Source organism: Mesorhizobium sp. 128a (assembly GCF_053848025.1).
In genome coordinates this window covers 166373-221292 of record NZ_JBSPKY010000004.1, presented here as the reverse complement: position 1 = coordinate 221292, position 54920 = coordinate 166373, and the positions used below count along the sequence as shown (strand labels likewise).

General features: G+C 63.2%; 56 protein-coding genes, 2 tRNA genes and 1 pseudogene (2 of these 59 running past the window's edge). 31 read left to right on the top strand and 28 right to left on the bottom strand.

The window, feature by feature from the left end; genetic code table 11:
* Window positions 1–150 carry the start of an ABC transporter substrate-binding protein gene (locus tag ACWTU9_RS09830; RefSeq protein WP_455858112.1) on the bottom strand. It extends 1515 nt beyond the left edge of the window, so the window shows 150 of its 1665 coding nt (coding positions 1–150); its start codon is at window positions 148–150; its stop codon lies beyond the left edge, outside the window.
* Between the two features lie 272 nt (window positions 151–422).
* Between ACWTU9_RS09830 and ACWTU9_RS09825 the strand changes: the two genes are divergently transcribed.
* The 3 genes from ACWTU9_RS09825 to rbsK are packed head-to-tail and all read left to right on the top strand — an operon-like array spanning window position 423 to window position 2909.
* On the top strand, window positions 423–1475 hold the full coding sequence (locus ACWTU9_RS09825) for an ABC transporter ATP-binding protein (RefSeq protein WP_454576109.1): 1053 nt from the start codon (window positions 423–425) through the stop codon (window positions 1473–1475).
* A 47-nt stretch (window positions 1476–1522) separates the two neighbouring features.
* Entirely contained in the window at window positions 1523–1975 is a 453-nt protein-coding gene (locus tag ACWTU9_RS09820; RefSeq protein ID WP_454587216.1) for an RbsD/FucU family protein, read from the top strand.
* Window positions 1976–1979: 4 nt separating this feature from the next.
* On the top strand, window positions 1980–2909 hold the full coding sequence (gene rbsK, locus ACWTU9_RS09815) for a ribokinase (RefSeq protein WP_455858111.1): 930 nt from the start codon (window positions 1980–1982) through the stop codon (window positions 2907–2909).
* A gap of 25 nt (window positions 2910–2934) precedes the next feature.
* On the opposite strand, the gene ACWTU9_RS09810 is transcribed toward rbsK, so the two are convergent.
* Window positions 2935–3219 (bottom strand): hypothetical protein, encoded by a 285-nt coding sequence (locus tag ACWTU9_RS09810; RefSeq protein ID WP_455858110.1) that lies wholly within the window; start codon window positions 3217–3219, stop codon window positions 2935–2937.
* A gap of 352 nt (window positions 3220–3571) precedes the next feature.
* Between ACWTU9_RS09810 and ACWTU9_RS09805 the strand changes: the two genes are divergently transcribed.
* The gene (locus ACWTU9_RS09805) at window positions 3572–3820 is read left to right on the top strand and encodes a hypothetical protein (protein WP_454587214.1); all 249 of its coding nucleotides are present in this window, start codon (window positions 3572–3574) and stop codon (window positions 3818–3820) included.
* 127 nt (window positions 3821–3947) lie between these two features.
* Here ACWTU9_RS09805 and ACWTU9_RS09800 read toward each other — a convergent pair.
* Window positions 3948–4024: transfer RNA gene (locus ACWTU9_RS09800), tRNA-Asp, on the bottom strand.
* A 217-nt stretch (window positions 4025–4241) separates the two neighbouring features.
* On the opposite strand from ACWTU9_RS09800, the gene ACWTU9_RS09795 reads away from it, so the two are divergent.
* Window positions 4242–4317 (top strand) — tRNA-Val (locus ACWTU9_RS09795).
* A 76-nt stretch (window positions 4318–4393) separates the two neighbouring features.
* Here ACWTU9_RS09795 and ACWTU9_RS09790 read toward each other — a convergent pair.
* A complete protein-coding gene (locus ACWTU9_RS09790; RefSeq protein WP_455858109.1) occupies window positions 4394–4951 on the bottom strand; it encodes a hypothetical protein in 558 nt (185 codons plus the stop codon).
* 203 nt (window positions 4952–5154) lie between these two features.
* Between ACWTU9_RS09790 and ACWTU9_RS09785 the strand changes: the two genes are divergently transcribed.
* Window positions 5155–5979, top strand: a complete 825-nt coding sequence (locus tag ACWTU9_RS09785; protein WP_455858108.1) for a M15 family metallopeptidase — start codon at window positions 5155–5157, stop codon at window positions 5977–5979.
* A gap of 18 nt (window positions 5980–5997) precedes the next feature.
* Here ACWTU9_RS09785 and ACWTU9_RS09780 read toward each other — a convergent pair whose 3' ends face one another.
* From ACWTU9_RS09780 to ACWTU9_RS09760, 5 genes are all read right to left on the bottom strand, one after another.
* Window positions 5998–6768 carry an SDR family NAD(P)-dependent oxidoreductase gene (locus ACWTU9_RS09780; protein ID WP_455858107.1) on the bottom strand — a complete coding sequence of 257 codons (771 nt, stop codon included), beginning with the start codon at window positions 6766–6768 and terminating at the stop codon, window positions 5998–6000.
* 13 nt (window positions 6769–6781) lie between these two features.
* Entirely contained in the window at window positions 6782–7777 is a 996-nt protein-coding gene (locus tag ACWTU9_RS09775) for an ABC transporter permease (protein WP_454576117.1), read from the bottom strand.
* Between the two features lie 147 nt (window positions 7778–7924).
* Window positions 7925–8965, bottom strand: coding sequence for a sugar ABC transporter substrate-binding protein (locus ACWTU9_RS09770; protein ID WP_455858106.1), 1041 nt, complete (start codon window positions 8963–8965; stop codon window positions 7925–7927).
* 41 nt (window positions 8966–9006) lie between these two features.
* Window positions 9007–9771: an ATP-binding cassette domain-containing protein gene (locus tag ACWTU9_RS09765; RefSeq protein ID WP_455858105.1), complete on the bottom strand. Its 765-nt coding sequence runs from the start codon at window positions 9769–9771 to the stop codon at window positions 9007–9009.
* Window positions 9768–10934: an ROK family transcriptional regulator gene (locus tag ACWTU9_RS09760; RefSeq protein ID WP_455858104.1), complete on the bottom strand. Its 1167-nt coding sequence runs from the start codon at window positions 10932–10934 to the stop codon at window positions 9768–9770. The genes ACWTU9_RS09765 and ACWTU9_RS09760 overlap by 4 nt, the downstream gene beginning before the upstream one ends.
* A gap of 211 nt (window positions 10935–11145) precedes the next feature.
* Between ACWTU9_RS09760 and ACWTU9_RS09755 the strand changes: the two genes are divergently transcribed.
* Window positions 11146–12327, top strand: a complete 1182-nt coding sequence (locus tag ACWTU9_RS09755) for a M24 family metallopeptidase (RefSeq protein WP_455858103.1) — start codon at window positions 11146–11148, stop codon at window positions 12325–12327.
* Window positions 12328–12360: 33 nt separating this feature from the next.
* Window positions 12361–12489, top strand: coding sequence for a hypothetical protein (locus ACWTU9_RS09750; protein WP_455858102.1), 129 nt, complete (start codon window positions 12361–12363; stop codon window positions 12487–12489).
* A 6-nt stretch (window positions 12490–12495) separates the two neighbouring features.
* Here ACWTU9_RS09750 and ACWTU9_RS09745 read toward each other — a convergent pair whose 3' ends face one another.
* The 8 genes from ACWTU9_RS09745 to ACWTU9_RS09710 all read right to left on the bottom strand — a co-directional run bounded on the left by ACWTU9_RS09745 (window position 12496) and on the right by ACWTU9_RS09710 (window position 19862).
* Window positions 12496–13251 (bottom strand): ABC transporter permease, encoded by a 756-nt coding sequence (locus ACWTU9_RS09745; RefSeq protein WP_455858101.1) that lies wholly within the window; start codon window positions 13249–13251, stop codon window positions 12496–12498.
* The gene (locus tag ACWTU9_RS09740; protein WP_455858100.1) at window positions 13248–14021 is read right to left on the bottom strand and encodes an ABC transporter ATP-binding protein; all 774 of its coding nucleotides are present in this window, start codon (window positions 14019–14021) and stop codon (window positions 13248–13250) included. Before ACWTU9_RS09740 ends, ACWTU9_RS09745 begins: the two co-directional genes overlap by 4 nt.
* The gene (locus ACWTU9_RS09735) at window positions 14021–15049 is read right to left on the bottom strand and encodes an ABC transporter substrate-binding protein (RefSeq protein WP_454576272.1); all 1029 of its coding nucleotides are present in this window, start codon (window positions 15047–15049) and stop codon (window positions 14021–14023) included. The genes ACWTU9_RS09740 and ACWTU9_RS09735 overlap by 1 nt, the downstream gene beginning before the upstream one ends.
* Before the next feature lie 81 nt (window positions 15050–15130).
* Window positions 15131–15568: a VOC family protein gene (locus ACWTU9_RS09730; RefSeq protein WP_455858099.1), complete on the bottom strand. Its 438-nt coding sequence runs from the start codon at window positions 15566–15568 to the stop codon at window positions 15131–15133.
* 2 nt (window positions 15569–15570) lie between these two features.
* Complete coding sequence (locus tag ACWTU9_RS09725; protein WP_454587203.1) at window positions 15571–16308, bottom strand: FadR/GntR family transcriptional regulator; 738 nt, start codon at window positions 16306–16308, stop codon at window positions 15571–15573.
* A complete protein-coding gene (locus ACWTU9_RS09720; RefSeq protein WP_455858098.1) occupies window positions 16305–17741 on the bottom strand; it encodes an FAD-binding oxidoreductase in 1437 nt (478 codons plus the stop codon). Before ACWTU9_RS09720 ends, ACWTU9_RS09725 begins: the two co-directional genes overlap by 4 nt.
* Before the next feature lie 233 nt (window positions 17742–17974).
* Window positions 17975–19252 carry a peptidoglycan DD-metalloendopeptidase family protein gene (locus tag ACWTU9_RS09715; protein ID WP_455858097.1) on the bottom strand — a complete coding sequence of 426 codons (1278 nt, stop codon included), beginning with the start codon at window positions 19250–19252 and terminating at the stop codon, window positions 17975–17977.
* Between the two features lie 142 nt (window positions 19253–19394).
* The gene (locus tag ACWTU9_RS09710; RefSeq protein ID WP_455858096.1) at window positions 19395–19862 is read right to left on the bottom strand and encodes a peroxiredoxin; all 468 of its coding nucleotides are present in this window, start codon (window positions 19860–19862) and stop codon (window positions 19395–19397) included.
* A 147-nt stretch (window positions 19863–20009) separates the two neighbouring features.
* On the opposite strand from ACWTU9_RS09710, the gene ACWTU9_RS09705 reads away from it, so the two are divergent.
* Window positions 20010–23396 carry a hypothetical protein gene (locus ACWTU9_RS09705; protein ID WP_455858095.1) on the top strand — a complete coding sequence of 1129 codons (3387 nt, stop codon included), beginning with the start codon at window positions 20010–20012 and terminating at the stop codon, window positions 23394–23396.
* A 6-nt stretch (window positions 23397–23402) separates the two neighbouring features.
* Here the strand turns inward: ACWTU9_RS09705 and tyrS are convergent, their stop codons facing one another.
* Complete coding sequence (tyrS, locus tag ACWTU9_RS09700) at window positions 23403–24656, bottom strand: tyrosine--tRNA ligase (protein ID WP_455858094.1); 1254 nt, start codon at window positions 24654–24656, stop codon at window positions 23403–23405.
* 372 nt (window positions 24657–25028) lie between these two features.
* Between tyrS and ACWTU9_RS09695 the strand changes: the two genes are divergently transcribed.
* From ACWTU9_RS09695 to ACWTU9_RS09680, 4 genes are all read left to right on the top strand, one after another.
* A complete protein-coding gene (locus ACWTU9_RS09695) occupies window positions 25029–25763 on the top strand; it encodes a glycosyltransferase family 2 protein (RefSeq protein WP_455858093.1) in 735 nt (244 codons plus the stop codon).
* Window positions 25756–26088: a lipid-A-disaccharide synthase N-terminal domain-containing protein gene (locus ACWTU9_RS09690; RefSeq protein ID WP_454576132.1), complete on the top strand. Its 333-nt coding sequence runs from the start codon at window positions 25756–25758 to the stop codon at window positions 26086–26088. The genes ACWTU9_RS09695 and ACWTU9_RS09690 overlap by 8 nt, the downstream gene beginning before the upstream one ends.
* A 34-nt stretch (window positions 26089–26122) precedes the next feature.
* On the top strand, window positions 26123–27766 hold the full coding sequence (locus ACWTU9_RS09685) for an ArnT family glycosyltransferase (protein WP_455858092.1): 1644 nt from the start codon (window positions 26123–26125) through the stop codon (window positions 27764–27766).
* Between the two features lie 75 nt (window positions 27767–27841).
* A complete protein-coding gene (locus ACWTU9_RS09680; protein WP_455858091.1) occupies window positions 27842–28645 on the top strand; it encodes a phosphatase PAP2 family protein in 804 nt (267 codons plus the stop codon).
* 45 nt (window positions 28646–28690) lie between these two features.
* Here the strand turns inward: ACWTU9_RS09680 and ACWTU9_RS09675 are convergent, their stop codons facing one another.
* Together ACWTU9_RS09675 and ACWTU9_RS09670 are read right to left on the bottom strand one after the other, a co-directional pair.
* A complete protein-coding gene (locus ACWTU9_RS09675; RefSeq protein ID WP_455858090.1) occupies window positions 28691–29341 on the bottom strand; it encodes an FMN-binding negative transcriptional regulator in 651 nt (216 codons plus the stop codon).
* Window positions 29342–29497: 156 nt separating this feature from the next.
* Complete coding sequence (locus tag ACWTU9_RS09670; RefSeq protein ID WP_454587192.1) at window positions 29498–30172, bottom strand: alpha/beta hydrolase; 675 nt, start codon at window positions 30170–30172, stop codon at window positions 29498–29500.
* 240 nt (window positions 30173–30412) lie between these two features.
* On the opposite strand from ACWTU9_RS09670, the gene ACWTU9_RS09665 reads away from it, so the two are divergent.
* From ACWTU9_RS09665 to sufA, 7 genes are all read left to right on the top strand, one after another.
* Window positions 30413–31576: a cysteine desulfurase family protein gene (locus tag ACWTU9_RS09665; protein ID WP_455858089.1), complete on the top strand. Its 1164-nt coding sequence runs from the start codon at window positions 30413–30415 to the stop codon at window positions 31574–31576.
* Between the two features lie 188 nt (window positions 31577–31764).
* Window positions 31765–33282: a Fe-S cluster assembly protein SufB gene (gene sufB, locus ACWTU9_RS09660; protein ID WP_455858088.1), complete on the top strand. Its 1518-nt coding sequence runs from the start codon at window positions 31765–31767 to the stop codon at window positions 33280–33282.
* Between the two features lie 29 nt (window positions 33283–33311).
* Window positions 33312–34067, top strand: coding sequence for a Fe-S cluster assembly ATPase SufC (gene sufC, locus ACWTU9_RS09655; protein ID WP_454576138.1), 756 nt, complete (start codon window positions 33312–33314; stop codon window positions 34065–34067).
* 25 nt (window positions 34068–34092) lie between these two features.
* Window positions 34093–35361 carry a Fe-S cluster assembly protein SufD gene (gene sufD / locus ACWTU9_RS09650; RefSeq protein WP_455858087.1) on the top strand — a complete coding sequence of 423 codons (1269 nt, stop codon included), beginning with the start codon at window positions 34093–34095 and terminating at the stop codon, window positions 35359–35361.
* Window positions 35362–35545: 184 nt separating this feature from the next.
* A complete protein-coding gene (locus tag ACWTU9_RS09645; protein ID WP_455858086.1) occupies window positions 35546–36787 on the top strand; it encodes a cysteine desulfurase in 1242 nt (413 codons plus the stop codon).
* Window positions 36788–36792: 5 nt separating this feature from the next.
* The gene (locus ACWTU9_RS09640; RefSeq protein WP_256750870.1) at window positions 36793–37185 is read left to right on the top strand and encodes an SUF system Fe-S cluster assembly protein; all 393 of its coding nucleotides are present in this window, start codon (window positions 36793–36795) and stop codon (window positions 37183–37185) included.
* 105 nt (window positions 37186–37290) lie between these two features.
* Window positions 37291–37671: a Fe-S cluster assembly scaffold SufA gene (gene sufA / locus ACWTU9_RS09635; RefSeq protein ID WP_013532156.1), complete on the top strand. Its 381-nt coding sequence runs from the start codon at window positions 37291–37293 to the stop codon at window positions 37669–37671.
* Between the two features lie 150 nt (window positions 37672–37821).
* Here the strand turns inward: sufA and ACWTU9_RS09630 are convergent, their stop codons facing one another.
* Window positions 37822–38319, bottom strand: a complete 498-nt coding sequence (locus ACWTU9_RS09630; protein ID WP_455858085.1) for a GFA family protein — start codon at window positions 38317–38319, stop codon at window positions 37822–37824.
* 89 nt (window positions 38320–38408) lie between these two features.
* On the opposite strand from ACWTU9_RS09630, the gene ACWTU9_RS09625 reads away from it, so the two are divergent.
* Window positions 38409–38732 carry a TfoX/Sxy family protein gene (locus tag ACWTU9_RS09625; protein WP_455858084.1) on the top strand — a complete coding sequence of 108 codons (324 nt, stop codon included), beginning with the start codon at window positions 38409–38411 and terminating at the stop codon, window positions 38730–38732.
* A 248-nt stretch (window positions 38733–38980) separates the two neighbouring features.
* Here the strand turns inward: ACWTU9_RS09625 and ACWTU9_RS09620 are convergent, their stop codons facing one another.
* Complete coding sequence (locus ACWTU9_RS09620) at window positions 38981–39898, bottom strand: pseudouridine-5'-phosphate glycosidase (protein ID WP_455858083.1); 918 nt, start codon at window positions 39896–39898, stop codon at window positions 38981–38983.
* A gap of 70 nt (window positions 39899–39968) precedes the next feature.
* Complete coding sequence (locus ACWTU9_RS09615) at window positions 39969–40913, bottom strand: carbohydrate kinase family protein (protein ID WP_455858082.1); 945 nt, start codon at window positions 40911–40913, stop codon at window positions 39969–39971.
* Between ACWTU9_RS09615 and ACWTU9_RS09610 the strand changes: the two genes are divergently transcribed.
* The 5 genes and pseudogenes from ACWTU9_RS09610 (at window position 40854) to ACWTU9_RS09590 (ending at window position 47035) form a co-directional block, all read left to right on the top strand.
* Window positions 40854–41105: a hypothetical protein gene (locus ACWTU9_RS09610; RefSeq protein WP_455858285.1), complete on the top strand. Its 252-nt coding sequence runs from the start codon at window positions 40854–40856 to the stop codon at window positions 41103–41105. The genes ACWTU9_RS09615 and ACWTU9_RS09610 overlap by 60 nt on opposite strands.
* Before the next feature lie 92 nt (window positions 41106–41197).
* Window positions 41198–42298, top strand: a complete 1101-nt coding sequence (gene recA / locus ACWTU9_RS09605) for a recombinase RecA (RefSeq protein WP_112561417.1) — start codon at window positions 41198–41200, stop codon at window positions 42296–42298.
* A 273-nt stretch (window positions 42299–42571) separates the two neighbouring features.
* Window positions 42572–45238, top strand: coding sequence for an alanine--tRNA ligase (gene alaS / locus ACWTU9_RS09600; protein WP_455858081.1), 2667 nt, complete (start codon window positions 42572–42574; stop codon window positions 45236–45238).
* A 9-nt stretch (window positions 45239–45247) separates the two neighbouring features.
* A complete protein-coding gene (locus tag ACWTU9_RS09595) occupies window positions 45248–46561 on the top strand; it encodes an SDR family oxidoreductase (protein ID WP_455858080.1) in 1314 nt (437 codons plus the stop codon).
* Window positions 46558–47035: pseudogene (locus tag ACWTU9_RS09590) on the top strand (DUF2269 family protein). Before ACWTU9_RS09595 ends, ACWTU9_RS09590 begins: the two are co-directional and overlap by 4 nt.
* A 10-nt stretch (window positions 47036–47045) precedes the next feature.
* Here the strand turns inward: ACWTU9_RS09590 and ACWTU9_RS09585 are convergent.
* From ACWTU9_RS09585 to ACWTU9_RS09575, 3 genes are read right to left on the bottom strand one after another with little or no spacing between them, the layout of a single operon-like run.
* Window positions 47046–47627, bottom strand: a complete 582-nt coding sequence (locus tag ACWTU9_RS09585; protein ID WP_455858079.1) for a demethoxyubiquinone hydroxylase family protein — start codon at window positions 47625–47627, stop codon at window positions 47046–47048.
* Window positions 47628–47642: 15 nt separating this feature from the next.
* A complete protein-coding gene (locus ACWTU9_RS09580; RefSeq protein ID WP_455858078.1) occupies window positions 47643–48257 on the bottom strand; it encodes a glutathione S-transferase family protein in 615 nt (204 codons plus the stop codon).
* A gap of 59 nt (window positions 48258–48316) precedes the next feature.
* A complete protein-coding gene (locus tag ACWTU9_RS09575) occupies window positions 48317–49528 on the bottom strand; it encodes an NADP-dependent isocitrate dehydrogenase (protein WP_455858077.1) in 1212 nt (403 codons plus the stop codon).
* A 221-nt stretch (window positions 49529–49749) separates the two neighbouring features.
* Here ACWTU9_RS09575 and ACWTU9_RS09570 point away from each other — a divergent pair, with 221 nt between their 5' ends.
* The 3 genes from ACWTU9_RS09570 to murI all read left to right on the top strand — a co-directional run bounded on the left by ACWTU9_RS09570 (window position 49750) and on the right by murI (window position 52234).
* A complete protein-coding gene (locus ACWTU9_RS09570) occupies window positions 49750–50598 on the top strand; it encodes an RNA methyltransferase (protein WP_455858076.1) in 849 nt (282 codons plus the stop codon).
* Between the two features lie 81 nt (window positions 50599–50679).
* Window positions 50680–51282, top strand: coding sequence for a hypothetical protein (locus ACWTU9_RS09565; protein ID WP_455858075.1), 603 nt, complete (start codon window positions 50680–50682; stop codon window positions 51280–51282).
* Between the two features lie 151 nt (window positions 51283–51433).
* Window positions 51434–52234, top strand: coding sequence for a glutamate racemase (gene murI, locus ACWTU9_RS09560; RefSeq protein ID WP_455858074.1), 801 nt, complete (start codon window positions 51434–51436; stop codon window positions 52232–52234).
* Between the two features lie 98 nt (window positions 52235–52332).
* Here murI and ACWTU9_RS09555 read toward each other — a convergent pair whose 3' ends face one another.
* Entirely contained in the window at window positions 52333–53715 is a 1383-nt protein-coding gene (locus ACWTU9_RS09555; RefSeq protein ID WP_455858073.1) for an RNB domain-containing ribonuclease, read from the bottom strand.
* Between the two features lie 163 nt (window positions 53716–53878).
* Here ACWTU9_RS09555 and ACWTU9_RS09550 point away from each other — a divergent pair, with 163 nt between their 5' ends.
* Window positions 53879–54067 carry a DUF3008 family protein gene (locus ACWTU9_RS09550; RefSeq protein ID WP_455858072.1) on the top strand — a complete coding sequence of 63 codons (189 nt, stop codon included), beginning with the start codon at window positions 53879–53881 and terminating at the stop codon, window positions 54065–54067.
* A 71-nt stretch (window positions 54068–54138) separates the two neighbouring features.
* On the opposite strand, the gene ACWTU9_RS09545 is transcribed toward ACWTU9_RS09550, so the two are convergent.
* Window positions 54139–54297 carry a hypothetical protein gene (locus ACWTU9_RS09545; RefSeq protein ID WP_455858071.1) on the bottom strand — a complete coding sequence of 53 codons (159 nt, stop codon included), beginning with the start codon at window positions 54295–54297 and terminating at the stop codon, window positions 54139–54141.
* Window positions 54298–54730: 433 nt separating this feature from the next.
* Between ACWTU9_RS09545 and rpsD the strand changes: the two genes are divergently transcribed.
* Window positions 54731–54920: the 5' portion of a 30S ribosomal protein S4 gene (rpsD, locus tag ACWTU9_RS09540; protein ID WP_013895883.1), read on the top strand. It continues 428 nt past the right edge of the window; only the first 190 of its 618 coding nucleotides appear in the window; it begins with the start codon at window positions 54731–54733; its stop codon lies beyond the right edge, outside the window.

Genomic DNA, 54920 nt, shown 5'->3' with positions numbered 1-54920 from the left:
CAGATCATCGGCGGCGAAGGCCGGGCGCGTCAATGCGCCAAGTCCGGTGCCGGATGCCGCCGAGAGTGCGGCCATCGAGGCCGCGCCTTTGAGTATGTCACGCCGGGTCGCACCCGCGCGGACGAGTTTTTCGTACAGACCGACTCTCATCTATTCCTCCCAGAACACAGTCGTGAATTGAAATGCCAATCACTAGGACGCCGAAATGTCGGCAGTTCTCCTTTATCATACGGGGACGTGGGACCCCACCCTGCGTCGCCTGGAGCTCCGATTTTCGGGAAAAAATCCGACTGTCGGATTGGCACTCGCCACTATTCGCGTAATCGATTACCTTGTCAACACGAATGGCTTTTTATCTATAAGATACTGACTTGCCCTTGCCGTTGGCAATGGCTAGCTTCACCGCGAGAAAAGGGGGGACGATGGCTCAAGTCGCGATCACCAATGTGGCCAAGGCGTTCGGAACCGTCAAGGTCCTGCACGATGTCAGCGTCGAAATCGCCGATGGCCAGTTCGTGGTGCTGGTCGGCCCGTCGGGCTGCGGCAAGTCCACGCTGCTCAGAATGGTGGCCGGTCTGGAAACCGTTTCGGGCGGCACGATCGCCATCGGTGAGCGCATCGTCAACAATCTGCCGCCGGCCAAACGCGACATCGCCATGGTGTTCCAGAACTATGCGCTCTATCCGCACAAGACGGTGGAGCAGAACATGGCCTTCGCGCTGAAGCTGCGCGGCACCGACCCGGCCGTGGTCGCCGAGCGGGTCAAGCGCGCCGCCGACATCCTCGACCTCAATCCCTACCTCAAGCGCTATCCGCGCCAGCTCTCCGGCGGCCAGCGCCAGCGCGTCGCCATGGGCCGCGCCATTGTGCGCAATCCGCAAGTGTTCCTGTTTGATGAGCCACTGTCCAATCTCGATGCCAAATTGCGCGTGCAGATGCGCACCGAGATCAAGGAACTGCACCAGCGGCTGAAGACCACCACCATCTATGTCACCCATGACCAGATCGAGGCCATGACCATGGCCGACAAGATCGTGGTCATGCGCGATGGCCGTATCGAGCAGGTCGGCGCGCCGCTGGAACTGTTCGACCGGCCGGCCAACCTGTTTGTCGCCGGCTTCATCGGCTCGCCGTCGATGAACCTGCTCAAGGGCGTGGTGAGGAAGGGCGACAAGGTCGAGATAGCGGGCACGCTGTTCCCGATCGCTGCCGGAAGCGCCGCCAGGGAGGGCCAGGCGGTGGTCTACGGCGTGCGGCCCGAGCACCTGGAAATCCACGCCGACGGCGTGCCGGCGAAAATCTCGGTGGTCGAGCCGACCGGCTCCGAAACGCTGGTCTTCCTGCGCTTCGGCGACGGCGAGATGGTGGCGCTGTTTCGCGAACGCCACGACTTCAAGCCGGGTGACACGCTGCATCTGAAGCCGCGGCTCGACCAGGTTCATCTCTTCGACGCCGAGACCGGCAACCGGCTCTGATTCTCCAACCGCCTTTTCGCTCAACAAGCCTATTGACGAGGACTGCCATGCTCAAAGGGATCAACCCATTGCTCAACGCCGATGTGCTTCAGGCGCTGCGGGCGATGGGACACGGCGACGACCTGATCATCTGTGATACCAATTTCCCGGCCGATTCGGTGGCAAAGCAGACCGTGCTCGGCAAGCTCCTGCGCATCGACGCGCCGGCGGCCGATGTGGTCAAGGCGGTGCTGTCGCTCTATCCGCTGGACACGTTCGTCGACGACGCTGCCGCCCGCATGGAGATCGTCGGCAAGCCGGCCGAAATTCCGCCGGTGCAAAAAGAGGTGCAAAAACAGATTGATAAGGCCGAGGGCAAAGCCTGGCCGATGATCTCGGTTGAGCGTTACGCCTTCTACGAGCGCGCCAAGAAGGCCTATTGCGTCATCCAGTCCGGCGAGCTTCGCTTCTACGGCTGCTTTGCCTTCCGCAAGGGCGTGGTGCCGCCGGATGCGGAGTAGCACAATGGCATCCGGCAAGCCTGTCGTCATATTGGGCGTCTTTGTCGCCGACACCGCCTATCGTGCCGATCGGCAGCCGCGCATGGGCGAGACCATCCTTGGCAATTCCTTCAAGCTGGGGCCGGGCGGCAAGGGCTCGAACCAGGCGGTGGCGGCGGGCAAGCTTGGCGCCGACGTCACCTTCCTGACCCGGCTCGGCGTGGATGCTTTTGCCGATATGGCCAAGGCGACCTGGAAAGATGCCGGCGTGAAATCAGCCGTCATCGATACGCCCGAGAGCTATACGGGTGCCGCCTATATCTTCATCGAGGAAACCACCGGCAACAACGCCATCATCGTCAGCCCGGGTGCAGCGATGCTGATCTCTCCTGAAGACATCGAGGCCAATGCCGGCCTGATCGGTTCGGCCGGCGTCTTCGTCACCCAGCTCGAGCAGCCGATCGATGCGGCGCTACGCGCCCTCGAGATCGCGCGCGGGGCAGGGGTGACCACCATCCTCAATCCGGCGCCGGCGGCAAAACTGCCGGATCGCATCTACGCGCTTTGCGACTATGTCACCCCCAACGAGACCGAGGCCGAGGAACTGACCGGTATCAAGGTTACCTCCATCGACGACGCCCGCCGCGCCGCCGACAGCCTGCTCGGGAAAGGTGTCGGTTCGGTCATCATCACGCTTGGCGAAAAAGGTGCGCTTCTGCACACGGCGGATCGGTCCGATCATGTTCCCGTGGTCAGTGCCGGCCCCGTGGTCGAAACCACCGGTGCGGGCGATGCCTTCAATGGCGGCCTGGCCGCCGCACTTGCCAAGGTCGTGGAGCCGCTGCAAGCCGTGCGCTTCGCCTGCGCCGTCGCCGGCATTTCGGTGACGCGGCCAGGCACGGCGCCATCCATGCCGACGCTGCAAGAGGTCGAGGCGCTGCTGGCGAAGGTTTGATCTCGACCACGTCCCATATGGAACCTTACCAGTCTGGATCGTTGTCGAGCCAATATGCACGAAGGCAACCGAATTGGCGCGGGATGCCAAGCCGCCATTTGGCGTCAAAAGCCATTTCCGAATGAGTCCACTGTGAGTTGCTCTCTGTCACATTGGGCACGATCGTGTACACACCCGCGATCAACCGCAGCCTCATTTCCTCGAAGTGCCTTTTGAAACCGTTCTCGATGCGGCTTTGCGGGTAGCGCCGTCCGTGCATGCATTCCTGGCTCAGGATGCCGGAATACATCTGGGCGCTGATCGTCCTCAATGCGTCTTCGAAGATCTGCTTGTTGGTGTCGTTGGACCAGCATCAGCCTGCCGACGCCACCAGCGTCGCTGCCAACAAGCCTTTCAAAAACCTCGCCACCTTGGTCCCTTCCCGACCAGGGTGGCATATTAGCCACAGATAATGTTAATCGGCAATCCGGTCTTGCGCCATTGGCATAGGTGTCCCGTAATGGGCCGCCGCATCTGGCACCGCAATTGCACTGTCAGCAATGCCGGGGGCATCTGTCGCTCTTGGCAAGCCGGGGGGCGATTGGGGCCCGTCGCTTCTAAAAATGAAGCGGCGGGCTCTTAGCTGCCGCCCGAATAGCCGAAACATTGGGTGCTGGGCCATCATGTATTTTCCGCAGTTTCTGGTGGGCATGTTCGCAACGTCGTTCATCGTTGCGATCTGGGCCGAAATGGCAACTGGATCCATCTGGAAGGCGCTCGGCTGGGCTGTTCTTGCAATGGTTATTCTTCAGCTTGGATACCTCGGCCTCGTCGTCCGCCTGATCTACAGGCGGGAATCAGAGGGCATCGAGGGAAATGGTGCGAGCGGGGCCCGAGCCCGCGACCTCCGGCGTGACAAGCCTGCACTCTAGCCGGCTGAGCTACACCGGCGCAGCATTGATCGCTCCAAGGGATCGATCTGAACGCATTCAAGGAGACATTTTTGACATCAACGTCGACATTTCTCCGACACCAAGGATCGTGACCCTTGAAGAGAAATGGCGCGAGTGACGGGGCTCGAACCCGCGACCTCCGGCGTGACAGGCCGGCACTCTAACCAACTGAGCTACACCCGCGCATTGACGAGCACGTGTCAGCCGTGTTCGTCGTTGGGGCGGTGGATAAGGGGTTCGCCACCGGGTGTCAAGCGTAGCTGCGCAGCATAAACGCAAACAGGAGAAGGTTTTTTGACCGGCGGCAATTTGGCCCCGAAAACCGCTATGCGGCTAAGCTCGTCCCTGATCATTTGGCCTTGCGAAGCCGGTTCCGACCGCTTAAAGGTCCGGCCAGAGCGGGCGATTAGCTCAGTTGGTAGAGCGCTTCGTTTACACCGAAGATGTCGGCGGTTCGAGCCCGTCATCGCCCACCAAGATCCCGGCCCACCAAATCCCGAATGCCGGGCGCGGCCATGACCGGCCGCACCCGACTTTCATACCGGCACTAGGTTACTGCCTGACGAAGCAGGTCTTCTTGGCACGAGGAGCGGGATCCTCGTCGAATGAGTCGTTGTTGCAACGCACGCCATTCCGGAAAACGCCTTGTGTGAACCGGCCGCGCGCGCCGTACCTCACCATTTTGCGTCCACGGAAATCGCAGTACTGATTCTCCCTGGCGCAGGCCACCCATCTGCCGCGACCCTGGCCGTAGTCGTCATCGCCGTAATTGTCATCGCCGTAGTTGTCGTCATTGTCGCCATAATCGTTACCGCCGCCGCGCCTCACGATATAGCAAGCCTTGTCACGGCCGGGCGCGGGATCGCCAAAGACACGGTTTGAGCAGGGCACGGCAGGACGATCGAAAAAGCGCGAGGTGGTCTGTCCGCGCGCGCCATAGACCACTTCGGCTGGATAGGGCAGGCGGCAGATGCCGCCTTCATCAGCGCATCGCTGCATGCGTTGAGCTGACGCCGCGGCGGGGAAAAGAACGCAAGCGGCCGAGGCCAGGCCAACCAGGCAGATGAATGTGAGCGCCGTCCGGACCAGGGCGTTGGAGGTTTTTGACACGATTTGTCTCCCTTATGATTCACGCGAGCTATCCTATAGCAGCCTGGCTAAATGCACGATGAATGAAAGCCATCGCAAGGCGGGGATCGCGGCGGTAAGGGCTTGAAATCCTCGTCTTGAACGGTGAACTGCCGCTATCGATCCCGATTTGGTAGGAGTCTTCGACGGCAATATTGCGATGGGGTCTTCCGGGGGGGACGACAATGATCAATCATCCAGGGCGGCTGCTGTTGCGGCTGGTGATCGTCTTGGCGGCACTGGGCGGTGCTGGCAGCTTCGCCTGTGCAGGGACCGCGGGCGACGGCGTCGACCAGGCTGCCGCCAAGGCGGCCCTGCTCAAGGCCTATCCCGGGCTTTTCACCATCAAGGGCAATGTCCTGACCTGGAGCGACGGCACCACCATGGTGTGGGACGACGGCAAGCTACGCGACGCCGAAGCGCTGTTGGAAAGCCCAGACATCGAAGACATGTTTCGCTACGTCTACCCGACGGCAGCGGAAGGCGCTTTGATCCCGGCGGAGGATTTCGATCCCGGCCGTATCCGCAACGAAGCCTTCTTCGAGAAGCTTTACGGGGCAAGTGCCGCGGAAGTAGGCAATCACATCGCCAACGTCAAATGGCTGCCGAAACTCGGCAAGAAAACCGTGCAGGTCACCAAGGTTTTCGGCATCAACGACCGGCTGGGCAAAGTCTCCCATGCCCTGGAGGCGATGCCCGCGGAGTTGAGCCGTTACGGGCTCAAGCCCGGCGGCGGCTTTGTCTGGCGACCCATCGCCGGCACGGACCGGTTGAGCGTCCACTCTTTTGGAGCGGCCTTCGATATCAATGTCGGTTTCTCCGACTATTGGTACAACAACAGAAACAAGACCAACCCGAAGGCACACATACCATTCAAGAACCGGATCCCGCTGGAAATCGCGGAATTGTTTGAGAAAAACGGCTTCATCTGGGGCGGGCGCTGGTATCACTACGACACCATGCATTTCGAGTACCGGCCCGAACTCCTGCTATACAAGAAATCCGGCTGATCGGCGCTGACCGCAGGCTCAAGGTGGCAGCAGCCGGAAATCCTTGCCTTCGGGCAGCAGCTGGCCGCCGTCGACGACAATGGTGGTGCCGGTGATGTAGCTGGCGTCGTCGGAGGCCAGGAACAGGAAGGCGTTGGCCACATCGCGCGGGCTGCCGAGACGTCCCAGCGGGATCGAATCTTCCATGTTCTTGATGTAGGCGGCGCCGCGATGCAGTTCGATCGCCTCGGTCAGGATGTTGCCGGGTTCGACGCCGTTGACGGTAATGCCGTAGCCGGAAAATTCCAGCGCCGCCGAGCGGATGAAGCCGTTGATGCCGGCCTTGCTGGCGCTGTAATGGCCGTGGCCGGGGCTGGTGACATGCGGGCCGGTGATCGACGAGGTGTAGAGCATGCGCCCGTAACCCTGTGCCTTCATCGGCGCGAGCGCCGCCAGCGTGGCGTTGAAGGTGCCGCGCAAATTGACCGCCATCACCCGGTCCCAGTCGTCCGGGCTGGTGTTCTCGATCAGTTGCCAGGGATAGATGCCGGCATTCTGCACGACGATGTCGAGGCGGCCGTGGCGGCTCAGCGCCAGCGCCACCGCGGCCTCGGCGTCCGTCATTAGCGAGATGTCGGTGCGGATGAAGGCAGCGCCAAGCTCATCCGCGGTCGCTTGTCCGGCCTCGGTTTCGCTGTCGGCCAGCACCAGCCTTGCACCTTCTTCGGCAAAGCGCTGCGCAATGCCCTTGCCGATGCCGCGTGCGCTCCCGACGATCAGCGCGACCTTGTCTTGCAGCCGTCCGGTCATACGAGTCGTCCTCTCATGCGAGTCTTTGGCGAATGGTTTGCTTGAAGGCGTCTAGCAGCACGGCGGCCAGCACCAGAAGGCCGTGGATCACCTGGGTGAAATTGGCCGGCAGGCCCATCAGATTGATCGCGGTGTTGATGGAGGAGAGCAGGAGCACGCCGGCATAGACGCCGGGCAGAGTGCCGACGCCGCCTTTCAGGCTGACGCCGCCAATGACGACGGCGGCAAAGGCGTTGAACAGCAGCCCGACGCCAAGATTGGCGGTAGCGCCGGAGGTGCGGATGGCGAGCAGCCAGCCGGCGAGGCCGGCAATGGCGCCGGCAAGCACAAAGGCGATGATCAAATTGCGGTTGACGCGGATGCCGGCACGGAAAGTCGCGGTTTCATTGCCGCCGATCATGATCAGGTGCCGGCCGAACGGCGTCTTGGCCATGATCAGCGAGAACAGGACGAAACAGGCGACGGCGATCCAGGCGGTCAGCGGCAGACCGGCGAGGCGCTGGATGCCGAACCAGCGGATGGCCGGCGCCAGATCCTGCGCGGAGCGGCCGCCGGAGATCACCAGCACCAGGCCGCGCACCCAGATGTAGGACGCCAGCGTGATGATGAAGGCGCTCATCTTCACCTTGACCACGAGATAGCCGTTGAAGGCACCGATGATGCCGCCGACGGCCAGAGCGATCAGCAGCGAAACCGGAACCATCAACCATTGTGGATTGAGCTGAATGCCCATGCCGATGCCCGATGAGCAGAACAGGATGCCGACTGTCATGGCGCTGAGTGCGGCCACCGATTCCACCGACAGGTCCATATGGCCGGCAATGATGACCAGCGACAGGCCAATCGACATCACGCCGAGCACGCTCGAGGCCTCGATGATGTTGGCGAAGATACCGAGCTGGAAATAGTTCGGGACGAAGATGGAAAAGACGATCAACACAAAGACCAGCATGAACCAGACGAGGTTGTCGAGGACGAACTCCAGGGCTTTGCGGGTGCGCGGGTTCATGGGCTGATCCGGTTGGCGCCTCCCGCGAAATCAGGTCGATTTCGTTGGGTTCAGGCGCGGATTCAAATTCGCCACGGCGTCCCTGGGACGCGGCGTTGTGAAAGGGCAGGCTCCGGGCCGCAATGGCCCGGAGCGCTTGGCAGATGACTATTCGACCGACTTGATGGTGTCCGTCGGCGGCTTCTGGTTGCCCCAGAAGGCCGGATTGTCGACGTTTTCCTTGGTGATCGCGGCTCCCGGGATCTTGATGTTGGGGCCCCAGGCTTCCTTGGTCACGGTCGACTTCAAGCCAAGCACGTCATACTCGCCGGGCTGGATTTCCTGCTTGCCGGCGATCTTGTCCATGAACATGGCGACAGCAGCGGCCTGCGCGTAAAGCGGCTGCTCGACTTCGACATTAAGCCAACCCTTGCGGATCAGGTCGAGGCCGACCGGAGCGCCGTTCGAGCTCATCAGCATGACGTCGCCCGGCTTCTTGCCGGCGGCCTCGAGCGAGGCGACGGCGGCGACCGAGAGGTGCGCGGCATGGCTGAAGATCAGGTCGATGTCTGGGTTGGCGAGCATCTGGTCGGCAACGATGGTGCCGGCATTGCTGGCTTCCCATTGCATGGCCGGCAGCGAGATGATCTTGACGTCCGGGAACGCCTTCATCTTCTCCTCGAAACCCTTCTGGATGTCGAGCGTGTAGGGGTCGCCGGGATCGCCGAGCACCTGCAGGATCTTGCCCTTCACCGAGCCGTTCTTGGCGGTCAGAAGCTTTTGCGCCTGGTCGGCGGCGACGTAGCCGATTTCGACCGTGCCCGCCACCGAGGTGAAATCGGACGGGGTCGAGGTGATCTGGCGGTCGAACTCCACCACCGGGATGCCGGCGGCACGAGCGGCCTCGATAGACGGTTTCAGCGCGTTGAAATCGACGGCGGCCAGGATGATCGCCGCAGGCTTCAGCGCAATGACGTCGTTCATCTGCGATTGCTGCGCGTCGGTCTTGTTGTCGGCGTTGAGTGTCTTCTGCTCGTAGCCGACCTGCTTGAGGAACAGCTCCAGCGCGCTCACCGAGCCGGTCTGGAATTCATCGAGCAAGGTCGGAACCAAATAGTAGACGGTGCCCTTGGTCTGGGCCCATGCCGGCGCGAGCGAGGCATAGGCCAGTGCCAGGATACCGAGGACAAGAACAAGTATTCGCTTCATGTCGTTCGCTCCTCTTTTATACCGGACCCCTCTTTTGTCCCTCAACCTGCCGGTCCGGCACCGGCAAGCGTCTCACCGGTGATCATGTTGATCACCGCATCGGGACTTGTTTTGTTGCGTGCGACATCGCCGGCCACGACGCCCTGCCGGATCACCACGATCCGGTCGGCGACCTGGAAGGCCTGTTGCATGATGTGGGTGATGATGACGACGCCGATGCCCTGTTTGGCCACCTGGCGGATCATGTCGAGGCCGCGCCTGGTCTGCTCGACGCCGAGTGCCGCGAACGGCTCGTCGAGCAGCACGAGCTTGCCGCCCCAATGCACAAAGCGGTTGAGCTCGATGGCCTGGCGCTGTCCGCCCGAGAGGTGCTCGACATTGGTGCGCAGCGACGGAATGCGGGTGCCGGCACTTGCCAGCGCCTTGCCGACCACGGCTTCCATGGCACGCTCGTCGAGGATCGGAATGCCGAGAACCTTGCGGGTGATCTCGCGGCCCATGAAGAAATTGGCGACGACGTCGACATTGGTGCAGAGCGACAGGTCCTGGTAGACGGTCTCGATGCCGGCAGCCTTGGCCTCGGCCGGCGATTTCGCCAGGAATTCCTTGCCCTCGAACAGCATGCGGCCGGAGCTCGGCTCGAGGCCGCCGGCGATGATCTTGACCAGCGTCGACTTGCCCGCGCCATTGTCGCCGAGCAGCGCCACGACCTCGCCCTTGCCGATCGAGAAGCTGATGCCCCTCAGCGCCTGGATGGCGCCGTAATTCTTGGTGACGTTTTCGAGTACCAGCAGCGGTTCGGTCATGCCGCCACTCCTTTGCTCTGCATGAGGTCGGACCGGCGTTCGCGCTCGGCGATGAACATCTGGCCGAAACGCGGCGAGAGCACACCGGACACCGCCAATGCGGCGGCACCGCGCAGCACCGAATGCTGGCCGCCGGTTGCGACCATGACGCGCGGTGTCCTGCGGTCGCGTCGCGCCGAGATCGAATTGGGAAGCTGTGCCGCCGCGCTGACCAGTTTTTCCAGGAGGTCGGTGGGAGCGAGCCCGCCGAGGATCACGGTCTCCGGGTCGAACAGGTTCTCGATGGTGACGATGGCGTGGCGGAAGATCGGCGCGACTTCGGCCACCCAGGCGGCTTCGCCGATGTTGCGCCGGCGCAGCGCCTCGAGCGAGAGGTAGCGTTCGAGGCAGCCATGGTTGCCACAGGGACAGAGTTCGCCGCCGGGAATAGCGGGGATGTGGCCGATCTCGCCGGCATTGCCCCAGGCGCCACGCATCACCGCACCGTCATGGACGATGGCGCCCCCCAGACCGACGCCGAAATAGAGGTAGTAATATTCGGAAAAGCCGGCGCCGAGACCATAGAGGCGTTCGCCCATGGCGGCCGCCGCCATGTCGGTTTCGAAGAAGGCCGGCAGCCCGGTCGAGGCCGTGAGCCGTTCCGGCAGCGCCACATCCTTCCAGCCGGCCATGGTCGTCGGGCCGACGAAGCTCATCGATTCCACGCCGAAAGGTCCAGGCAGCGCCATTCCGATTCCGAGCACGCGGCCGCCGGGCCGCAACGCGGTCAATTCCGGCACCATGGCGCCGATCAGCTCGAAGGCATGGTCGGGCGTTGCGTGCGGCGCCTCGCGATGCGTGCTCTCGATGACATCGCCGCTGAGATTAATCAGCGCTGCGTCGATGCCCATCGGGGTGAGGTGGACGCCGACGGCATAGCCGCCTTCCGGATTGATCCTGAGCGTCGCCGGCGGTAGCCCGCGACCGCGTGGCTCTTCGCGCAGCGAGAGCAGATAGCCGTGTTCTTCCAACTCGCGAACGATGGTCGACACGGTCTGGACGGTGAGGCCGACGCGGCTGGCAATGTCGCCGCGGGCAATTGGCCCGTGAAGACGGATGGACTCCAGCACGATGCGCCGATTGTAAGGCCGCCCGAACTCCTGATTGGTCCCTCGCAGTGCCATTTCCCTCTCCTTGGGAGAGGCGAGACTTGCATAGGCAATTTATTCAGTCAAATGGAATTCAAAAATAATTTGTGTCAGTTCCGGTCCGCGGTGCAGGACCGGTCCCATGCGCTGCGCTGGCCGATTGCGGTCGGGCTGAAACCACCGCAATGGTGCAAGACATCAGGCGGGCGCGGCGCTCGCCCGGCCGATGGTTCAGCAGGGAAAAACGATGATCGAACTGCCTTTTGCGCGCGACGAGTACCAGCAGCGGCTCAAAAAAATTCGCGCCGAGATGGGCAAGCGTGGGCTCGAACTGCTTGTCGTCAATGACGTCGCCAACCAGCATTACATCACCGGCTATGACGGCTGGTCGTTCTACACGCCGCAGGTGGTGCTGGTTCCGATTGAGCAGGAGGCCGAGCCGGTCTGGATCGGTCGCGCCATGGATGCGGCCGGCGGTCTGCTGACCGCCTGGATGAAGCCGGAGAACGTCGTCGGCTTCCCGGAAGACCATGTCCAGCGCGCCGACCGTCATCCGATGGACTGGATCGCCACCTGGATCGTCGCCAAGGGCTGGGGTGGCAGACATATCGGCATCGAACTCGAAGCCTACTATTTCTCCCCGAAGGCCCATGCGCGGCTCGTCACCGGCTTGCCCAATACGAAATGGCAGGATGCCGATCTGCTGGTGAACTGGATCCGTGCGGTCAAATCGGCGCCCGAAATCGCCTATCTGCGCAAGGCGTCGACCTTGGCAGAAGCGGCTGTCGCAAGGGCCTTCGAAGTCATCGCACCGGGCGTGCGTGAATGCGATGCGATCGCCGCCATCCAGGCAGCGCAGATCGCCGGCAGTCCGGACTTTGCCGGCGACATCACGGCACTGCCGCCGACGATCCTCGGCGGCGAAAACGCATCCGCGCCGCATATCATGTGGAGCGACCGCCGCTTCGGCAAGGACGAGACGATTGCGCTCGAACTCGCCGGCGTCTGCCGCCGCTACGCCGCCGGCCTCGCCAGGACGATGCAGCTCGGCAAGACGCCGACGCGTGTCGCTGATACGGCAAAGGCTGTCATCGAAGGCATGGATGCGGTGCTCGATGCGGTCCGGCCGGGCACCACTGCCGAGGCGGTCGAAGCCGCCTGGCGCAAAGTCATCCAGCGCTACGGGCTGAAGAAGGAATCGCGCATCGGCTATTCCATCGGCGTCGCCTATCCGCCGGATTGGGGCGAGCATACGATTAGCCTGAGACCCGGCGACAAGACGGTGCTGCTATCAGGCAATGTCGTCCATTCCATTCTCGGCATGTGGATGGACGGCTGGGGCATCGAGGTCAGCGAGACCATCCTGGTGACCGAGACCGGCAACGAGACGCTGACGAAATTCCCGCGGGACATTCATGTCAAATCCTGAGCGGCCATTTGGGGTCGGCGATGGCGCGACCCGGTGGGTTCGGTCTATCCGCTGCATCACGCCAGGCTTCGCGTCGATGAGGCCGCATTGAAAGCCGGCGTCGCCACCATGGTCTCGGTGGGGGCGCTGTTCTTGTCGACATCGCCGGACGATGCCGCCTGACAGCTCTCAGTATTTTATCGCCCGCCGCTCGATCAGCACCACGAGGCAAAACAGCACGATCGACAGGCCCGAGGACAGCACGATCGCGGCGTAGAGGCGGTCCGACTGGTAGTTGAAGCTCGCCTGGATGATCAGCGCGCCGAGCCCTTTGTCGGAGCCGATCCATTCGCCGACAATGGCGCCGATGACGGCGGTGGCGGAGGCGATGCGCAGCGAGGAAAACAGCATCGGCAGCGCGCGCGGCAGGCGCAGGCTCCAGAACACCTCCCAGCGCGTCGCCGACAGCACCCGGAACAGCTCGTGCTCGTTGCTGCTTGCCGAATCCAGGCCGCGGATCATGTTGACCAGCGTCGGGAAGAAACAGATCACGGCAGCAATGACGATCTTCGGCGTCATGCCCAGCCCGAAAATCAGCATTATGATCGGCGACAGCGCCAGGATCGGGATGGTGTTGAAGAACAGCACGATCGGGAAATAGGCGGCCTGCAGCACGCGGTTGTGCACGAACAGCACCGCCAAGAGCACGCCGGCGAGATTGCCGATGACGAAACCGGACAGCGCCTCGATCAAGGTCGGCCAGAGATTGCCGAGCAGCAGCGAGAAGCTTTTCTGGAACACGCCAAAAATGGCTGTCGGCGTCGGCACGATATAGGCTGGCACGCCGAGCCATGGCAGCAGGAACTGCCAGGTCAGCACGATTGAGGCGGCGCCCAGAATGGGGAGCGCGATGGCCAGCATTGGCGGCAAGGGCGCCTGTCTCATGAGGCCTGCTCCAGCGCGGTACGCAGCTGCGCCATCGCGGCCACGATTGCCGGGTCTTCGCGCTTGCAGCGGTTGCCGTCCTGCTTGAACGGCCGCATGTCCAGATCCTTGACCAGACGCCCGGGATTCGCGGCAAGCACGATCACGCGCTCGCCGAGATAGGCGGCTTCGGCAATCGAATGGGTGACGAACAGGATGGTCGTGCCGGTGCGCCGCCACAGCGCCAGAAGCTCGTCATTGAGGCGGTCGCGGGTGATTTCGTCCAGGGCGCCGAACGGCTCATCCATCAACAGCAGCTTCGGCTGTCCAAGCAGCGCGCGGGCGATCGCCACGCGCTGCCGCTGGCCGCCGGAAAGCTGGTGCGGCAGCCGCTCGCCAAATCCGCCAAGCCTCATCAGTTCCAGCAATTCTTCCGAGCGGTCTTCGATCTGGCGGGTCAGGCTGCCTTGCCCGACGCCGAGCGGCAGCCGCACATTGTCGCGCACCGTACGCCAGGGCAGCAGCGTCGAATCCTGGAAGACAAAGCCGACATCGCGGCGCGAGCGCACCGCATGCGGCGTATCGCCAAGCACGCTGATCGTACCGCCGAGCGGCTCCAGCAGATCGGCCACCACCCGAAGCAAGGTCGACTTGCCGCAACCCGACGGTCCAAGGATCGACAGGAACGAGCCGGCCGCGACGGTGAGGTCGAGGCCCGCAAGCACTTTGACGGCCTGATGCCGGCCGCCATAGCCGACATCGAGCCTGTTTGCCTCGATCGCGTTCGCCATCAGGCGGCGGGCGCGTCGAGCTTGGGCCGGTCGGCGGCCGACAGTTCGAGGATTTTCGTGGTGTAGACGTCTGCCGCCGCGGGCCGGCCATTGGGGTACTGGCCGACCTTGTCGAGCAGTGCCAGCTGCTCTTCGATCGAAGCCGGATCGAACGTGCCCCAACCATCCTTGGCCGTTGCGCCGTCGAAGGACAGTTTTAGGATCAGATTGACGGTCTTTTCCTCCCAGCCTTGGTCCATTTCGGGGTAGGCGGCGACCATTTTCTTCACTGCTTCCTGGGGGTTGGCGTGCACCCAGCCCCAGCCCTTGCCGACGGCGCCGATGAACTTTGCCAGCGTGTCCGCATCCTTCTCGATCGCCGCATCGGTGGCGAAATAGACATCGGCATAGGAATTCAGGCCGAGATCGCGCACCAGAAGGTCGATGCGGTCGTCGCCGACGACGCTCAACGCCTGCGTGTTGGTGATCCAGCCGCCAATGGCGTCGACGTCGCCGCGCACCAGCGGCGCCTTGTCGAAGCCGACGTTGACGACGGTAACGTCAGCCGGGTCGATGCCGTTCTTAGACAGGATTTCGTCGATGACGAAACGCGCCGTCGGCTGGATGCCGATCTTCTTGCCCTTGAGGTCGGCTGCGCTTCTGATCGGCTTGGCCGGCTTGGAGGTGAAGGCATAGGGGCCGGTGCGGAAACCGCAGGCGATGATTTTCACCGGAACGCCACTGGCGCGTGCCGCGTAGAGCTGCGGCGTCTCGGAGAACTGGCCAAGCTGGGCGGAGCCCGAGACGACCGGCGGCACGGTCGCGGAATTCGGTCCGCCCGGGCTGAACTCCACCTCGAGGCCTGCATCTTTGAAGTAACCATTGGCGACGGCGGCGATGTCGCCGATCTGGCCGTTCGACATCAGCCAGTCATACTGGATGACGACCTTGCCGGCTGCCTTGGCGCCCGGCGTCAGCACCAGCTGCATGCCGGTGGATGCAGCTGCCACGGCGGCGATGCCGGATTTCACAAAGCTGCGGCGGTTCATATCGAATTTCCCACTCATTGTTCGCTCCTGTTGCAAGAGTTTCTCTGTTCATTGCGCGCCGCTCCCGACGGCGCGGGTCGTCTACGGCTGTTCGTCGTGGTAGTCGCCGGGGCCGCCGTCGAGCCAGGCGTATAATTCCCAGAGCGTGTCGTCCGGGTCGGTGAAATAGGCGCAACGCGCGTTCCAGACATAGTTTTCCGGCGGCCCGTAGAATGGCACGCCCCTGGCGCTGAGCTCGCCATGCAGACGGTCGATGTCGGCCGCCTTGTCGAGCCTTACCGCCACGCAGACCTTGTGCGCATGGCGCGGCGATCTGAGCTTCGACACACCGGTATGCTCGTTGATGTGATCGATCTCCCACGCCGCCAGCGTCACGCCCTCGCCATGGAAATCGGCAAAGCCTTCGGCGCGGCGGCGCAGCCGGAAGCCGAGTTTGTCGACATAGAAGTCGACTGTCCGTCCGATGTCCTCGACCAGCAGGCAGACATCTGAAATCGCGTAAGCGGTGCCGAGCGGCATGGCTAAATCCCCTTGCTGCTGCGCCGCGCCGCCGGCAGCTTGACGCCGACGCGCTCGGCCGCGCCGATGATGTGGGCGCGCATCGCCGCCTCTGCGGCTGCGGCATCGCCGGCGACCAGCGCCTCGTAGATGCGCACATGCTCGCCGACATTGATCTCAACCAGATCGTGCAGCGGGTTGGTCTGCCGCGCGTAATAGATCGAGCGGCGGATCTGCTCGCAGACGAAGGAGATGAAGGTGTGGATGTAGCTGTTGCCGGTGGCGCGCGCGATCTCGCGGTGGAACAGGAGATCGGCGTCGATGCTGCCTTCCTCCCAGCGCTCCTCGCCGCTCATGCGGTCGAGTGCGGCCTTGATGGCGTCGAGATGGTCCTGGTCGCGCCGTACGGCCGCAAGCGCGGCGGACTCGGCTTCGAGGATGCAGCGCAGCTCGAACAGCCGCTCCATATTCTGGCCTTCCCGGAGCGCTTCGCCGTCGATGCGAATCGAGGCCCGCTGCTCCGGCGCCAGCACGAAGGCGCCGATGCCCTGCCGCGCCTCAATCATGCCGTCGGCCCGCAGCTGCGCGATCGCCTCGCGCACCACATTGCGGCTGACGCCGAATTTTTCGGACAGCTCCTGTTCCGTCGGCAGCCGCGTGCCAGGGCTGAGATCGCCCGATTCAATCTCGCGGCCGAGGAAGGTCGCGACACGGTGCGGCAGCGTTTCGACAGTGCCGATGGCGGCCAATCTTTGCTTCATGGAGCGGTCTCCGTTGCCGGCAGAAGGCAGCCGGGGTTCATCAGGCCCTGCGGGTCGAGGGCATTCTTCAACGTGCCGATGAGCCGGCGATGGGCAGGCGCCAGGCCTGCCATGAAGGTGCGGTGGCGGGTGCGGCCGATGCCATGCTCGGCGCTGATCGAGCCGCCGAGCGAATTGGCAATCCAATAGAGCCCGGCGGTGATCTCTGTGCCTCGGGTGCGGGCCTCGTGCTCGTCGAACCCTTGAGGCGGCAGCACGTTGAAATGGATGTTGCCATCGCCGGCATGGCCATAGGCCAGCGGCAGCCATCCTTGATGCTCCTTCGCAACAAAGCGGCGCGCCCGATCGATGAGGCCAGGGATGTCCGAAATCCGCACCGAAAGATCGGTGCGCACATGATAGCCGCGCTTGGCCTGACCCTCGACCAGTCCTTCGCGGATCGCCCAGAAGGATTTTGCCTGCGCGCTGCTTTCCGCAAGCACGGCGTCGATGACCTGGCCGCTCTCCATCGCATCGGCGAGGAAATCGACCAGAAGGGTGCGCAGGTCGATCGCCGCACTGGCCGACAGTTCGATCAGGACATGCACGGGAGCCTCGACCGGCGACACCGTTTTGGCGTCGATCAGTCGCGCCAGCGCGATGCATTCGGAACCGATGATCTCGAAGGCCGACATCAGATCGGCCGAGGTGCGGCGCGCCTGCCGGAACAGCGCGATCGCGGCTTCGAACGAGGCAAGGCCGACATAGGCGGTTTCGGTCCGCACCGGCTTGGGAAACAGCTTCAGTTCGACGCCGGTGATGATGCCGAGCGTGCCTTCCGAGCCGATGAAAAGCTGCTTCAGATCATAGCCGGTGTTGTTCTTGCGCAGGCCGGAAAAGCCGTTCCACAACTCGCCGTCCGGCAGCACCACTTCGAGGCCGAGCATGAGGTCGCGCGCCATGCCATAGCGCAGCACATTGATGCCGCCGGCGTTGCTCGCCGCATTGCCGCCGATCTGGCAGCTGCCTTGCGCGCCGAGCGCCAGCGGGAACAGGCAATCCTGCGCGTCGGCTGCATCCTTGATGGTTTGCAGGATGCAGCCGGCATCGGCCTGCAGCACGAAATTGTCGGTGTCGATCCGACGGATGGTGTTCAGCCGCTCGAGGCTGACGACCACGGAGTTCGCGGTGTCGATGTCGATCGCGCCGGCCACCAGGCCGGTATTACCGCCTTGCGGGATGATGCCAAGCCCAAGCGAGGCGCACAGCCGCACCACCGCCTGAACCTCGGCCACCGAAGCCGGCCTCAGCACGGCAAGCGCTGCGCCATGATGATCGCCCGACCAGTCGCCGAGATATTTCGCCATGCCGGCGGCATCGACGGTGACGCCATTCGTTCCGACAGCACCTTGCAGAGCGCTGAGAATGTCTGGCGAAAGGGCGTGGATAGTCATTAGTGGCCGTCAAACGAGGTAGGGCTATAGGGTGATACATATCATCCTACAACCAGATGAGAGTCAATGAGGCTCTGCCGCGAGCGGTGGGCAGTTCAGAGGGGAGTGGTTGCGGGCGCGTTACGCGTCGTGAGTGCATTCACACCACGGGTGGTCCGTCCGGCGCAGGGATAAGCCCGGGTCGCAGGAATCAGTCGGGACGGGAACGTTTCAGGTGAGAATAGGGTGCCAACCTACAGATACTGCTCGACCTTCTTGCCGACGGTCAGGAAGCGCAGCGGGTCGATGGCTTCGCCATTATGGCGGACCTCGTAGTGCAGGTGCGGACCTGTCGAGCGGCCGCTGCTGCCGGTCTTGCCGACGATCTCTCCGGCCGCGAGCTTCTGGCCGACGGCCACATCGATTTCGCTCAAATGCCCATAGCGGGTGGCAAAGCCGTTGCCGTGGTCGACCTCGACCATGCGGCCATAGCCGCCGTTCCAGCCGGCTTTGGTGACTACGCCCGCAGCCGTGACCTTGGCCGCCATGCCGACCGGCGCGCGGAAATCCATGCCCGAATGCAGGGCTGCAGTGCCAAGGATCGGGTCCGTGCGCACGCCGAACGGGCTGGTGACGGAGTGGCCGGGCGCGGGGTTGGCGAGGGGCAGCCGCCGCGCCTCTTTCTTCAACTGGTCGAGCGTATCCAGCGCCTCGTCGAGTTCCTTGACCTTGCTGTCGAACATCATCGAGGAGTCCAGCGGGATCAGCGGCCCGCCGACATCGCTTTCGTTTTTGCCGAAATCGCTGTCGACAGGCAGGCCGGCCGCCTCGAGCGCCTGGGTGATGGCATCGGCGTTCTTGTAGGCATTGTCGGCAAGCGTGGCGATGCGGGTGAGCTGCTGTGTCTCGATATTCTTCAGCGATTCGTTGATCGAGACGAACAGCTTGTCGGCACGGTCGGCCGCCGTTTCGCTTGGAAGCGGATCGGAGCGGGTCGACCACAGCGAGAACGGCCTGGTGTCGCCTGATCCGAGGCTGGCGACCGAATAGGCCAGAGGCTCGCCGCCGGTCAGTTCGGCATGCTCGTCGGGCTTTGCCGCCACATCCGCGGCGGGCGGCGTTCCGACTTCATTTTCCGCCCGTTCCAGAATCGGGCCAAGGCGGCCATGGCGCTGGCTGAGCTGGCTCTGCCGCTCGAGCAATTCGCTGACCTTGGTTTCCATCAGTTTCTGGTCGAGGAGCTGGCGGCTGGTGATGCGGTCGACCTGCGCGCGCAATGCCGAGATGCGATCCTCATAAGCCTGCTGCATGCGCGCCTGTCTGGCCGTGGTGGCGCCGATCAAATCGTCGCGCAGCACCAGATAGGAGGTCGCCATAAGGTAGCCGATGGCGATTGCCGCCAGTGCCGAGCCGAGAAACGCGACGAGCCACGGACGGATGGTGAAATGTCGTATTTCATTGCCCCGCGCAATGATGACGGTGTGGGGCTCCTTGCGCCTGCCGAAGACCGCTGACTGACCGGTTGGGTTCACGGGACCAAGCTTTCGTTACGACACCAACGAAGCCTGATTACACATTATTAGGGTTAACAAAGTTTTGCCGTGAGCGTCGGGCCGGCAAGGATTGCGCAGGACGAGCGGCGGTTGAGGGCGGAGCGGCGACATCGGCGGCGCCTCAGAGTGCGCGCACCGCCTCCAGCACCGCCTCGGCGTGCCCCTTCACGCGAACCTTGCGCCAGATGCCGGCGACGCGGCCGTCCTTGCCGATCAGGAACGTCGCCCGTTCGACGCCCATATAGTTGCGGCCATACATCGTCTTTTCGACCCACAGATTGTAGGCTTCGATCACTTTGCGCTCCTCGTCAGCAACCAGATCGACGGTGAGATCGTACTTGGTTTTGAACTTGTCGTGCTTCTTCACGCTGTCCGGCGACAGGCCGATCACGACGGCGCCGGCCTTTTCGAACTCCGGCTTCAGCTGCGAAAAGCTGATCGCCTCGTTGGTGCAGCTTGTGGTGTCGTCCTGCGGATAGAAATAAAGTACGACGGGCTTTCCCCGCAACGCGGCAAGGCTGACCGAGCCGCCGCCGTCACGCGGAAGGTCGAATTGCGGAGCAGCGTCGCCAATGTCGAGATCAGCCATATCGATGCCCTTGTTTGAGGTTACGCGGCCCTGAATCAAAGAGATAGAGCATGATGTCGTCCGAAAACCGCATCATGCTCTAGGCTGCATCGTTATAGTGTCGAGCGGGGACTCGTCCACGATCGAATTCGTACAACGGAAAATTGCGTGGATCAGGAAGAACCGCAGCACGAGAAAATCCGGTTCAGGCGTGACGAGATCACCGACCTGGGGACTTTCCCGTCTGCCTGCCGCGTGCCGCCGCTGGGCAAGGCACGCATCGGCCGCGGCTTTCGCATCCTTGCCCGCCTGTTTACCGGCGTCGCGGCCCTGGTGCTGCTTGCCGCCGCCGCCGTCTATGTCATCGGCGCCACCGGCATCGGTAGCGAGCGGCTGCGGGCGGAAGCCGAAACGGCGATCGAGAAACTCGCCGGTTTCGACGTCAATGTCGCCGTCGGCCCGGCCCGCCTGACACTGGACGGGTCGAGCTTCATTGCGCTGCAGGTCAAGGACGTCAGCGTCAAGACCGCCGACGGCAAGCCGATGGCCGATGCCGGGCGCGTCCGTTTCGGCATCCGGCTGATACCGTTGTTTTCGGGCGAGGTGCGGCTGACCAGCGCCAGGATTTCCGATGCCCATATTGTCACCGCGGCAATGCCGTCGGGCGGCGACTGGACGGCCGCGCTGCGCAATCAAGACGGCCTCATCGATCCGGAAAAGCTGGCCGCCTCTGTCTTCGGCCACGTCAACCATGCGCTCGATGCAGTGCGCGAGGATTCGATGCGCCGCATCGACCTCAAAAATGTCCAGTTCGAACTGCCCGAGGCTGGCTCGGTCAAGCTGGTCACGATCGCCAATGCCACCGTGCTGCAGTCAGGCCCGGGCAGCATGGAGTTCTCGTCCGAGGCGGATATCGATGGCCGGGCGCTCACGGCCACCGCCACCGCTACCCGCGATACGACATCCCTGCGGGTCACTGCGTTGAATGCGGCCATCGACATGGCGCCCATTCCAGAGACAACGCCAGAGGCCGGTGGGAAAACCGGCGCGATCGCTTTGAGGCTGACGGGGACCGAAGGCACGGGCGAGAGCGATTCCCGACTGACGGCCTCATTGTCGCTAACCGGCTCGGTGCTCGACCTCGGCACACGCGGGCTGTTGCCGGCGGATGTCGATGTCGACGCCACGCTTGTCTCCGGCTCAAACAAGATCGATGTCGGCAGGCTGGTTTTGAAGACCGGGCGTTCGACATTCAACTTCGCCGGCTCGATCGGGCCAAAGCCGCCGACCGGTGCGGCCGGCGAGGAGCCTTCCTATCGCTACGACCTGACCAGCGACGGCTCGACGCTGGCGCCGGCGGAATCGCCCGAGCCGGCGCTGAATTTCTTCGCCCGCGTCGCCGGCGTCTATCAGGTCAAAAGCCGCAAGCTCGTCGCCGAGCAGATCGGCGTCAGGTCGGGATCGGGCAGCGAGGTGCTGGGCACGGCCGCACTTGCCTTCATCGACAACGGGCCGCCGGGCATCTCGCTGTCGCTCAACGTCCACGACATGCCGGTCTCGCATGTCAAGCAGTTGTGGCCCTGGTTTTCAGCCAAAAATGCCCGGCTGTGGGTGTTGCAGAACCTGTTTGGCGGCCGCGTCGTCGACGCCAACCTGCAGTTCCAGGTCGTGCCGGGGCGGCTCGGCAACGGCGTGCCGCTTTCGGCTGACGAGGTGTTCGGCAGGTTCCAGGTCGAGGGCTCGCGCTTCGACACCGCCGGGCGCATCCCGCCGATCCGCGATGCCATTGGCGTCGTTTCCTTCCACGGAAACGATGTCGACATCGCGCTGTCGTCGGGCAGCGTCTATATGCCGAGCGGCCGCACCGTGGCGGCAAGCAATGGCACGCTGGCGGTGAAGGCGGCGAACCACCCGCCAGTGATCGGCGCGCTCGAAATCGACGTCGCCGGCGAAGCGCCGGCCATCGCCGAGCTCGCCTCCTACGAACCGATCAATGCCATGCGCCATGTCGGCATTTCGCCGGACGACCTGTCCGGCACGGTGACCGGCCACGTCAAGGCCGACATCCCGCTGCAGTCCGGCGTCGACACTTCGAAGCTCGATTGGCTGGTGTCGCTCGACTATCAAAACCTGTCGCTCGCCAAGCCGTTCGAAGATCAAACGGTGACCGATGCCGACGGTTCGATCGAGGTCGGGCCCGACAAGGCGGTGATCTCGGCCGACGCGAAGCTGAACGGCATTCCGGCGGAGCTCGATCTGGTCGAGCCGCTCAGGGATGACGGACCGCCGCGCAGCCGCAAGGTGGCGCTTGTGCTTGACGACAAGACGCGTGCCGTCGCCATGCCCGGCCTGTCGCCGCTGATTTCCGGCACCATCAAGGTGTCGATCGACAAGAGCGGTGAAGGCGGCAGCCAGAACGTCGCGGTCGACCTGACCAGCGCCAGGCTGGACATTCCCTGGGCCGGCTGGAGCAAGGGGCCGGGCATCCCCGCCAATTCCACTTTCACCATGGCCAAGTCCGGCGATACGACAACGCTGTCCGACTTCGACCTCGATGGAAAGAGTTTTTCGGTCAACGGCGATGTCGTCCTGGTCAAGGGCGCGCTGTCCTCGGCCCGCTTCAGCAAGGTCGCCTTGAACCGGGGCGACGACGTTGCCGTGACGGTGAAGCGGTCGGGCAAGGGCTTTGCCGTCGACGTCAGCGGCAATGCGCTCGATGCCCGCGCGCTGATCAAGCAGTTCACCTCCGACGTCGACACCGCCACCAAGACCACGGGCACGGATGCGGTTTCGGTCAGCGCCGATATCAATTCGCTGACCGGGTTCCACGACGAGGTCCTGTCCAATCTGAAGCTCGACTACAGCGCCGCCGGCTCCAGGGTGAACGGGCTGAAGGTCAGCGCCACGGCAAGTTCGGGTGCCGCCATCACCATCAGCAACACCGCGGGCGACGGCGCGCGCGCGCTCAACATGAAGTCTGCCGACGCCGGCGCCATATTGCGCTTCCTCAACATCTACGAACACATGGAAGGCGGCTCGATCACGCTCGCGCTCAGCGGCGCGGCCGACGGGCCGATGCGGGGTCAGGTCGATTCCAGCAACTTCTTCATCGTCAATGAACCCAAGCTCGCCTCGATCGTCTCCACCACGCCGGTCGGCGACAGCCGCAGCCTGAACGAAGCGGTCAAAGGCAAGATCGACACCTCGCGGGTGAAGTTCGAGCGCGGCTTTACCGAGATCGACAAGGGACCCGGTTACCTGAAGCTGGCCAATGGCGTGCTGCGCGGCCCGCGCATCGGCACCACGTTCCAGGGCACGCTCTACGACCAGAACAACAATATGGACATGACCGGCACGTTCATGCCGGCCTATGGCCTCAACCGCATCTTCGGTGAATTGCCGCTGGTCGGCGCGCTGCTCGGCAATGGCCGAGACCGCGGCCTGATCGGCGTCACCTACCGGCTCAAGGGCAACGCCAACAAGCCGGTGCTGGACATCAACCCGCTATCGGTGATCGCCCCGGGCATTTTCCGGTCGATCTTCGAATATCGGTAAGGTCCGTCAGGCCGGCCGCACCAGAACGTGCTTTTTCTTGCCCAAAGACAGCTTTGCGACGTTTTCCGGACCCAGATCCTGAGGCGTCACCATCCGCCGGTCGTCCGCCACCGGCTGATCGTTGAGGCGCACGGCGCCACCCTGAATGTGCCGGCGCGCCTCGCCGTTGGACCCGGCAAGGCCTGCGGTGACCAGCAGCGACAGAATGCCGATGCCGGCCGCCAGCGTTGCGCCATCCACCTCGACTGTCGGCAGGGTTTCGGCGGTCACGCCCTCCTCGAAGGTCTTGCGCGCCGTCTCGCTGGCAGTCTCGGCCGCGCCGCGGCCATGCAGCATGGCGGTGATCTCGGTGGCGAGGATCTTCTTCGCGTCGTTGATCTCCGAGCCGCCGAGCTTCGCCAGGCGCGCCACCTCGTCCAGAGGCAGCGTCGTGTAGAGTTTCAGGAAGCGGCCGACGTCGGCGTCCTCGGTGTTGCGCCAATACTGCCAGAACTCGTAAGGCGAGAGCATGTCGCTATCGAGCCAGATCGCGCCCGAGGCGGATTTGCCCATCTTGGCACCGGACGAGGTGGTGAGCAGCGGCGTCGTCATGGCGAAGAGCTGCACGCCCTCCATGCGGTGCCCGAGGTCGATGCCGTTGACAATGTTGCCCCACTGGTCCGAGCCGCCCATCTGCAACCGGCAGCCGACGCGCTTGTAGAGCTCAACGAAGTCGTAGGCCTGCAGGATCATGTAGTTGAATTCGAGGAAGGACAGCGACTGCTCGCGGTCGAGCCTGAGCTTCACGGAATCGAAGGCCAGCATGCGGTTGACGGAGAAATGCCGGCCGACATCGCGCAGGAAGTTGACGTAGTTGATCTGCATCAGCCAGTCGGCGTTGTTGACCATGACCGCATCGCCCGGACCGCTGCCGAACTGCAGGTAAGGCGCGAAATTGCGGCGGATGCCGACGAGATTGTTATCGATGTCGTGCGGGGTGAGCAGCTTGCGTGCCTCGTCCTTGAAGGAGGGGTCGCCGATCATTGAGGTGCCGCCGCCCATCAGCGCGATCGGCCGGTGGCCGGTCTGCTGCAGCCAATGCAGCATCATGATCTGGATCAGCGAGCCGGCATGCAGGCTTTTGGCGGTGGCGTCGAAGCCGATATAGGCGCTCACCGTTTCCTTGGCGAAAAGCTGGTCCAGCCTGGTCTCATCCGAGATCTGGTGGATGAAACCGCGCTCGCTCATGATGCGCAGGAAATCGGATTTGAAGGCGGACATTTTTTCTTCCTGAAAGCGCCAGGCCCCAACCGCCCGGCGTGATATGAACGCGGGCGTTTAGCATCCAAGCGCGATCAGCAAAAGTGGTTTCCGGTTTTGCGTTCGATCGCGCGCCAAATCAAAGGGTCGCGATCAGCAAAAGTGGTTTCCGGTTTTGCGTTCGATCGCGCGCCAAATCGAAGGTCGCGATCAGCAAGGGGGGAATCCGGTTTTCACGTCCGCGTGCAAGACATGCGCTATGCTTGCTTCATCGTGCCGGCTGGCGTATTGAGGCGCCGCGCCAACGGGTTCTTGCAACCTTCGATCCGCTGGAACGGCACCGCACGGCATCCACCAAAATGCCATATCCTGTGACAGAGCCCGACGCGACATATGCCGGACGCATTGATATCCATCGTCATTCCTTGCCGCAACGAGGCGGCGAACCTGCCGCTTCTGATCGACGAGATCGAGGTAGCGATGACCGGGCGCGACTTCGAAATCATCATCGTCAATGACGGTTCGACCGACGATACGGTTTCGGTGCTTGCCGCCGAGGCGGCCAAACGGCCGTTTCCGCTCCGCCAGCTGCGCCACGAAAAATCCGCCGGCCAGTCGCTTTCGGTGCGCTCCGGCGCCTGGGCGGCGCGCGGCGCCATCGTCGCCACCATCGATGGCGATGGCCAGAACGACCCGCAATATATCCCGGTGCTGGTCGATGCGCTGCGTCAGGCCGGGCCCGATTTCGGCGCCGCGCAAGGCCAGCGGCTGAAACGCCGCGACAGCAAGATCAAGCAGCTGGCATCGCGTTTCGCCAACTGGCTGCGTGGCGCGATACTGCATGACGACACCCGCGACACCGGCTGCGGCCTGAAGGCGGTGCATACCGATATCCTGCGCAAACTGCCGTTCTTCGACGGCACGCATCGTTTCGTTCCGGCGCTGGTCATCCAGGAAGGCTACCGCGTCGTGCACTGCGACGTCGTCGACCGCTCGCGCCGCCACGGCAAATCGAATTACGGCATCTTCGACCGTGGCCTGCAGGGCGCTCTCGATCTCGCCGGCGTCTGGTGGCTTCGGCGCAGGCGCCGCAGAATGCCAAAGGTGGAGGAAATCACGCATGGCTAACGTGTTTCAGGAATTGGCAACCTGGCTGCATCAGGTGTTCGTCAAACAGTTCGACGCCTGGATCCTGCTCGGCTTCGTCGCCCAGTTCTTCTTCACCATGCGCTTCGTCGTGCAATGGCTCGCTTCGGAAAAGGCCAAGCGCAGCGTGGTGCCGGTCGCTTTCTGGTTCTTTTCGCTGTTCGGCGGCGGCCTGTTGCTGGTCTACGCCATCCAGCGCCAGGACCCGGTGTTCATCGCCGGCCAGGCGATGGGCATGTTCATCTATGTCAGAAATCTCTGGCTCATCGCCAATGAGCGCAAGGCAGCGATGACCAAGGTCGACTGAGCGGCGCCCAAAATCCAACCCTGTCTGGTGTGAAATGAGCAGGAACTACCTTTTTCTCTTCCTGTTCAGCCTGATGATGACGGCGTCGGGGCTCGCCTCCATGCCGCCGCTCGACCGCGACGAGCCGCGCTTCGTCCAGGCCACCAAGCAGATGGCCGAAACCGGGGACTATGTCGACATCCGGTTCCAGGAGGCGTCGCGCTACCAGAAGCCGATCGGCATCTACTGGCTGCAATCGGCGGCGGTAACGCTGAGCGACGAGGGCGCGCAGGCGCCGATCTGGGTCTACCGGCTGGTCTCGGCGCTGGGCATCGCCATCGCCGTTGTCGCGATTGCCTGGACGGGAGCCAATCTGTTCAGCGCCAATGCCGGCCTGGCCGCTGGCCTCATCATGGCGGCGATTTTCGCCACCGCTTTCGAAGGCCGCGACGCCAAGACCGACGCGATGCTGCTCGCCTGTTGCGTTCTGGCGCAAGGCGCGCTGGCGCAGGTCTATCTGGCATCACGCCGCAACGAGGCCGTCGCCGGCCATCTGCCGTGGGTTTTCTGGGCCGCGCAAGGCGCGGCGATCCTCATCAAAGGGCCGATAGCGCCATTGCTCTCGGCGCTGACGGTGGTGACCTTGGTTGCTTTCGAGCGCGACTGGCGCTGGCTGGCGAAGCTGAAAACGGGGCGCGGGCTGATTCTGGTGGTCTTGATCGTGCTGCCGTGGCTTGCCCTCATCACCTGGAAAAGCCACGGCGCCTTCCTGCAGCAGGCGGTGGGCAAGGATATGCTCGGCAAGGTCGCGCAAGGCGAGGAATCGCATGGCGTTCCACCCGGCTTCTACGTGCTGACCTATTCGCTGTTCATGTGGCCGTTCGGCCTGGTGGCGCTCGGCGCCGGGCTGCAGGCGCTCAATCGCCTGCGCGACGATCCGCGCCTGCGCTTCTGCCTCGCCTGGTACATTCCGTTTTGGCTCGTCTTCGAGCTGATCCCGACCAAACTGCCGCATTATGTGCTGCCGGCCTATCCCGGCGTCGCGCTGCTCATCGGCTGGCTTTTGACGCTGAAGCCGCAAGAGGCCAATGCGCCGCTCAGGCGATGGCAGACATGGTTGTGGTGGGCGACCGCTTTCGGCACCGTACTGGTCACGGTCGGCCTTGCGGTGCTCGCCGTCGGCGCGCCGATCTATCTCATGAAGACATTTTCCTGGTGGAGCGTCCCGGCCGCGGCGGCAGCGCTGGGGGCCGGCTATCTGGCTGTTTCTCGCCAGACGCTTGTGCCGCTCGTCCGCATCGGCGCGACAGCGGTTTGCGCCGGTATAACCTACGCGCTGCTGTTCGGTGTCATCGTACCGTCACTGAAACCGATTTGGATGAGCCGGGAAATCGAGGCGGCGGTTCGCGCCGATCGTCCCTGTGAGACGAGCGTGCTCGCCGCCGCCGAATATCACGAACCGAGCCTGGTATTTTTGGTAGGCACAAAGACGGTACTGACCGATGTCGACGGGGTTGCGCAACATCTGCTTGACGACCCGGCCTGTGCGCTGGGCCTGGCGCCCGTCGGTAACGAGCAAAAGCTGGATGACCTGCTGGCAGGGCAGGGCAAGAAGGCCAGGCGCGTCGCCGAAGTCGATGGTATCAACTATTCGTCAGGTGATAAATTGTCGCTCGGCCTGTACCGTGTGGCGAACTGATGGCTCTTCGATGATCGCTTCGAGCCCCGCATGTTGATGAAGTCGCCATCGCCGGCGCGTGCAGGGGTGCCTGCCATGCTCCGGCAGTCTCTGGACAATTTCCGCGATACGTTTCGGATCGTGCGGCGGCGCCTGGCGACGCGGCCGGCCCGCTACCCGAAAATCCTGTGGTCGGTCTGGGCTTTGGCCTGGCTTTTGCTGACGATCGCGGTTTCGATCCGTTTTGACGACGCGGCAGGAGCCATGGTGAGGCAGTGGTCGCCCGGCTTCAAACGCTTCACAGGCTTTTTCACCGTCTTCGGCCTGGGCGGCTGGTATCTCATCCCGTCGGCACTGGTGCTGATTGCTGCGAATCTGACGGATTGGCGCAGTCTTTCCAGGCGTGCGCGGATGACCCTCTACAACTGGACCTGCTTTGCTTTCATGGTGCTGGGTTCGATCGCGGCGTCCGCCCTGGTCGTCAATGTGCTGAAATACGGCGTGGGGAGAGCCAGGCCGATGAATTTCAGCAAGCTCGGCGATCTGTCGCTGCATCCTTTTGCCATGGAGGCGAGCTTTGCCAGCTTCCCCTCCGGCCATGCCACGACGATGGGCGTCATTTTCGGACTGGCGTTGCTGATGTTACCGCAGCGCAAATGGATGCTGCTGGCCGGGACCTTGGCTGTTGCGTCGACCCGGATTTTTGTCGGCGCGCATTATCCAAGCGATACCGTCGCCGGCTTTGGCCTCGGCTGCGCCGTTGCCGTCGGCTGCGCGCTGGCCTTTACCCGGCTGGGATTCATCTTCCGCCACAGGACAGCCGGATTGCCGGTTCCGAAAATAACATTTCACCTGTTCCGACGCTCCGGAAGACCGCACCGCGAGCGCGTCACGCAGTAGAAGGCGTATTATCGGCCCTGTGCCCGGCATTGCAGAGCCGCTTGGCTATTTGCCGTCGATGCCGCCCCAACTCCGCACCAGCCGCGCCATATCAGGCGCGCCGGCGGCTTCCTTCTCCAGCCCTTCTGCGACACCGACGCGGTCGGCGACAGGGCGGTTCTGGCTGACCTTCCACTTGCCGCTGATCTCGGCGATCTCGATCTCCAGCCCGATGATGCCCTTGATCTGCGACTGGATGAAGGTCGGCGGCGCGTCGGTCACCGCCCAGGGCTCCTTGCGGGCGCCTTCCTGCGACAGCGTCAGATCGGAAATCTGCTGCGCGATCCAGGCGGAATCATCGATCACCTTGACCGTTCCGCGCACCTGGACGATGGCATAGTTCCAGGTCGGAACGACCTTGCCTGTCTCGCGCTTGGTCTCGTACCAGGACGGCGTCACATAGGCGTCGGCGCCCTGGAACACGACCAGCACCGGCGATGCCGGATTGTCGGCTAGCAGGCGCCATTGCGGATTGGCCTTGGCCAGATGCGCGCGAAGCCTGCCGTTCGGCCCCGCCTCGGCGTCGAGCAGGAAGGGAATGGCGTTGGCAATGGGGCCGTCAGTGCCGTTGGAGATCAGCAATCCCAACGGGTGCGAGCGGATCAGCCCGTGCAGGACGTCTTGGCGCGTCTCTACGAAATGAGGAGGTTGGTACATGATCGGTCACGCCTTCTTCGGCTGGGTGAACCGCATTGTGCACCGTTCAGCCAAGCCTCGCCACATGTCAGGCGCGCCTTACCATATGGATCAGCCGAAAAGGCATTGTCGCGCCCACCATAGGCACGACCGCGCATGGCGCCAGATCGAACGGTCCTAGCGCAGCCGCTTTGGCCGCGGATCGGACAGTTCGCCGGCCAGCCGCCGGTCGAGATAGTCGGCGCATTCCTCGAGCAGCAGGTCGGCGTCATTGGCGAAGAAATGGTTGGCGCCGGGCAAGGTCTTCTGCGTGATGGTGATGCCCTTTTGCGTGTGCAGCTTGTCGACCAGGCCCTGTACGTCCTTGGGCGGCGCCACCTTGTCGGCATCGCCATGGATGATCAGGCCCGATGACGGGCAGGGCGCCAGGAACGAGAAATCATAGGTGTTGGGCTGCGGCGCGATCGAGATGAAGCCTTCGATCTCCGGACGGCGCATCAGGAGCTGCATGCCGATCCACGCGCCGAAGGAATAGCCGGCGACCCAGCAGCTTTTGGAATCCGGATGCAGTGACTGCACCCAGTCCAGCGCCGCCGCCGCATCCGACAATTCACCCGTGCCGTGGTCGAACTCGCCCTGGCTGCGGCCGATGCCGCGGAAATTGAAGCGCAGCGTGGTGAAATCGCGCTTCTGGAACATGTAGAAGAGGTCATATACGATCTTGTTGTTCATCGTGCCGCCGAACTGTGGGTGCGGGTGCAGGACGATGGCGATCGGCGCGCTCTTTTCCTTGGAAGGCTGATAGCGACCCTCCAGGCGGCCGGCGGGACCGGTGAAAATGACCTCAGGCATGAAATACTCCAACTGGCATACGAATGCGCGGCGCCCGGAACAACTCTTTCCTCTGGCCTTGACGCAGGGCGAGCGTCTTCTTAGAAGCTAGTTTAGAATTGTTCAAAACTGGATAGCCAGCCGTCACGGCCCGGCCATCCCCGCCGCAAGCCGCGTAAATAGGACGTCTTGCCTTGCAATTTCAAGGAAATAACGCGCTATCCCTGCGGAATGGGTTTTGACGGGATCGATTGAGTGAAAATGGCCGCAGCACGCGCCTATCTCGACTACAACGCCAGCGCGCCGCTGCTTGCCGAGGCGCGTGAGGCGATGATTGCAGCCCTCGATCTCGTCGCCAATCCGTCGTCGGTGCATGCCGAGGGCCGTGCGGCGCGCCGGCTTATCGAGAATGCCCGGCGGGACGTGGCCACGTTGGTTGGCGCCAGGGCCGAACATGTCGTGTTCACCTCCGGCGCGACGGAAGCCGCCTCGACGCTGCTGACGCCGGACTGGCAGATGGGCCGCGGCGCGGTGCGCATGAGCCGGCTCTACGTCTCGCAAGCCGATCATCCGTGCCTGCTGAATGGCGGCCGCTTCCCCACGGCTGAGGTGACGCGTATCGGCGTCGACGCCAATGGGATCGCCGATCTCGGCGCTTTGGCGACGGCTCTGGTTGTGCACGACAAGGCTGAAGGCTTGCCGCTGGTCGCCATCCATGCCGCCAACAACGAGACCGGCGTCACCCAGCCGGTCGATTCCATCGCCGCAATCGTCAAGGCGGCGGGCGGGATCCTGGTGGTCGATGCGGTGCAGGCTGCAGGCCGCGTTTTCATCGATATGTCAGCGGCTTACGCCGACTATTTGATTCTGTCTTCGCACAAGATCGGCGGTCCCAAGGGCGTTGGCGCGATTGTTGCCGCGGCGGACCTGCTGATGCCGAAGCCGCTGATCAATGGCGGCGGCCAGGAAAAGGGCCATCGCGGCGGCACCGAAAACCTGGCGGCCATTGCCGGCTTTGGGGCCGCTGCGCGACAGGCTTTGGCTGGTCTGAACCATGTCGATACGCTCAAGCACCGCCGTGACGAAGTCGAAACCATCATCAAAACCCTGGTGCCGGACGCAGAAATCTTCGGAACCGGCGCGCCAAGGCTTGCCAATACGACATTCTTCGCTATTCCCGGCGTCAAGGCCGAGACGGCGCAGATCGCTTTCGATCTGGCCGGCGTGGCGTTGTCGGCGGGATCGGCCTGTTCGTCGGGCAAGGTCGGTCCGAGCCATGTCCTGAAAGCCATGGGTTATGGCGACAGCCTCGGCGCTTTGCGCGTGTCCATCGGCCACGCAACGAGTGCTGCCGATATCGAGCTGTTTCGTTCGGCGCTGGCAGGGATCGCCCAGCGTCGGGCAGGCAGGGAACAGGCCGCCTGAGGCGGCGAAGAGGAGTTCAGGTCTTTGGGCCTGGTAGAGCCGTGCGTTTGCAAGTGGCCGGGTGAATTCCGGGTCGAGACGCACTATATGGAACTTACGCCGCTGGACGCGCCCTGAGGGGCAGCCGTCCGCGATGCCATAGTTTGAAAACTGTCGGGCCTTGACCCCGGCGTGGATGGAGAACGCTTATGCCTGCTGTGCAGGACACGATCGATCGGGTCCGAAAGATCGACGTCGACCAATACAAATACGGCTTCCAGACCGAAATCGCCGTCGACAAGGCCCCCAAGGGCCTGAGCGAAGACATTATTCGCTTCATCTCGGCCAAGAAGGATGAACCGTCCTGGATGCTGGAATGGCGTCTGGAAGCCTATCGGCGCTGGCTGACGCTGGAAGAGCCGACCTGGGCGCGCGTCAACTACCCCAAGATCGACTTTCAGGACATCTACTACTACGCGGCGCCCAAGAGCACGCCCGGCCCGACGTCGCTCAGCGACGTCGACCCCGAAATCCTGAAAGTCTATGAGAAGCTCGGTATCCCGCTGAAGGAACAGGAAATCCTGGCCGGTGTGCAGAAGACCGACGTGTCGGAATTCGAGGAAGCCAGCGACAATGTCTACAAATCGGGCCGTGTCGCCGTCGACGCGGTGTTCGATTCCGTTTCGGTCGTCACCACCTTCAAGAAGGAGCTGGCGCAGGCCGGCGTCATCTTCTGCTCGATCTCGGAGGCGATCCGCGAGCATCCCGAGCTGGTGCAGAAGTATCTTGGCTCGGTCGTGCCGACCTCCGACAATTTCTACGCCACGCTGAACTCGGCCGTGTTCACCGACGGCTCGTTCGTCTTCGTGCCCAAGGGCGTGCGTTGCCCGATGGAGCTGTCGACCTATTTCCGCATGAACGAGAAGAACACCGGCCAGTTCGAGCGCACCCTGATCATCGCCGAGGAGGGGGCCTACGTCTCCTATCTCGAAGGCTGCACGGCGCCGCAGCGCGACGAAAACCAGCTGCATGCCGCGGTGGTGGAACTTGTGGCGCTCGACGACGCCGAGATCAAATATTCGACGGTACAGAACTGGTATCCCGGCGACGCCGAGGGCAAGGGCGGCATCTACAATTTCGTCACCAAGCGCGGCGATTGCCGTGGCGACCGTTCCAAGATCTCGTGGACGCAGGTCGAGACCGGTTCGGCCATCACCTGGAAATATCCGAGCTGCATCCTGCGCGGCGACGACTCCTCGGGCGAGTTCTATTCGATCGCCGTGTCGAACGGTTATCAGCAGGTCGATAGCGGCACCAAGATGATCCATCTCGGCAAGAACACGTCGAGCCGCATCATCTCCAAGGGCATCGCTGCCGGCTTCTCGCAGAACACCTATCGCGGCCAGGTCTCGGCGCACCGCAAGGCGACCAACGCCCGCAACTTCACCAATTGCGACTCGCTGTTGATCGGCGACCAGTGCGGCGCGCACACCGTGCCTTACATGGAGGCCAAGAACTCGACGGCGCAGTTCGAGCACGAAGCCACGACCTCGAAGATTTCCGAGGACCAGAAGTTCTACGTCATGCAGCGCGGCATCCCCGAGGAAGAGGCGATCGCGCTGATCGTCAACGGCTTCGTAAAGGATGTCATCCAGCAGCTGCCGATGGAGTTCGCGGTCGAAGCGCAGAAGCTTATCGGCATCAGCCTTGAGGGCTCGGTCGGCTGACCGGACAAGATATATCCAGGAAAGAAAAAATGCTTGAGATCAAGAACCTGCATGCCCGCATCGTCGATGACGGCACCGAGATCATCCGCGGCCTCGACCTGACGGTGAAAGCCGGCGAGGTCGCCGCCATCATGGGCCCGAACGGCTCGGGTAAGTCGACGCTGTCCTATATCCTCGCCGGCCGCGAGGACTATGAGGTGACCGAGGGCGACATCCTCTACAATGGCCAGTCTATCCTCGAAATGGACCCGGCCGAGCGCGCCACCGCGGGCATCTTCCTCGCCTTCCAGTATCCGATGGAGATACCGGGCGTCGCCACCATGGAATTCCTCAAGGTGGCAATGAACGAGCAGCGCAAGGCGCGCGGTGAGGAACCGCTGAAGATCCCGGAATTCCTGAAGCGGGTGAAGGAGGCGGCAGCCTCGCTCAACATGGACATGGCGATGCTGAAGCGGCCGCTCAATGTCGGTTTCTCCGGCGGTGAGAAGAAGCGCGCCGAAATCCTGCAGATGAAGCTCCTGGAGCCGAAGCTATGCGTGCTCGACGAGACCGATTCCGGCCTCGACATCGACGCGCTGAAGATCGTCTCGGACGGCGTCAATGCGCTGCGTTCGCCCGATCGCGCCATCGTCGTCATCACCCATTACCAGCGCCTGCTCGAACACATCGTGCCCGACTCCGTGCACGTGCTCTACAAGGGCCAGGTCATCAAGTCGGGCGACAAGTCGCTGGCGCTCGACCTGGAAGCCAATGGCTATGCCGGCGTGATCGGCGAAGCCGCGTGAGATGCCAGAAGGCAAGGCAACACTGATGAACATGCATACACAACCCCAGCGAACGCAGGCCGAAACCGCGCTGATCGACGCCTTCGGCGAGCGGCTGTCGCTGCTGCCGGGCGACGGCGCGGTGATGCTGAAGCGCGACGACGCCATCGAGGCGATCAAGCACGGCCTGCCGACGCGCCGCATCGAATCCTGGCACTATACGGATCTGCGCCGGCTGCTGACTTCGGTGCCGGACTTCGATCCGACCGCTGCGGTCAAAGCGCTGGCGCCGATTGTCGAAGGCTCCGCCATCCTGGCCGTCCTGAACGGCGTCTCGAACGCGAAGTTTCCCGCGATCGAAGGCGTGACCGTCCATCGCCTGTCGGAAAAGCTGACCGACGGCTCGATTGCGCCCGGCCTCGATCCCTATGGCAGCGATGACGCCATCGGTGCGCTGAACACCGCCTTTGTCGCCGACGGCTATTTCGTCGACATCGCTGATGGCGCAGCACTTGAAAAGCCGATCGAATTGCAGAACCTGCAGGCCGGCGGCCAGCTGCATGTGCGCTTTCCCGTGCGTGTCGGCGCGGGCGCCAAAGCGGCTATCGTCGAGCGTCAGGCCGGCGAGGGCGCGGCACTGGCCAGTTCGGTCAGCCAGCTCGTGCTGGGCGAAGGTGCAGAGGTGACGTGGCTGATCGTGCAGGAACAGCCGGAGACCGCCACGCATCTTGCGCAGTTCAAGGCGCATCTCGGCAAGAATTCGAAGCTGACCGTGTTCTTCATGAATGCCGGCGGCAAGCTTGTGCGCCAGGAGATCGTCGTCAAGACCACTGGCGAAGGCGCCGACTTCAAACTGCGCGGCATCAATCTGCTGGCCGGCGACACCCACACCGACGTCACCATGGTGCTCGACCATGCCGTGCCGCACACCACCTCGACGGAAGTGATCCGCAATGTGGTGACCGGCAAGGCGCACGGCGCGTTCCAGGGCCGCATCAACGTCCACCAATACGCGCAGAAGACCAACGCCAAGATGGCCTGCAACACGCTGCTTCTGTCCGACGATGGCGAGTTCTCGACCAAGCCGGAGCTGGAAATTTTTGCTGACGACGTCGTCTGTGGCCACGGTGCGACCGTCACCGAGATCGACCACAACCATCTCTTCTACCTGATGGCGCGCGGCATAGACGAGAAGAGCGCACGGGGTTTGCTCGTGAAAGCATTCGTCGCCGAGGTCATCGAGGAACTGGACGACGAAGCGATCGTCGAGGCGCTGGAAGCGCGGCTCGACGACTGGTTTTTGGCGCACGGGTAAGAGGTGGTTCGCCTGGCGAACACCCCTCATCCGACCGAGCTGCGCTCGGCCACCTTCTCCCACAAGGGGAGAAGGAAGAAGCGCCCAGCCTTCTCCCCTTGTGGGAGAAGGTGGATCGGCGCGCAGCGCCGAGACGGATGAGGGGTGCGTGACGAAATGAGGCGATGCCTCAAGAGAGCTTGTAATGGACCAGAAACTCGAAACCACCCCTTATGACGTCGAGGCGATCCGCCGCGACTTCCCGATTCTGTCGCGCGAAGTCTATGGCAAACCGCTGGTCTATCTCGACAATGGCGCCTCGGCGCAGAAGCCGCAGGTGGTGCTCGACACCATCCAGCACGCCTATTCCCAGGAATACGCCAACGTCCACCGTGGCCTGCATTTCCTTTCCAACGCTGCGACCGACGCCTATGAAAAGGCGCGAGAAACGGTGCGCCGTTTCCTCAACGCGCCGAGCACCGACAACATCGTCTTCACCTCGAACACCACCGCCGCCATCAACACCGTCGCCTATGGCTACGGCATGCCTAATATCGGCGAGGGCGACGAGATCGTGCTGTCGATCATGGAACATCACTCCAACATCGTCCCGTGGCATTTCATCCGCGAGCGGCAGGGCGCCAAGCTGGTCTGGGTGCCGGTCGACGATCTCGGCGTCTTCCACATCGAGGAATTCGAAAAGCGGCTGACCAACCGGACCAAGCTGGTCGCCATCACCCAGATGTCGAATGCGCTGGGCACAGTGACGCCGATCAAGGAGATCGTGCGCATCGCGCATGCTCGTGGCATTCCGGTGCTTGTCGACGGCAGCCAGAGCGCTGTCCATATGCCGATCGACGTCCAGGATCTCGACTGCGATTTCTTCGTCTTCACCGGCCACAAGGTTTACGGCCCCTCCGGCATCGGCGTGCTCTACGGCAAGAAGGACATTCTGCAGGGCATGCGCCCCTTCATGGGCGGCGGCGAGATGATCGAGGAGGTGACGGAAGATATCGTCACCTACAACGAGCCGCCGCACCGCTTTGAGGCCGGCACGCCGCCGATCGTGCAGGCGATCGGGCTGGGCGCCGCACTCGAATACATGGAAAAGATCGGCCGCGAGCGTATCGCCGCCCATGAGGCCGATCTCAAAACCTATGCGCATGAGCGGCTGCGCGCCATCAACTCGCTGCGCATCTTCGGCGATGCGCCGGGCAAGGGCGCCATCATCTCGTTCGAATTGCAGGGTATTCACGCCCATGATGTGTCGATGGTGATAGACAGGCAAGGCGTGGCGGTTCGCGCCGGAACCCATTGCGCCCAGCCGCTGTTGAAACGCTTTGGCGTAACCTCCACATGCAGGGCATCGTTCGGCATGTATAATACCAGGGCCGAAGTCGATGCTTTGGCCGAGGCGCTTGAGAAAGCGCGCAAGTTCTTTGGATGATGACCATGGATGATGCGAGCCACACCACCGAGACCGCGCCGGAAGCAGCCATCAATCCGCTTGTTTCCGCCTCGGCCATTCCCGCCGACGAACTGGCGCGGCTGACCGACGACATCGTCTCGGCGCTGAAGACGGTCTATGACCCGGAAATCCCGGCCGACATCTACGAACTCGGCCTGATCTACAAGATCGACATCGAGGACGACCGCTCGGTCAAGATCGACATGACTCTGACAGCGCCTGGCTGCCCGGTGGCCGGCGAAATGCCAGGCTGGGTGGAAAACGCCGTCGGTGCCGTCGAGGGCGTTTCCGGCGTCGAGGTCAACATGACCTTCGACCCGCCCTGGTCGCCCGACCGCATGTCGGAAGAGGCGCAGGTGGCGGTCGGCTGGTACTAGGCAGGCAAGGTCTGGCACACTTGCACCAGTGGTAAAACTTCACCATTTTAGGTGAGGAATCATTCGGCAGGCCTTGAACCTGCATGGAATGGAAGAGGAAAAAGAATGGGACGCTTTGCCGTCATCACGATGACCGAAAAGGCCGCCGACCGGGTGCGCGAGATCGTTGCCACCCGCGACAATGCGCACGGCATTCGCCTCGGCATCAAGAAGGGCGGCTGCGCCGGCATGGAATATACGGTCGATCTGGTGACCGAGCCCAACACCAAGGACGACCATATCGAGCGTGATGGCGCCCATGTCTATGTCGCGCCTGAAGCAGCGCTGTTCCTGTTCGGCACTGAGATGGATTTCGAGCAGACGACGCTGCGCACCGGCTTCACCTTCCACAACCCGAACCAGAGTTCGGCCTGCGGCTGCGGCGAATCGGTCGAGCTGAAGCCGGCCGACCTGAAGGCATTGGCCGAGGCACGGGCTTCGGCCTGAGGTTTCTTCCTTCTCCCCGTCACTTTACGGGGAGAAGGTGGCCCGAAGGGCCGGATGAGGGGCAGCGCCGGCTCCTCAAGTCTGGAGTTCGCGCCGCCCCTCATCTGCCTGCCGGCATCTTCTCCCCGTATAGTGACGGGGAGAAGAGAGCTACTTCACCCACATCTTTGTCCGCCTGTGCCAGTCGGCGATCGATTCCTCGCGATAGACGTCGAACGCCTTGTCCTTTTTGCCAATCACTGGCTCGACCCAACTCGCCTTGTATTTCAGCATCAGATGCACCTTTTCCGGCGGTTTCGGCAGTTCGCTGTCGATAGCGGAAGCGAAGGGATGTACCAGCTCCGGCCATGTCGGGTCGTAGAGCCAGAGCGCCGAGCCGCATTTCCTGCAGAAATTGCGCTCGCCCGACGAAACCTCGCACGTTGGATGCTCGTCATCTTCGATCTCGGCGCGAAAGACGCCGAGGCTGCGCTTGCCCTTGATCTTCAGTGTCTTGTAGTCGGCGCCGAGATTGATGGCGAAACCGCCGCCGCCCTGCTGCTTGCGGCAGATCGAGCAGTAGCACAGCATGAACGGCACCGGCGTGTGGCTTTCCACCTCGAAGTGGACGGCATCGCAGCGGCAGGATCCTTTGAGCAGAAGCGGCATGGCAAAACTCCGACGGATGGCTCTCAACTTGTCAGCATGATCTTGGTTGCGGCAATGACAAGACAAGATCGCGATGACATGATTGCGGCATGGACAATGAACGCATCGCCGAACTGTTCGAGGGCCTTGGCCCAGTCTCGATCCGCAAACTGTTCGGCGGCAAGGGCATCTATTTCGACGGCATCATCGTCGCCATCGTGCTGCGTGGCGAACTGCTGCTCAAGGCCGACGAGCAAAGCGCCCCCGACTTCGAAGCGGCCGGTTGCAAGCAGTGGACCTATACCGGCACGCGCCACGGCAAACTGGTCGCCATGCCTTACTGGAGCATTCCCGACAGCGCTTTCGACGATCCCGACGAGATGGCGCTCTGGGCGCGGCGGGCTTATGAGGCGGGGCTGCGGGCGGGGAAGTGACGCGCAATAATTCGGAACGTTGGAGGGACAGCACCCCCCTCTGTCCTGCCGGACATCTCCCCCGCAAGGGGGGAGATTGGCAGCTTCGGTGCCGGCGCTTCTCCTTCAACGTTGAAGATTGGCGAAAGCGAAAATGACAGCTCGATCTCCCCCCTGCGGGGGAGATGTCCGGCAGGACAGAGGGGGGTGTGACGGAACGCGGCAGTCGCGCTTAGCCTTGCACCGCCAACGAGGCTTGGTTTCCTTCTCTACAATGCCCTCGCGATCTTCGCCGCCAGCCGCGCATTGTTTTCCACCAGCGCGATGTTCGTCTTCAAACTCCGGCCGCCCGTCAGTTCCAGTATCTTCCCCAGCAGGAACGGCGTCACCGCCTTTCCCGTCACGTTCTGCGCTTCCGCCGCCTTCTGCGCGGCCTCGATGTAGCCGGCCATTTCATCGGCCGGGATTTCGTCATCCTGCGGCACCGGATTGGCGATCAGCATGCCGCCGGCGAGGCCCAGCGCCTGCCGCGTTTTGTAGAAATGCGCGATCTCTTCAGGCTTGTGCAGGGTCAGCGGGGCGCGGAAGCGCGATTGGCGCGACCAGAAGGCCGGCATCATCTCGCAGCCATGGCCGATCACCGGCACGCCGCGCGTTTCCAGCACTTCCAGCGTCTTTTCAATGTCCAGGATCGCCTTGGCGCCGGCCGAGACGACGATGACCGGCGTGCGCGCCAGCTCATCGAGATCGGCGGATATGTCGAAGCTTTTTTCGGCGCCCTTGTGGACGCCGCCAATGCCGCCGGTGGCGAACACCTTGATCCCGACCATGTCGGCCGCGATCATGGTGGCGGCGACGGTGGTGCCGCCGGTGCGGCCTTGCGCCACCGCAAAGCCGAGATCGGCGCGCGACAGCTTCATGGCGTCGCCGGTCATGGCGAGCGATTCGCGCTCGCCGTCCGACAGGCCGATCTTGATGCGCCCGGCGACCACGGCGATCGTCGCCGGCACCGCGCCATTGTCCAAAATGATCTTCTCGACATTGGCGGCCATGGCGCCATTGTCGGGGTAGGGCATGCCATGGGTGATGATGGTGCTTTCCAGGGCCACCACGGGGCGGCCGGCGGCGAGCGCCTTGGCCACCGGCGGGTGGATGTCGATGAAGGGGCGGGCGCTTTGCGGGGTCATGACGGTCTCCGGTCCGGATAGCCGCGCGTCCTCTTGGACGTCGCGTTCCGGCGATGGTAATTGGCCACCCTCATGCCATTTCCCGCGCGTCGGGCACAAGGGCCAGCACCTCGGCAAAGGTCGCGGTGGTAAAGGCCGGCACGGCATCCGCACTTTCGATGGCGAGCGTTGCCGCGGCCACGCCCTCGCGCAGGGCCTGCCGCAAGGCCAGACCGCGCAGCAGGGCAGCGATGCTAGCACCGGCCAGCGCATCGCCGGCGCCGGTGACGTCGGCGACCTTTCTCGGCGTCGGCGGCAGGATCGAGAAGGCGCCGGCTTCGTCGAAGCCAAGCACCGGGCCATCGCCTGCCGTCACCACGCCACTCCTGAGGCCGCTGCAGCGCAAACCGTCGACGATTTCGCGCTCCGTCGCATCCGCATTGACGCCGGCCAGCACCACGGCCTCGCGCCGGTTCATGAAGACCTGCGCGAGCGCCTTCAGCACGGGTACCAGCCGCACCACCTTGGCCGGCGAGATAGCGATGGCATAGACCGGCTTGCCGGCGGCGAGCCCCACCAGCCGCTCAAGTGCTGAAGACGGCAGATTGGCGTCGCACAGCACCGCATCGGCCTCGGCAACCACCTCGCGCACCTTGGAGCGGCGGATCTGTTTGGGGAAGGCCAAATCGTAGAGCGCCATATCGGCAAAGCCGGTGATAAGCTCGCCTTCGCGGTCGATCAGCGCCGTGTAGCTTGGCGTGGTGCGGTCGAGGAACACCGCCGACAGGTCGGCAATGCCGGCCTCAATGATGGCGCGCGATACCGTCTCGGCCGAGGCATCGCCGCCGCGCACCGACAAAAGCGAGGCCGAGACGCCGCGCCGAACGAGGCTGCGCAGCGCGTTGAAGACGCCGCCGCCGACATCTTCGCGCATGGTGCCGGGGTTGGAGGCGGCGGGCACGTAAGGGCCGGACACATGGCCGCGCCGGTCGATATGGGCGCCGCCGACGGCGAGGATTTTTGCAGATTTCACCATGCCGGCGATATGACCTTTGTTATTCGAGCCGCACAAGCGCTAGGCTGTGCGGCGGAGCTTCGCAGGCAAGCCGGCGATTCGGTCGGGGCCAAACGGCTGGAACGTCTGGCCCAATGCGGGATGCATCCGGAAACGAAAGCGTTAGACAAAAAACGAACAAATCCGGATAAGGATTGTTTTTCAGATATTTGACCCCTCTTGCCAAACGAGAACAAAAAAGGTACAAACTGGGGCAGGGATTACGGATTGTCCGGCCTTCATTGACGACCAAGGGGTGATGTATCATGGCTCAGAATTCTTTGCGGCTTGTAGAGGACAAAGCGGTGGACAAATCAAAGGCTCTGGACGCGGCGCTGTCGCAAATCGAGCGCGCCTTCGGCAAGGGCTCGATCATGCGGCTGGGTGCCAATGAGCAGGTCGTCGAGATCGAAACCGTGCCGACCGGATCGCTCGGCCTCGACATCGCGCTTGGCGTCGGCGGCCTGCCGCGCGGCCGCATCGTCGAGATCTACGGGCCGGAAAGCTCGGGCAAGACGACGCTGGCGCTGCACACTGTTGCCGAAGCCCAGAAGAAGGGCGGCATCTGCGCCTTCGTCGATGCCGAGCATGCGCTCGACCCGGTCTATGCCCGCAAGCTTGGTGTCGATCTCGAAAACCTGCTGATCTCGCAGCCCGACACCGGCGAGCAGGCGCTGGAGATCTGCGACACGCTGGTGCGTTCCGGCGCCATCGACGTGCTGGTGGTCGATTCGGTCGCAGCGCTGACGCCGCGCGCTGAAATCGAGGGAGAAATGGGCGATTCGCTACCCGGCCTGCAGGCGCGTCTGATGAGCCAGGCGCTGCGTAAGCTTACCGCCTCGATCTCGCGCTCCAACACCATGGTCATCTTCATCAACCAGATCCGCATGAAGATCGGTGTCATGTTCGGGTCGCCGGAAACCACGACGGGCGGCAACGCGCTGAAATTCTATGCTTCGGTCCGCCTCGACATCCGCCGCATCGGCTCGGTCAAGGACCGCGACGAGGTCGTCGGCAACCAGACCCGCGTCAAGGTGGTCAAGAACAAGCTGGCGCCGCCCTTCAAGGTGGTCGAGTTCGACATCATGTATGGCGAGGGCGTCTCCAAGACCGGCGAGCTGGTCGACCTCGGCGTCAAGGCCGGCGTGGTCGAGAAGTCAGGCGCCTGGTTCTCCTACAATTCGCAGCGCCTCGGTCAGGGCCGCGAGAACGCCAAACTGTTCCTGCGCGACAATCCTGACACGGCGCGCGAGATCGAACTGGCGCTCAGGCAGAACGCCGGGCTGATCGCCGAGAAATTCCTCGAAAATGGCGGCCCTGAGCGCGGCGAAGACGACGGCTTCGAGGAAGAATCCGGCGCCATGTAGGGTAACGGTCAGAGTTCGGCCATAAATCCAGTCTATTATCTGATGCTTATGTAATCGAGTTCTTAGTTTTGCGTTCCAGACCGCCGGCCTTCGAGCCGGCGGTTTTCGTTTTTGGGCAGGCGTGAAGGCAGCCTGGCAGCTGCCGGATTGGCCCAATTCCGAGTTTCTGGACAGGGTGAAGCCCGCCCGCTAAAAGGCCAAGTCGATCTTCTAAAAAGCAGAGACCCAGTTTCCGCCGGCCGTGCCGGCGGTTTTCGCGAAAAGGCAGCAGTCATGAGTGGCGTGAACGAGATCCGGTCGACATTCCTCGACTATTTCCGCAAGGAGGGCCACGAGGTCGTGGCCTCGAGCCCGCTGGTGCCGCGCAACGACCCGACATTGATGTTCACCAATGCCGGCATGGTGCAGTTCAAGAACGTCTTCACCGGTCTTGAGAAGCGGCCCTATTCGCGCGCCACCACCGCGCAGAAGAGCGTGCGCGCCGGCGGCAAGCACAACGACCTCGACAATGTCGGCTACACCGCGCGCCACCTGACCTTCTTCGAGATGCTCGGCAACTTCTCCTTCGGCGACTATTTCAAGGAGCGCGCCATCGAGTTGGCCTGGAACCTGATCACCAGGGAGTTCGGGCTGAACAAGGACAAGCTCTTGGTCACCGTCTATCACACCGATGACGAGGCGGCCGGCTTCTGGAAGAAGATCGCCGGCTTCTCCGATGACCGCATCATCCGCATCCCGACCTCGGACAATTTCTGGGCGATGGGCGACACCGGACCCTGCGGTCCGTGCTCGGAGATCTTCATCGACCGTGGCGAGCACATCTGGGGCGGCCCTCCTGGCAGCCCGGAGGAGGATGGCGATCGCTTCCTCGAATTCTGGAACCTGGTGTTCATGCAGTATGAGCAGGTCACCAAGGAAGAGCGCATCGACCTGCCGCGGCCGTCGATCGACACGGGCATGGGCCTGGAGCGTATGGCCTCCATCCTGCAAGGGGTGGAGAGCGTGTTTGAGACCGACCTGTTCCGCCATCTGATCGACGCGGCGTCGTCCGCGCTCGGGCAGGGGCCTGACAAGGAGACGGTGGCGTCCTACCGCGTCATTGCCGATCACCTGCGCTCGTCATCCTTCCTGGTGGCCGATGGCGTGTTGCCGTCGAACGAAGGCCGCGGCTACGTGCTGCGCCGCATCATGCGCCGCGCCATGCGCCATGCTCAGCTGCTGGGCGCCAAGGAGCCGCTGATGTGGAAGCTGGTGCCGGCGCTGGTGCGCGAGATGGGCCAGGCCTATCCCGAACTGCTGCGCGGCGAACAGCTGATCACCGAGACGCTGAAGCTCGAGGAGACGCGCTTCCGCAGGACGCTGGTGCGCGGCCTCGGCTTGCTCTCCGAGGCGACAGAGACGCTGCATGCTGGCGACATGCTGGATGGCGAGACCGCCTTCAAGCTCTACGACACTTACGGCTTCCCGCTCGATTTGACGCAGGACGCGCTGCGCCAGCGCAGCATCTCGGTCGATCTTGCCGGCTTCACCCATGCGATGGAGCAGCAGAAGGCCGAGGCGCGCAAGCATTGGACCGGGTCCGGCGAGGCCGCCACCGAAACGGTGTGGTTTTCCGTGCGCGAACAGACCGGCGCCACCGAATTCCTCGGCTACGAAACTGAAGCTGCGGAAGGCCTCATCCAGGCGCTGGTCAAGGACGGCAAGACCGTCGACAGCGCCGGCAAGGGCGATGCGGTGGCGGTCGTCGTCAACCAGACGCCGTTCTATGGCGAGTCCGGCGGCCAGATGGGCGACACTGGCGTGATCTCAGGCGAAGGTTTTTCGATCGAAATCTCCGACACGCAGAAGAAGGCCGACGGGCTGTTCGTGCATCTGGGCAAGGTGGCGAGCGGCTCGGTCAAGACCGGTGCTTCTGTCGAACTGAAGGTCGACCATGCACGCCGCACCAGGCTGCGCGCCAACCATTCGGCCACGCATCTGATCCATGAGGCGCTGCGCGAGGTGCTAGGCACCCATGTCGCGCAGAAGGGCTCGCTGGTGGCGCCTGAGCGGCTGCGCTTCGACATTTCGCACAACAAGCCGATCTCGGCCGAAGACCTCGAAGAGGTCGAGCGCATGGCCAACGAAATCGTCGTCCAGAACAGCCCGGTGACGACACGCCTGATGTCGGTCGACGATGCCATCGCCGAGGGCGCCATGGCGCTGTTTGGCGAGAAATACGGCGACGAGGTGCGCGTCGTGTCGATGGGCACCGGCGTGCACGGCGCCAAGGCCAATAGGCCCTATTCTGTCGAGCTCTGCGGCGGCACCCATGTCCGCGCGACCGGCGATATCGGTCTTGTCCGCGTCGTCTCCGACAGCGCGGTCGCCGCCGGCGTGCGCCGCATCGAGGCGCTGACCGGCGAAGCCGCGCGCAAATATCTCGACGAGCAGGACAGACGCCTGAAGGCGACGGCGGCAGTGCTGAAGATCTCGCCTGCCGACGTGCCGGCGCGCGTCGAGACGCTGCTCGAGGAGCGCAAGAAGCTCGAGAAGGAGCTGAGCGAAGCGCGCAAGAAACTGGCGCTGGGCGGCGGGTCGCCCGCCGATGCTCCGGCGGCCAACGAAACCGTCGCCGGCGTCGGCTTCCTCGGCAAAGCGGTTTCCGGCGTGTCGCCAAAAGACCTGAAGCCGCTCGCCGATGCGGGAAAAACCTCGCTCGGTTCTGGCGTAGTCGTGTTCGTTGGCGCGGGCGAAGACAACAAGGCAAGTGTCGTGGTCGCTGTCACCGACGACCTCGTTAGCCGCTTCAGCGCGGTCGATCTGGTGCGCGTGGCTTCGGCAGCGCTCGGCGGGCAGGGCGGCGGCGGCCGGCCCGACATGGCGCAAGCCGGCGGCCCGGATGCCTCGAAGGCGAATGATGCCATCGCCGCGGTCAAGGCAGCGCTGGAGGCAGCCTGAAGCCACCCCATGCCCGATAGTCCCCGCAAGAAGGTGCTCGTCCTCGGCGGCTACGGACTGATCGGCGAAGCCGTCGTCGGCCGCTTGGCTCGCGACGGGCATGATGTGACCGGCCTCGGCCGCGATATCAGCGAGGCCGCGCGACGCTGGCCAGCCGTGCGCTGGGTCGCGGCCGACATGGCGGGGCTGCTTGCCGCTGAAGACTGGCTGCCGCTGGTCGCCGGCATGGATGCGGTGGTCAATGCCGCGGGCGCCTTGCAGGACGGCCCGCGCGACCGCCTCGACGCCATCCACCGAGGCGCGGTCGTGGCGCTTGTCGCGGCCTGCGAACAGGCCGGTATCGGGCATTTCATACAGATCTCGGCAATCGGCGCCGATCTCGCCTCGCCGGATGTTTTCTTCAGCACCAAGGCGCAAGGCGACAAGGCCGTCGCAGGTTCTTCGCTGGAGTGGACAATCCTGCGCCCGGGGCTGGTGATCGCGCCCGCCGCCTATGGTGGGACAGCACTTGTGCGCGCTCTTGCCGCCTTTCCCGGTTTTGTCCCTGCCGTCATGGCGGGTCAGCCGGTCCAGACCGTGGCGGTCACCGATGTTGCCGAGGCCGTGTCGCGCGCGGTTGCCGGATCGCTGCCGCCGCGTCTGTCCGTCGATCTCGTCGAGACCGATGCGCGATCGCTGGCCGATGTGTTGGTTGCCTTCCGGGCATGGCTTGGCCTGCCGCCGGCCCCTGTGGTGCCGATGCCATCCTTTCTCGGCCGGATCGCGGCTGTTGTTGCCGATGGTCTCGGCCTGCTCGGCTGGCGATCGCCTTTGCGCAGCGCGGCTCTGGCCGCGCTGGCGCGCGGCGTGACCGGCAACGCCAGGTCGTGGAGCGAGATTTCCGATCATCCGCTGCATCCGCTGGAGTCAACGCTGGCCGCCATGCCCGCCCATGTTCAGGAGCGCTGGTTCGCGCGGCTCTGGCTGCTGAAACCGGTCGTATTCGGCTGCCTCTCGCTGTTCTGGCTGGTGTCCGGCATCGTCGGCTTTGTCAGGCAGGATGCTGCTGCCGGCATTCTGGTCTCGCATGGCCTGTCGCCAGCACTCGCCCTCGGAATGGTTCTTGCCGGAAATGTAGCCGACATCCTTGTCGGCGCCGCTGTTCTCGTTCGGTCCCTGGCGCGCCTCGCACTGATCGGGATGATTGCCATCACCTTGGCCTATCTTGGCGCAGCAACCGCGCTTGCGCCTGACCTGTGGCTCGATCCGCTGGGGGCAATGGTCAAGGCTGTTCCAGCACTTTGCCTCGCCCTGGTGGCGATGGCGATTTTGGATGAGCGATGAACCTCTGGACCGACCTCCTGCGCTGGGCGCATATCATCGGCGCCACGGTCCTGTTCGGCACCGGTGCCGGCATCGCCTTCTTCATGCTGATGGCGCAGCGCACCGGCCGTGCCGAACTCGTTGCCCATGTCGCCGGCACCGTCGTCATCGCCGACACCATTTTCACCGCGACCGCCGTCACCGTGCAGCCCATCACCGGCGTGCTGCTGGCGCAGGCCGTGGGCTGGCCGCTTTCCGAAGGCTGGATCGTGCTGTCTCTGCTGCTCTATGTCGTGACCGGCCTGTTCTGGCTGCCGGTGGTCCGGCTTCAGATCCGCATCCGCAACCTGGCGCGGCAGGCGGTCATCGACAACACACCGCTGCCCCTTGAGGAAAAGCGCCTGTTTCGCATCTGGTTCGGGCGGCGTCCCGGCATTCGCCGCCGTTCTTGCCATCCTATGGTTGATGGTGACAAGGCCGGCAATCGGCCTTTAGGCTGCACCGCCTAGCCCTGCCTTGCCGCCTTCAGCGCGTGCGTCATTCTGCTGGAGTCGCCCCATGTGGACAGCCAGATCAGCACGTCGGTGGCGACCGAAATCAGCGACCGCAGAATGTTCAGCGCCGGGCCGGGCGATTTCAACTGCTCTTCGGCGTGATGGAGATGCGCGAGCTCTTCCTCGCGGATTGCCAGGATGATGCCGTGCAATTCAGGGTCTCGATTGGCCAAAAAGAAGAGCTGATCGTCGAGATGGCGGTGGACTGTCGCTTCGACCGCCGCTGTGCAGGCCCAGATGCCTTGCGGGCCGAGCAGGGCGGTCACAAATCCCAGCAGCCAGCCGCCCCAGCTCCAGAATTGCATCACCCGGCACGGCCGCGACTGCCGCGCCGGCATGGCGGCGCGGAACGCGGCGCAATGCGTGCGCTCGTGCCCGAGCATCTCCGACAAGGATGGCACGCAATCCCGCCAGAAGCGTTTGGCGACAAGAATCTGGGCCGAATAGATCCTGATCGCACCGAACTCACCGGCGTGGTTGACCCTGACTATTCGGGCGACGGTGAGCGCATCCTGGCGAGAAAGGTCAACCATGGGCGCCCAGCCTTCTCAACCGACCGCCAGGCTCGGACGCTTTGCAATTCGGTCCCACCAAGCCTGCATATCGGCAAATTCAGCGAGCAACTTTTGCCCCTCGGCAACCCTAAGGAAATAGGCGATGATTGACGCCGCGTGCAGATCGGCCAACGTCAGCTGATCGCCGAGCAGCCACGGCCCGGGCGCTTTGAGGGAGGCAAGCACCCTGAGCACCGTTTCGGCCTGGCGCAGTCCGTCGGCGATCAGCGCCTCGTCGGGCGCTTCCTTCTCCAGCCGCTCGACGGCGACATCCCAGACCATCGACCTGTAGGCATAAGCGTCGAGCATGCCGATGATCTGGTTCATCCGCGCGCGGCCGCGCAGGTCCTTCGGCTGCAGCGCCGGGCCGTCGAACGCCTCGTCGACATAGCGGGCGATTGCACTGGTTTCGAACAGGCGAAAACCGTCATGCTCGAAGGCCGGGATGCGGCCAAACGGGTGATGTTCCAGATACCAGGCTGGACTACCATCGGCAGCGAAGATATCGACCGGCACAAGCTCGTAGTCGATACCCTTTTCCGCCAGCGCCAGGCGCACGATGCGGACATAGACGCTGTAGTCGGCGCCGTAGAGGATCGGCCTGGTCATCGATCAGCCCCTCGTTTCTGCCCAAAAAGAAGGCTCCTTTCGGAGCCTTCGTTATCGGCTTACGCCATCGCCTTCTGCAGATTCTCGTCGATCTTGTCGAGGAAGCCGGTGGTCGAAAGCCAGGGCTGGTCGGGGCCGATCAAGAGCGACAGGTCCTTGGTCATGAAGCCGCTCTCGACGGTCTGGATGCAGACCTTCTCCAGCGTGTCGGCAAAGCGCTTCAGTTCGGCATTGTCGTCGAGCTTGGCGCGGTGGGCGAGGCCACGCGTCCAGGCGAAGATAGAGGCGATCGAATTGGTCGAGGTTTCCTCGCCCTTCTGGTGCTGGCGATAGTGGCGGGTGACGGTGCCGTGCGCGGCTTCCGCTTCCACCGTCTTGCCGTCGGGCGTCATCAGCACCGAGGTCATCAGGCCGAGCGAACCAAAACCCTGGGCCACCGTATCGGACTGCACGTCGCCATCATAATTCTTGCAGGCCCAGACATAGCCGCCCGACCATTTCAGGGCCGAGGCCACCATGTCGTCGATCAGGCGGTGCTCGTACCAAAGCTTCTTCGCCTTGAACTCTGCCTCGAACTCCTGCTCGTAGACTTCCTGAAAGATGTCCTTGAAGCGGCCGTCATAGGCTTTGAGAATGGTGTTCTTGGTCGAGAGATAGACCGGATAGTTGCGCAGCAGGCCGTAATTCAGCGAGGCGCGGGCGAATTCGCGGATGGATTCGTCGAGATTGTACATCGCCATCGCGACGCCGGCGCCGGGTGCGTCGAACACGTCATGCTCGATCACCTTGCCGTCCTCGCCGACGAACTTGATCGTCAGCTTGCCCTTGCCGGGGAAGCGGAAGTCGGTCGCGCGGTACTGGTCGCCGAAGGCGTGACGGCCGACGATGATCGGCTTGGTCCAGCCGGGCACAAGCCGCGGCACGTTCTTCATGATGATAGGCTCGCGGAAGATGGTGCCGCCAAGAATGTTGCGGATCGTGCCGTTCGGCGACTTCCACATCTTCTTCAGCTTGAATTCCTCGACGCGCTGCTCGTCGGGGGTGATCGTCGCGCATTTGACGCCGACGCCCCACTTCTTGATGGCGTTGGCCGAATCGATGGTTACCTGGTCGCTGGTGGCGTCGCGGTGCTCGACGCCGAGGTCGTAATATTCAAGCTTGAGGTCGAGATAAGGGTGGATCAGCTTGTCCTTGATGAACTGCCAGATGATGCGGGTCATCTCGTCGCCGTCGAGTTCGACGACCGGGTTCGCCACCTTGATCTTCGCCATGGAAAGAATGCCTCGCTTTTGGGGAACGGAACGGCCTTGCCCGCATGGCTTTTGGCCGGGGATGCGGAGCGTATATCAAAGCCTATTTGGCCGCGCAAACGCCGATCGGCCACCAAAGCGGAGGGTGGCGCGTCTATCTGCTGTTTTTCAAAAGCTTCATTTTGGCGGACGGATGTGGCAGGGAACGCTGAAAAAGCCGCAAACAGCAGTTCATTGAGATCATGTCCGCCCCGCAATCGCCTGAAAACGTCCCCGCCGCCGGTCCGGCGATCATTCTGGTCGAGCCGCAGCTCGGCGAGAATATCGGCATGGTGGCGCGCGCCATGGCCAATTTCGGCCTGTCCGAACTGAGGCTCGTCAATCCGCGCGATGGCTGGCCGAGCGAGAAGGCGCGCGCGGCGGCGAGCCGCGCCGACCATGTCATCGATGCCGTCACTGTGTTCGGCGATCTGGCGTCCGCGGTCGCCGATCTCAATTTCGTCTTCGCCACCACGGCGCGCGAGCGCGACGGCTTCAAAGCCGTGCGCGGTCCGGTCGAGGCGGGCAGGGCGCTCAGGGCGCGCCAAATAGCCGGTCAGCGCACCGGGATCCTGTTTGGGCGCGAGCGCTTCGGCCTCTACAATGACGAGGTCGGGCTGGCCGACGAGATCGTCACCTTTCCGGTCGACCCCGGCTTCTCGTCGCTCAACATCGCCCAGGCCGTACTTTTGATGTCCTATGAATGGATGAAGTCGAGCCTCAAGGACGAGACCGCGACCAATTTCTCCAGTCCCGAAATGAAGCCGGCGAGCAAGGAAGAGCTGCACGGCCTGTTTGCCTATCTCGAAGGCGCGCTCGAAGCGCGCGGCTATTTCCGCCCGGCGCCGAAGAAACCCAAGATGGTCGACAATCTGCGCGCCGTCTTGACCCGCGCCGGTTTCGCCGAGCCGGAACTCAAGGTGCTGCGCGGCATCATCTCGTCGCTGGACCGGTTTTCGCCGGCCATGCCGCGCGGCGACGGCTCGCCGGGAGACGATCCGAGACGGCTTCCGGCCGCCGCTCGAAAACGCCTGGCAGACAAAGAAGATTAGCAATCACTAAGCTTCGAACGGCTGAAGTAACCGAATTTTATTTGCTTCTCATCCATTGTTGTCAAAACGGCGGGGTGGCAAATGTTCACGTCCAATATCGGCCGCATGCGCTTCTTCTTCTATTCCCTCGGCCTAGCCTTCCTCGAGGGCATGTTGGCTCTGGTATGCATTGTGGGGACGATGGGTCTCGAAGGCTTCATCAATTCCGCGCCCGGCCCGTCGCGGCAAGGGATGGCCGGCGCGGTCCTCGTCGTTTCGCTCCTGGCTGTTGTCATGCGCGGCAACTTTGCCTGGCGGCGCAGCCGCGACGCCAACGGCAAGGCCTGGATCCTGTGGTCCTACATCGTGTTCTGCGCCATCTACGCTTTTCTGCAGGCAGGCACATTGCTGGCCATCGATTTCAACAATCCGGAAAACACGTCCGGCGGTCTCAACCTGCTCGCGCTGTCGATCTTTGGCCTTTGGTGCACGATCCTGGTGGCAAAGCCGGTGGCGGGCAGCAATATCGATGAGCTGACATCGGTTTTCGATTTCGAGGGCGCTGTTCCGTCGGCTGGCGGCCGGATGGCCACCAGCGCTGCGCCATCCACTGCGCGCGCCGCCGCACCTGCCACACGCTCGGTGCCGTCTGTCCAACCGATGGGCCGGCCTAAGCCGGCGGGTTTCGGCAAGCGCGGGCTGTAGAGCAATCGCGAAAAGCGATCTTCGCGGGCGCTGCGCAAAACTTGACCGAATTCGCCACTTCAAGACCATGATCGTTGCGGATAGAACGGCATCGGCCATATCTCCGGCCAGCCCCTTCTGATCTCCAGCCTCTTTCCATGGTCCGACATCAATGAGCGATCGATCAAGCCACCGCCCGATCCTGATGTTCGATTCCGGCGTTGGCGGGTTGACCGTGCTGCGCGAAGCGCGCGTGCTGATGCCCGACCGGCGCTTCATCTATGTCGCCGACGATGCGGCTTTCCCCTACGGCGCCTGGGAAGAGCCGGCGCTGCAGACCCATATACTCGATCTCTTCGCAGAGCTGCTGGACCGGTTTTCACCAGCCATTTCGGTAATCGCCTGCAACACCGCCTCGACGCTGGTGATCGACGCGCTGCGCGACAGGTTTCCCGGCCATCCCTTTGTCGGCACCGTCCCGGCGATCAAGCCGGCGGCCGAGCGCACCCGCTCCGGGCTGGTTTCGGTGCTGGCGACGCCGGGCACGGTGAAGCGGCAATATACGCGCGACCTGATCGGCAAATGGGCGCAGAAATGCCATGTCCGCCTGGTCGGCAGCAACAATCTGGCCGGGTTGGCCGAAGTCTATATGCGCGAGGGCTTTGTCGACGAGGAGGCGGTGCGCGCCGAGATCGCACCGTGCTTCGTCCAGCATGATGATTTGCGCACCGATATCGTCGTGTTCGCCTGCACGCACTATCCGTTCCTGGCCAACCGCATGCGCAAGACCGCACCCTGGCCGGTGGATTGGCTCGATCCCGCCGAAGCGATTGCGCGGCGTGCGATGTCGCTGCTTCCGGCAGTCGACGGGCCTTTGCCGCAGAGCGAGCCCGACATCGCTGTCTTTACCTCGGGAAACGCCGATTTCGCCATCAGCCGGCTGATGCAGGGCTTTGGATTGAGCACGCGCTAGAGCGGTTCAGCGTTTCACGGAATCGCTGACCCGCTCTAGCTCTTTGTTTTTACGCAATTCCGGACGGAAAACCGCTACACACTTTTCCTGGAATTGCTCTAGGCCGGTTCGAAGACAATACGGCGTTGCTCCGGATCGGCCGAAACCAGCCTTAGCGTCAGGCCATCGCCTTGTCCGGACCCGGAGGCTTTTACATTGGCAACAACAGGCATGTCAGAGAGCTGAACGCGCATACGCTGGTCGGCGACGTCGGTGACGACGGCTTTGAACATTTCACCCTCGCGTCCCTTCAGCATGACTGCCTCTGCAAGGTCGATGGCCGCGTGGTTGATCTGCGAGGCGCGGGCATCCGCGCGCCCCATAACCCTGGGCAGTCTGGCGAACGCATCGGTAACGGCCTGCGGCACCGGCTGCCCGTTGGCGATTGCCAGCGCGCAGCGCACGACATAGCGGTCTGCCAGCCGTCTCAGCGGCGCGGTGGCGTGGGCATAGGTCGCAGCCATCGCCTCGTGCCACGGGACAACGCCTTCCTCATAGGGTTGATAGAACGCACCGGAACCGGCACGGCGAATTTCCAGCATCAGCGCTGCCTGTTGCCTGTTGCTGGAATCGAGGGTTCGCTGATAGTCGCGCAGGCTGGTCGACGCCGGCCAGGACAGGCCGAGAGCCTGTGCAGCGTTGCGCAGTCTTTGCACCTTGGAAGCATCCGGCGGCGCCATCACCCGGAACAACCCGGTCCGGTGGGCCAGCATGGCGTCGGCAATCGCCATGTTGGCGGCCAGCGAAAGCGCGGCGTTGTCCTGCTCTGATTGCAGCAGCGGTCTGAACGCAAGCTGGAATGTGCCATCGGCAAGCTGTTGCACCTCCTGCTCGGGCGGGTCGACGCGGGAAGCGCCACGACGCTCTTCGTTTGCCGCCATGCGCCGCGCAATTTCGGCGAAGCCTGTGGGAACGTCTGAAGCTCGCACGCTGTCATAGGCGAGCTTGGCGCGGTTCTGAATGATTGCGCGCTCCGCGCCGTCCAGCTTTACCGCGCCGTCCACAGCGATCCGAACCGTGAAGACAACAGCCGGGCGCGGTCCGCTGGGCAACAAGCTCGCGGCACCCTCGGCAATCACCCGGGGATAGAGCCCGGCCTTGCCGTCCGGCAAATACAGGGTCTCGCCCCGCGCCCAGGCTTCGAGGTCGACCGCGTCGCCGTCCTCGACGAACCAGGCCAAGTCGGCGATGGCATAGTGCAACAGAAGGTCGCTGCCGCTCGTCTCGATCGAAAACGCCTGATCAAGGTCGGTGGAAGTCGCCGGATCGAGTGTCACGAAAGGCATCGCCGTCCGGTCGGCATGCTGGTTGGGCACGCGCTTGGCCGCCGTCTGCGCCAGGGCCATTACATCAGGGGGAAATCCCTCCGGCACATGGAACTCGGTACGGATCTTTGCGAGGCCGGTAGCGAGTGCCTGTGTGGGATCGGTCAACGATTTCATCGCGCCGTCCTACACTGGCGTTCCGGACACGGGAAGGCCGATTTGCCGGCAGGCGGACCGGCCATGGGGCGGCAGACACGAGCGCTACCGGGGTTGACCGCCGGCGCTGGAACCGTCGCCGGAGCGCAGCGTTTCTTCTTTAGGCAGCAACGGAGGAACCGATATGCCTGCAAAATCACAAGCGCAACAAAAGGCCGCCGGCGCCGCGCTTTCGGCCAAACGCGGCGAAACCAGGAAAAGCGAACTCATAGGCGCCGCACGCGAAATGTATGAATCGATGAGTGAAAAGCAGCTCGAGGAATTCGCCGAGACCAAGCGCGAGGGCCTGCCCCAGAAGAAGTCGGCGGATTGAGCTCAGCGCCAATCCAAACAAAAAGCCCGCGGCCGAGACCGCGGGCTATTCGCTTCAGGCCGAAGCCGAAACTACCAGCGCCACCAGCAGCGCTTCACCTTGTAGCGGATGACCTTCTTGTAGCCGTGCCGCCAGACGACCTTCTTCTTGATCACGATGCGGCAGACCTGGTGATGTTTGTGACCGCTCCAATGCCTGGCCATCGCCGGCTCCGGGACGGCAATCGACATCGATCCTGCTAGGGCGGCTGCACTTACCAACGAAAGGAAGAATTTTTTCATACGACTTCTGGCTCCTTTAGCTCCAGTCCCTTCCTAATGCCGTCGGTAACGACCCCGCCACATCCGGCACCGCACTTAACGTCAGAAATGCTATACAGTTGCCGCAACCGCTGCCAGCGGCGAGCTTGACACCGGTTAAATCTCCGTTTAACGAGCCCACCAACACCGGGCCGCAATGCCCGGTTGTTTCTTTTGCATGGCAAGCCCCGGGAAATCAGGTTTATCGTTTCCTTGGTCTTGTTTTGAAATGACGTGTCCCGTGGGTTTTCCATCGCATTGCGTGGAAAACCCTGTCAGGTCTCGAAAACGGAGGCCAGAGGAGGGCGCGTTTCCTTCACCCGGACCATGAGGTTCCGGGTGGTTTGTTTTGAAAGGGAATGCGATGAGCAAGCGCGAATCCGCGAAATACAAGATCGACCGCCGTCTCGGCGAAAACATCTGGGGCCGCCCGAAGTCCCCGGTCAACAAGCGTGAATACGGCCCCGGCCAGCACGGCCAGCGCCGCAAGGGCAAGCTTTCCGACTTCGGCCTGCAGCTGCGCGCCAAGCAGAAGCTGAAGGGTCACTATGGCG

Bases quoted from the DNA above. Each gene is read 5' to 3' on its own strand.
- ACWTU9_RS09825 (WP_454576109.1), top strand. From the start codon at position 423: ATGGCTCAAGTCGCGATCACCAATGTGGCCAAGGCGTTCGGAACCGTC.
- ACWTU9_RS09820 (WP_454587216.1), top strand. From the start codon at position 1,523: ATGCTCAAAGGGATCAACCCATTGCTCAACGCCGATGTGCTTCAGGCG.
- rbsK (WP_455858111.1), top strand. From the start codon at position 1,980: ATGGCATCCGGCAAGCCTGTCGTCATATTGGGCGTCTTTGTCGCCGAC.
- ACWTU9_RS09805 (WP_454587214.1), top strand. From the start codon at position 3,572: ATGTATTTTCCGCAGTTTCTGGTGGGCATGTTCGCAACGTCGTTCATC.
- ACWTU9_RS09785 (WP_455858108.1), top strand. From the start codon at position 5,155: ATGATCAATCATCCAGGGCGGCTGCTGTTGCGGCTGGTGATCGTCTTG.
- ACWTU9_RS09780 (WP_455858107.1), bottom strand. From the start codon at position 6,768: ATGACCGGACGGCTGCAAGACAAGGTCGCGCTGATCGTCGGGAGCGCA.
- ACWTU9_RS09775 (WP_454576117.1), bottom strand. From the start codon at position 7,777: ATGAACCCGCGCACCCGCAAAGCCCTGGAGTTCGTCCTCGACAACCTC.
- ACWTU9_RS09770 (WP_455858106.1), bottom strand. From the start codon at position 8,965: ATGAAGCGAATACTTGTTCTTGTCCTCGGTATCCTGGCACTGGCCTAT.
- ACWTU9_RS09765 (WP_455858105.1), bottom strand. From the start codon at position 9,771: ATGACCGAACCGCTGCTGGTACTCGAAAACGTCACCAAGAATTACGGC.
- ACWTU9_RS09760 (WP_455858104.1), bottom strand. From the start codon at position 10,934: ATGGCACTGCGAGGGACCAATCAGGAGTTCGGGCGGCCTTACAATCGG.
- ACWTU9_RS09755 (WP_455858103.1), top strand. From the start codon at position 11,146: ATGATCGAACTGCCTTTTGCGCGCGACGAGTACCAGCAGCGGCTCAAA.
- ACWTU9_RS09745 (WP_455858101.1), bottom strand. From the start codon at position 13,251: ATGAGACAGGCGCCCTTGCCGCCAATGCTGGCCATCGCGCTCCCCATT.
- ACWTU9_RS09740 (WP_455858100.1), bottom strand. From the start codon at position 14,021: ATGGCGAACGCGATCGAGGCAAACAGGCTCGATGTCGGCTATGGCGGC.
- ACWTU9_RS09735 (WP_454576272.1), bottom strand. From the start codon at position 15,049: ATGAACCGCCGCAGCTTTGTGAAATCCGGCATCGCCGCCGTGGCAGCT.
- ACWTU9_RS09730 (WP_455858099.1), bottom strand. From the start codon at position 15,568: ATGCCGCTCGGCACCGCTTACGCGATTTCAGATGTCTGCCTGCTGGTC.
- ACWTU9_RS09725 (WP_454587203.1), bottom strand. From the start codon at position 16,308: ATGAAGCAAAGATTGGCCGCCATCGGCACTGTCGAAACGCTGCCGCAC.
- ACWTU9_RS09720 (WP_455858098.1), bottom strand. From the start codon at position 17,741: ATGACTATCCACGCCCTTTCGCCAGACATTCTCAGCGCTCTGCAAGGT.
- ACWTU9_RS09710 (WP_455858096.1), bottom strand. From the start codon at position 19,862: ATGGCTGATCTCGACATTGGCGACGCTGCTCCGCAATTCGACCTTCCG.
- tyrS (WP_455858094.1), bottom strand. From the start codon at position 24,656: ATGTCCGCCTTCAAATCCGATTTCCTGCGCATCATGAGCGAGCGCGGT.
- ACWTU9_RS09695 (WP_455858093.1), top strand. From the start codon at position 25,029: ATGCCGGACGCATTGATATCCATCGTCATTCCTTGCCGCAACGAGGCG.
- ACWTU9_RS09690 (WP_454576132.1), top strand. From the start codon at position 25,756: ATGGCTAACGTGTTTCAGGAATTGGCAACCTGGCTGCATCAGGTGTTC.
- ACWTU9_RS09685 (WP_455858092.1), top strand. From the start codon at position 26,123: ATGAGCAGGAACTACCTTTTTCTCTTCCTGTTCAGCCTGATGATGACG.
- ACWTU9_RS09680 (WP_455858091.1), top strand. From the start codon at position 27,842: ATGCTCCGGCAGTCTCTGGACAATTTCCGCGATACGTTTCGGATCGTG.
- ACWTU9_RS09675 (WP_455858090.1), bottom strand. From the start codon at position 29,341: ATGTACCAACCTCCTCATTTCGTAGAGACGCGCCAAGACGTCCTGCAC.
- ACWTU9_RS09670 (WP_454587192.1), bottom strand. From the start codon at position 30,172: ATGCCTGAGGTCATTTTCACCGGTCCCGCCGGCCGCCTGGAGGGTCGC.
- ACWTU9_RS09665 (WP_455858089.1), top strand. From the start codon at position 30,413: ATGGCCGCAGCACGCGCCTATCTCGACTACAACGCCAGCGCGCCGCTG.
- sufB (WP_455858088.1), top strand. From the start codon at position 31,765: ATGCCTGCTGTGCAGGACACGATCGATCGGGTCCGAAAGATCGACGTC.
- sufC (WP_454576138.1), top strand. From the start codon at position 33,312: ATGCTTGAGATCAAGAACCTGCATGCCCGCATCGTCGATGACGGCACC.
- sufD (WP_455858087.1), top strand. From the start codon at position 34,093: ATGAACATGCATACACAACCCCAGCGAACGCAGGCCGAAACCGCGCTG.
- ACWTU9_RS09645 (WP_455858086.1), top strand. From the start codon at position 35,546: ATGGACCAGAAACTCGAAACCACCCCTTATGACGTCGAGGCGATCCGC.
- ACWTU9_RS09640 (WP_256750870.1), top strand. From the start codon at position 36,793: ATGGATGATGCGAGCCACACCACCGAGACCGCGCCGGAAGCAGCCATC.
- sufA (WP_013532156.1), top strand. From the start codon at position 37,291: ATGGGACGCTTTGCCGTCATCACGATGACCGAAAAGGCCGCCGACCGG.
- ACWTU9_RS09630 (WP_455858085.1), bottom strand. From the start codon at position 38,319: ATGCCGCTTCTGCTCAAAGGATCCTGCCGCTGCGATGCCGTCCACTTC.
- ACWTU9_RS09625 (WP_455858084.1), top strand. From the start codon at position 38,409: ATGGACAATGAACGCATCGCCGAACTGTTCGAGGGCCTTGGCCCAGTC.
- ACWTU9_RS09620 (WP_455858083.1), bottom strand. From the start codon at position 39,898: ATGACCCCGCAAAGCGCCCGCCCCTTCATCGACATCCACCCGCCGGTG.
- ACWTU9_RS09610 (WP_455858285.1), top strand. From the start codon at position 40,854: ATGGCCGCGCCGGTCGATATGGGCGCCGCCGACGGCGAGGATTTTTGC.
- ACWTU9_RS09615 (WP_455858082.1), bottom strand. From the start codon at position 40,913: ATGGTGAAATCTGCAAAAATCCTCGCCGTCGGCGGCGCCCATATCGAC.
- recA (WP_112561417.1), top strand. From the start codon at position 41,198: ATGGCTCAGAATTCTTTGCGGCTTGTAGAGGACAAAGCGGTGGACAAA.
- alaS (WP_455858081.1), top strand. From the start codon at position 42,572: ATGAGTGGCGTGAACGAGATCCGGTCGACATTCCTCGACTATTTCCGC.
- ACWTU9_RS09595 (WP_455858080.1), top strand. From the start codon at position 45,248: ATGCCCGATAGTCCCCGCAAGAAGGTGCTCGTCCTCGGCGGCTACGGA.
- ACWTU9_RS09585 (WP_455858079.1), bottom strand. From the start codon at position 47,627: ATGGTTGACCTTTCTCGCCAGGATGCGCTCACCGTCGCCCGAATAGTC.
- ACWTU9_RS09580 (WP_455858078.1), bottom strand. From the start codon at position 48,257: ATGACCAGGCCGATCCTCTACGGCGCCGACTACAGCGTCTATGTCCGC.
- ACWTU9_RS09575 (WP_455858077.1), bottom strand. From the start codon at position 49,528: ATGGCGAAGATCAAGGTGGCGAACCCGGTCGTCGAACTCGACGGCGAC.
- ACWTU9_RS09570 (WP_455858076.1), top strand. From the start codon at position 49,750: ATGTCCGCCCCGCAATCGCCTGAAAACGTCCCCGCCGCCGGTCCGGCG.
- ACWTU9_RS09565 (WP_455858075.1), top strand. From the start codon at position 50,680: ATGTTCACGTCCAATATCGGCCGCATGCGCTTCTTCTTCTATTCCCTC.
- murI (WP_455858074.1), top strand. From the start codon at position 51,434: ATGAGCGATCGATCAAGCCACCGCCCGATCCTGATGTTCGATTCCGGC.
- ACWTU9_RS09555 (WP_455858073.1), bottom strand. From the start codon at position 53,715: ATGAAATCGTTGACCGATCCCACACAGGCACTCGCTACCGGCCTCGCA.
- ACWTU9_RS09550 (WP_455858072.1), top strand. From the start codon at position 53,879: ATGCCTGCAAAATCACAAGCGCAACAAAAGGCCGCCGGCGCCGCGCTT.
- ACWTU9_RS09545 (WP_455858071.1), bottom strand. From the start codon at position 54,297: ATGTCGATTGCCGTCCCGGAGCCGGCGATGGCCAGGCATTGGAGCGGT.